55 protein-coding genes and 1 pseudogene are annotated in these 57,671 nt (G+C 39.5%); 28 read left to right on the top strand and 28 right to left on the bottom strand.

The genetic code is table 11. From position 1 onward, the window contains the following. Positions 1 to 212: 212 nt before the first annotated feature. The 7 genes from VB713_RS00280 (at position 213) to VB713_RS00250 (ending at position 5,863) form a co-directional block, all read left to right on the top strand. Positions 213 to 410 (top strand): DUF2949 domain-containing protein, encoded by a 198-nt coding sequence (locus tag VB713_RS00280; protein ID WP_323309587.1) that lies wholly within the window; start codon positions 213 to 215, stop codon positions 408 to 410. Positions 411 to 1,043: 633 nt separating this feature from the next. Further along, positions 1,044 to 2,177: a homocitrate synthase gene (gene nifV / locus VB713_RS00275; RefSeq protein WP_323309586.1), complete on the top strand. Its 1,134-nt coding sequence runs from the start codon at positions 1,044 to 1,046 to the stop codon at positions 2,175 to 2,177. Next, on the top strand, positions 2,164 to 2,451 hold the full coding sequence (locus VB713_RS00270) for a nitrogen fixation protein NifZ (protein ID WP_323309585.1): 288 nt from the start codon (positions 2,164 to 2,166) through the stop codon (positions 2,449 to 2,451). Before nifV ends, VB713_RS00270 begins: the two co-directional genes overlap by 14 nt. Next, positions 2,426 to 2,629: a putative nitrogen fixation protein NifT gene (gene nifT, locus VB713_RS00265; RefSeq protein ID WP_323309584.1), complete on the top strand. Its 204-nt coding sequence runs from the start codon at positions 2,426 to 2,428 to the stop codon at positions 2,627 to 2,629. The genes VB713_RS00270 and nifT overlap by 26 nt, the downstream gene beginning before the upstream one ends. 164 nt (positions 2,630 to 2,793) lie before the next feature. Further along, positions 2,794 to 3,360: a (2Fe-2S) ferredoxin domain-containing protein gene (locus tag VB713_RS00260; RefSeq protein WP_323309583.1), complete on the top strand. Its 567-nt coding sequence runs from the start codon at positions 2,794 to 2,796 to the stop codon at positions 3,358 to 3,360. A gap of 281 nt (positions 3,361 to 3,641) precedes the next feature. After that, complete coding sequence (locus VB713_RS00255; protein ID WP_323309582.1) at positions 3,642 to 4,793, top strand: hypothetical protein; 1,152 nt, start codon at positions 3,642 to 3,644, stop codon at positions 4,791 to 4,793. 230 nt (positions 4,794 to 5,023) lie between these two features. After that, positions 5,024 to 5,863, top strand: coding sequence for a hypothetical protein (locus tag VB713_RS00250; protein ID WP_323309581.1), 840 nt, complete (start codon positions 5,024 to 5,026; stop codon positions 5,861 to 5,863). A gap of 388 nt (positions 5,864 to 6,251) precedes the next feature. Here VB713_RS00250 and VB713_RS00245 read toward each other — a convergent pair whose 3' ends face one another. From VB713_RS00245 to apcB, 4 genes are all read right to left on the bottom strand, one after another. Further along, entirely contained in the window at positions 6,252 to 9,884 is a 3,633-nt protein-coding gene (locus VB713_RS00245; protein ID WP_323309580.1) for a CHAT domain-containing protein, read from the bottom strand. 344 nt (positions 9,885 to 10,228) lie between these two features. After that, a complete protein-coding gene (locus tag VB713_RS00240; protein WP_323309579.1) occupies positions 10,229 to 11,068 on the bottom strand; it encodes a TlyA family RNA methyltransferase in 840 nt (279 codons plus the stop codon). A gap of 213 nt (positions 11,069 to 11,281) precedes the next feature. Next, on the bottom strand, positions 11,282 to 11,461 hold the full coding sequence (locus VB713_RS00235; RefSeq protein WP_323309578.1) for a hypothetical protein: 180 nt from the start codon (positions 11,459 to 11,461) through the stop codon (positions 11,282 to 11,284). Between the two features lie 524 nt (positions 11,462 to 11,985). Next, positions 11,986 to 12,495, bottom strand: a complete 510-nt coding sequence (gene apcB / locus VB713_RS00230; protein ID WP_015212563.1) for an allophycocyanin subunit beta — start codon at positions 12,493 to 12,495, stop codon at positions 11,986 to 11,988. Positions 12,496 to 12,858: 363 nt separating this feature from the next. Here apcB and glnA point away from each other — a divergent pair, with 363 nt between their 5' ends. Next, positions 12,859 to 14,274, top strand: a complete 1,416-nt coding sequence (gene glnA, locus VB713_RS00225; protein WP_323309577.1) for a type I glutamate--ammonia ligase — start codon at positions 12,859 to 12,861, stop codon at positions 14,272 to 14,274. Between the two features lie 91 nt (positions 14,275 to 14,365). On the opposite strand, the gene VB713_RS00220 is transcribed toward glnA, so the two are convergent. Beyond that, complete coding sequence (locus VB713_RS00220) at positions 14,366 to 14,566, bottom strand: hypothetical protein (RefSeq protein ID WP_323309576.1); 201 nt, start codon at positions 14,564 to 14,566, stop codon at positions 14,366 to 14,368. 299 nt (positions 14,567 to 14,865) lie between these two features. Between VB713_RS00220 and VB713_RS00215 the strand changes: the two genes are divergently transcribed. Next, complete coding sequence (locus VB713_RS00215) at positions 14,866 to 15,924, top strand: class I SAM-dependent methyltransferase (RefSeq protein ID WP_323309575.1); 1,059 nt, start codon at positions 14,866 to 14,868, stop codon at positions 15,922 to 15,924. Positions 15,925 to 16,569: 645 nt separating this feature from the next. On the opposite strand, the gene patX is transcribed toward VB713_RS00215, so the two are convergent. The 3 genes from patX to VB713_RS00200 form a co-directional block, all read right to left on the bottom strand. Beyond that, a complete protein-coding gene (patX, locus tag VB713_RS00210; protein ID WP_015212567.1) occupies positions 16,570 to 16,806 on the bottom strand; it encodes a heterocyst-inhibiting protein PatX in 237 nt (78 codons plus the stop codon). Between the two features lie 101 nt (positions 16,807 to 16,907). Then, positions 16,908 to 18,659 carry an FAD-dependent oxidoreductase gene (locus VB713_RS00205; RefSeq protein ID WP_323309679.1) on the bottom strand — a complete coding sequence of 584 codons (1,752 nt, stop codon included), beginning with the start codon at positions 18,657 to 18,659 and terminating at the stop codon, positions 16,908 to 16,910. A 13-nt stretch (positions 18,660 to 18,672) separates the two neighbouring features. Beyond that, positions 18,673 to 18,801 carry a HepT-like ribonuclease domain-containing protein gene (locus VB713_RS00200; RefSeq protein ID WP_323309678.1) on the bottom strand — a complete coding sequence of 43 codons (129 nt, stop codon included), beginning with the start codon at positions 18,799 to 18,801 and terminating at the stop codon, positions 18,673 to 18,675. A 177-nt stretch (positions 18,802 to 18,978) separates the two neighbouring features. Here VB713_RS00200 and VB713_RS00195 point away from each other — a divergent pair, with 177 nt between their 5' ends. After that, a complete protein-coding gene (locus VB713_RS00195; RefSeq protein WP_323309677.1) occupies positions 18,979 to 19,182 on the top strand; it encodes an element excision factor XisI family protein in 204 nt (67 codons plus the stop codon). Positions 19,183 to 19,702: 520 nt separating this feature from the next. Next, on the top strand, positions 19,703 to 20,320 hold the full coding sequence (locus VB713_RS00190) for a GerMN domain-containing protein (RefSeq protein ID WP_323309574.1): 618 nt from the start codon (positions 19,703 to 19,705) through the stop codon (positions 20,318 to 20,320). A gap of 62 nt (positions 20,321 to 20,382) precedes the next feature. Here the strand turns inward: VB713_RS00190 and VB713_RS00185 are convergent. From VB713_RS00185 to efp, 3 genes and pseudogenes are all read right to left on the bottom strand, one after another. After that, positions 20,383 to 20,791 (bottom strand): annotated as a pseudogene (locus VB713_RS00185) (ArsR/SmtB family transcription factor). 58 nt (positions 20,792 to 20,849) lie between these two features. After that, positions 20,850 to 21,374: an acetyl-CoA carboxylase biotin carboxyl carrier protein gene (gene accB / locus VB713_RS00180; protein ID WP_323309572.1), complete on the bottom strand. Its 525-nt coding sequence runs from the start codon at positions 21,372 to 21,374 to the stop codon at positions 20,850 to 20,852. Positions 21,375 to 21,558: 184 nt separating this feature from the next. Further along, complete coding sequence (efp, locus tag VB713_RS00175) at positions 21,559 to 22,116, bottom strand: elongation factor P (RefSeq protein ID WP_323309571.1); 558 nt, start codon at positions 22,114 to 22,116, stop codon at positions 21,559 to 21,561. Positions 22,117 to 22,311: 195 nt separating this feature from the next. Between efp and VB713_RS00170 the strand changes: the two genes are divergently transcribed. After that, on the top strand, positions 22,312 to 23,418 hold the full coding sequence (locus tag VB713_RS00170) for a peptidylprolyl isomerase (RefSeq protein ID WP_323309570.1): 1,107 nt from the start codon (positions 22,312 to 22,314) through the stop codon (positions 23,416 to 23,418). A gap of 189 nt (positions 23,419 to 23,607) precedes the next feature. On the opposite strand, the gene VB713_RS00165 is transcribed toward VB713_RS00170, so the two are convergent. Continuing rightward, positions 23,608 to 23,778 (bottom strand): hypothetical protein, encoded by a 171-nt coding sequence (locus VB713_RS00165; RefSeq protein ID WP_323309569.1) that lies wholly within the window; start codon positions 23,776 to 23,778, stop codon positions 23,608 to 23,610. 141 nt (positions 23,779 to 23,919) lie between these two features. Here VB713_RS00165 and VB713_RS00160 point away from each other — a divergent pair, with 141 nt between their 5' ends. Both VB713_RS00160 and thiL read left to right on the top strand, forming a co-directional pair. Then, entirely contained in the window at positions 23,920 to 25,152 is a 1,233-nt protein-coding gene (locus VB713_RS00160) for a glycosyltransferase family 4 protein (protein ID WP_323309568.1), read from the top strand. Between the two features lie 65 nt (positions 25,153 to 25,217). Further along, positions 25,218 to 26,258 carry a thiamine-phosphate kinase gene (gene thiL / locus VB713_RS00155; protein WP_323309567.1) on the top strand — a complete coding sequence of 347 codons (1,041 nt, stop codon included), beginning with the start codon at positions 25,218 to 25,220 and terminating at the stop codon, positions 26,256 to 26,258. A gap of 25 nt (positions 26,259 to 26,283) precedes the next feature. Here thiL and VB713_RS00150 read toward each other — a convergent pair whose 3' ends face one another. Both VB713_RS00150 and nadD read right to left on the bottom strand, forming a co-directional pair. Then, positions 26,284 to 27,297 carry a type I glyceraldehyde-3-phosphate dehydrogenase gene (locus VB713_RS00150; protein ID WP_323309566.1) on the bottom strand — a complete coding sequence of 338 codons (1,014 nt, stop codon included), beginning with the start codon at positions 27,295 to 27,297 and terminating at the stop codon, positions 26,284 to 26,286. 116 nt (positions 27,298 to 27,413) lie between these two features. Next, the gene (gene nadD / locus VB713_RS00145; protein ID WP_323309565.1) at positions 27,414 to 28,085 is read right to left on the bottom strand and encodes a nicotinate (nicotinamide) nucleotide adenylyltransferase; all 672 of its coding nucleotides are present in this window, start codon (positions 28,083 to 28,085) and stop codon (positions 27,414 to 27,416) included. A gap of 470 nt (positions 28,086 to 28,555) precedes the next feature. On the opposite strand from nadD, the gene murC reads away from it, so the two are divergent. The 4 genes from murC to VB713_RS00125 all read left to right on the top strand — a co-directional run bounded on the left by murC (position 28,556) and on the right by VB713_RS00125 (position 32,179). Next, positions 28,556 to 30,058, top strand: coding sequence for a UDP-N-acetylmuramate--L-alanine ligase (gene murC, locus VB713_RS00140; protein WP_323309564.1), 1,503 nt, complete (start codon positions 28,556 to 28,558; stop codon positions 30,056 to 30,058). 127 nt (positions 30,059 to 30,185) lie between these two features. Beyond that, positions 30,186 to 31,184 carry a UDP-N-acetylmuramate dehydrogenase gene (gene murB, locus VB713_RS00135; RefSeq protein ID WP_323309563.1) on the top strand — a complete coding sequence of 333 codons (999 nt, stop codon included), beginning with the start codon at positions 30,186 to 30,188 and terminating at the stop codon, positions 31,182 to 31,184. Positions 31,185 to 31,308: 124 nt separating this feature from the next. Continuing rightward, positions 31,309 to 31,659: a YbaB/EbfC family nucleoid-associated protein gene (locus tag VB713_RS00130; protein WP_323309562.1), complete on the top strand. Its 351-nt coding sequence runs from the start codon at positions 31,309 to 31,311 to the stop codon at positions 31,657 to 31,659. A gap of 46 nt (positions 31,660 to 31,705) precedes the next feature. Next, entirely contained in the window at positions 31,706 to 32,179 is a 474-nt protein-coding gene (locus VB713_RS00125; protein WP_323309561.1) for a low molecular weight protein-tyrosine-phosphatase, read from the top strand. 162 nt (positions 32,180 to 32,341) lie between these two features. On the opposite strand, the gene VB713_RS00120 is transcribed toward VB713_RS00125, so the two are convergent. Further along, complete coding sequence (locus VB713_RS00120) at positions 32,342 to 33,025, bottom strand: response regulator transcription factor (RefSeq protein ID WP_323309560.1); 684 nt, start codon at positions 33,023 to 33,025, stop codon at positions 32,342 to 32,344. A 541-nt stretch (positions 33,026 to 33,566) separates the two neighbouring features. Between VB713_RS00120 and smpB the strand changes: the two genes are divergently transcribed. After that, the gene (smpB, locus tag VB713_RS00115; RefSeq protein WP_323309559.1) at positions 33,567 to 34,034 is read left to right on the top strand and encodes an SsrA-binding protein SmpB; all 468 of its coding nucleotides are present in this window, start codon (positions 33,567 to 33,569) and stop codon (positions 34,032 to 34,034) included. A gap of 79 nt (positions 34,035 to 34,113) precedes the next feature. Next, complete coding sequence (gene moaA / locus VB713_RS00110; RefSeq protein ID WP_323309558.1) at positions 34,114 to 35,100, top strand: GTP 3',8-cyclase MoaA; 987 nt, start codon at positions 34,114 to 34,116, stop codon at positions 35,098 to 35,100. A gap of 101 nt (positions 35,101 to 35,201) precedes the next feature. On the opposite strand, the gene rpsD is transcribed toward moaA, so the two are convergent. After that, positions 35,202 to 35,810 (bottom strand): 30S ribosomal protein S4, encoded by a 609-nt coding sequence (gene rpsD / locus VB713_RS00105; protein WP_323309557.1) that lies wholly within the window; start codon positions 35,808 to 35,810, stop codon positions 35,202 to 35,204. Between the two features lie 551 nt (positions 35,811 to 36,361). Here rpsD and VB713_RS00100 point away from each other — a divergent pair. Continuing rightward, a complete protein-coding gene (locus VB713_RS00100) occupies positions 36,362 to 36,976 on the top strand; it encodes a hypothetical protein (protein WP_323309556.1) in 615 nt (204 codons plus the stop codon). 217 nt (positions 36,977 to 37,193) lie between these two features. Here the strand turns inward: VB713_RS00100 and hetR are convergent, their stop codons facing one another. The 8 genes from hetR to VB713_RS00060 all read right to left on the bottom strand — a co-directional run bounded on the left by hetR (position 37,194) and on the right by VB713_RS00060 (position 48,201). Then, entirely contained in the window at positions 37,194 to 38,093 is a 900-nt protein-coding gene (hetR, locus tag VB713_RS00095; RefSeq protein WP_323309555.1) for a heterocyst differentiation master regulator HetR, read from the bottom strand. Between the two features lie 397 nt (positions 38,094 to 38,490). Continuing rightward, positions 38,491 to 40,839, bottom strand: coding sequence for an EamA family transporter (locus tag VB713_RS00090; RefSeq protein ID WP_323309554.1), 2,349 nt, complete (start codon positions 40,837 to 40,839; stop codon positions 38,491 to 38,493). A gap of 634 nt (positions 40,840 to 41,473) precedes the next feature. Next, positions 41,474 to 42,727, bottom strand: coding sequence for an anion permease (locus tag VB713_RS00085; RefSeq protein WP_323309553.1), 1,254 nt, complete (start codon positions 42,725 to 42,727; stop codon positions 41,474 to 41,476). A 490-nt stretch (positions 42,728 to 43,217) separates the two neighbouring features. Beyond that, a complete protein-coding gene (locus tag VB713_RS00080) occupies positions 43,218 to 44,264 on the bottom strand; it encodes a zinc-dependent dehydrogenase (RefSeq protein WP_323309552.1) in 1,047 nt (348 codons plus the stop codon). 51 nt (positions 44,265 to 44,315) lie between these two features. Next, the gene (locus VB713_RS00075; RefSeq protein ID WP_323309551.1) at positions 44,316 to 44,864 is read right to left on the bottom strand and encodes a PIN domain-containing protein; all 549 of its coding nucleotides are present in this window, start codon (positions 44,862 to 44,864) and stop codon (positions 44,316 to 44,318) included. A gap of 19 nt (positions 44,865 to 44,883) precedes the next feature. Next, complete coding sequence (locus VB713_RS00070; RefSeq protein ID WP_323309550.1) at positions 44,884 to 45,345, bottom strand: helix-turn-helix domain-containing protein; 462 nt, start codon at positions 45,343 to 45,345, stop codon at positions 44,884 to 44,886. A gap of 248 nt (positions 45,346 to 45,593) precedes the next feature. Further along, positions 45,594 to 46,301 carry a class I SAM-dependent methyltransferase gene (locus VB713_RS00065; protein WP_323309549.1) on the bottom strand — a complete coding sequence of 236 codons (708 nt, stop codon included), beginning with the start codon at positions 46,299 to 46,301 and terminating at the stop codon, positions 45,594 to 45,596. 91 nt (positions 46,302 to 46,392) lie between these two features. Beyond that, on the bottom strand, positions 46,393 to 48,201 hold the full coding sequence (locus VB713_RS00060) for a proline--tRNA ligase (RefSeq protein WP_323309548.1): 1,809 nt from the start codon (positions 48,199 to 48,201) through the stop codon (positions 46,393 to 46,395). 199 nt (positions 48,202 to 48,400) lie between these two features. Here VB713_RS00060 and VB713_RS00055 point away from each other — a divergent pair, with 199 nt between their 5' ends. From VB713_RS00055 to VB713_RS00045, 3 genes are all read left to right on the top strand, one after another. Next, positions 48,401 to 49,186, top strand: coding sequence for a tryptophan-rich sensory protein (locus VB713_RS00055; protein WP_323309547.1), 786 nt, complete (start codon positions 48,401 to 48,403; stop codon positions 49,184 to 49,186). Positions 49,187 to 49,213: 27 nt separating this feature from the next. Then, positions 49,214 to 50,098 (top strand): ATP adenylyltransferase family protein, encoded by an 885-nt coding sequence (locus VB713_RS00050; protein ID WP_323309546.1) that lies wholly within the window; start codon positions 49,214 to 49,216, stop codon positions 50,096 to 50,098. A gap of 115 nt (positions 50,099 to 50,213) precedes the next feature. Continuing rightward, positions 50,214 to 51,569 (top strand): cysteine desulfurase-like protein, encoded by a 1,356-nt coding sequence (locus tag VB713_RS00045; protein WP_323309545.1) that lies wholly within the window; start codon positions 50,214 to 50,216, stop codon positions 51,567 to 51,569. 281 nt (positions 51,570 to 51,850) lie between these two features. On the opposite strand, the gene VB713_RS00040 is transcribed toward VB713_RS00045, so the two are convergent. From VB713_RS00040 to VB713_RS00030, 3 genes are read right to left on the bottom strand one after another with little or no spacing between them, the layout of a single operon-like run. Then, positions 51,851 to 52,264, bottom strand: coding sequence for a thiol-disulfide oxidoreductase DCC family protein (locus tag VB713_RS00040; RefSeq protein ID WP_323309544.1), 414 nt, complete (start codon positions 52,262 to 52,264; stop codon positions 51,851 to 51,853). After that, positions 52,261 to 52,917 (bottom strand): hypothetical protein, encoded by a 657-nt coding sequence (locus VB713_RS00035; RefSeq protein WP_323309543.1) that lies wholly within the window; start codon positions 52,915 to 52,917, stop codon positions 52,261 to 52,263. Before VB713_RS00035 ends, VB713_RS00040 begins: the two co-directional genes overlap by 4 nt. A 30-nt stretch (positions 52,918 to 52,947) precedes the next feature. Continuing rightward, positions 52,948 to 53,871 (bottom strand): LysR family transcriptional regulator, encoded by a 924-nt coding sequence (locus VB713_RS00030; protein WP_323309542.1) that lies wholly within the window; start codon positions 53,869 to 53,871, stop codon positions 52,948 to 52,950. Between the two features lie 82 nt (positions 53,872 to 53,953). Here VB713_RS00030 and VB713_RS00025 point away from each other — a divergent pair, with 82 nt between their 5' ends. From VB713_RS00025 to VB713_RS00010, 4 genes are all read left to right on the top strand, one after another. Beyond that, positions 53,954 to 54,238, top strand: a complete 285-nt coding sequence (locus VB713_RS00025; RefSeq protein WP_323309541.1) for a hypothetical protein — start codon at positions 53,954 to 53,956, stop codon at positions 54,236 to 54,238. 2 nt (positions 54,239 to 54,240) lie between these two features. Next, on the top strand, positions 54,241 to 54,876 hold the full coding sequence (locus VB713_RS00020; RefSeq protein ID WP_323309540.1) for an NADPH-dependent F420 reductase: 636 nt from the start codon (positions 54,241 to 54,243) through the stop codon (positions 54,874 to 54,876). Between the two features lie 67 nt (positions 54,877 to 54,943). Continuing rightward, entirely contained in the window at positions 54,944 to 55,156 is a 213-nt protein-coding gene (locus VB713_RS00015) for a hypothetical protein (RefSeq protein ID WP_323309539.1), read from the top strand. Positions 55,157 to 55,294: 138 nt separating this feature from the next. After that, positions 55,295 to 55,558 (top strand): hypothetical protein, encoded by a 264-nt coding sequence (locus tag VB713_RS00010; protein WP_323309538.1) that lies wholly within the window; start codon positions 55,295 to 55,297, stop codon positions 55,556 to 55,558. A 115-nt stretch (positions 55,559 to 55,673) separates the two neighbouring features. Here VB713_RS00010 and recN read toward each other — a convergent pair whose 3' ends face one another. Continuing rightward, positions 55,674 to 57,419 carry a DNA repair protein RecN gene (gene recN, locus VB713_RS00005; RefSeq protein ID WP_323309537.1) on the bottom strand — a complete coding sequence of 582 codons (1,746 nt, stop codon included), beginning with the start codon at positions 57,417 to 57,419 and terminating at the stop codon, positions 55,674 to 55,676. Between the last annotated feature and the right edge of the window lie 252 nt (positions 57,420 to 57,671).

Here is a 57,671-nt window from a genome sequence, read left to right as displayed (position 1 = left end):
GGTTTCATTCTGCCAAATCTGCTAAATCTAAAACTTCACTCACATAGATCAACTGGCAGGTAAATGAAGTACAAAGTTTGATCATCAAGACTTTTACTCTTGACTCCTGAATTCTGCTATATTTCATTTCTCAATAGAGTGAAATTAGCAAGTAACACTGGGGATGGCATTTGAAAAATTATTGTCTAGCTTGATATTTTCAACGTCAAATTATGGTACAGCGTAACAGCGATAAGAAATTACTTCACTTTTTGCATAATGAATTGGCACTTTCAAATGCGGATATTGCTGTCGCATTACGACACCGTGAGTTAGATAAAGGCCCTATACCAATGCTGCTTTGGCAGTATGGCTTCATAGACTTAGAGCAACTAGACAAGATTTTTGATTGGTTAGCAGAACACGCATAGTGAATTATTGCAGTCCTAACTGATTGAAGAGTTAAATTTTTTGCACTTAGATATGAAGCAGCTATTTGTGAGACATCAATTGTCCAAATCACAGATCCATTTTCACAAACAAATGAGGTTATTACTATGATTACTAGTTTAATTGCTGGATTGAGTATCTTGTTACTGACTGGATTTACTAATAGTTATATTAGCTACTTACTATTTGATAAACATCAAATTTACAACAGTAAAAAGCCTTCGTAAATTATACCAATATTTTGTTTTCTGCCATACAGATGTTGTGTGAGTTATTGAGCAATAATTAAAAATCATAAACCGTGTTCAATAACTGGTGCTATGGAATCAGGTAGGAAGTAGGAGGTATAAAGGAAAGGTTTTAACTTTATTTTACATTTATTATGTCTTTGTACTGAACATTTATCTAGAAATTTTTGTAAGGATTCAGAATACAGAATATTTGATATAGCAGGAAACAGAGAACAGAAGAGAAAAATATTCTTTTTCCTCCTGACTCCTGACTCCTAACTCCTGAATTCTCACAAATTTTTAATATTTCTTTTATATCTATTATTACTAGGGATTGTAGTGTTAAAGGGTATTAGTAAAAACTCCGTCAGAGGAATATTTGATATGAGTCAAATCATTATTAATGATACTACGTTACGTGATGGTGAACAGGCGGCAGGTGTTGCTTTTAACCTAGAAGAAAAAGTAGCAATCGCTCAATTTCTTGATGCCATTGGTGTTCCTGAAATAGAAGTCGGTATTCCGGCAATGGGAGAAGAAGAAATTCGGGCAATTACAGAAATTGCTAATTTAAATTTAGATGCAAAATTACTAGGTTGGAACCGCGCTGTTATCTCAGATATTAAAGCTTCTATCGCTTGTGGACTTCAACGAGTACATATTGCTATTCCCGTTTCTGGTATTCAAATTGCTGCTAAATTTCATGGTCAATGGCGAGTAAGTTTACAAAGACTCAAAGACTGTATTAGCTTCGCTGTGGATAATGGTCTTTGGGTTGCAGTAGGAGGAGAAGATTCTTCTAGAGCAGATGAAAACTTCCTCGAAGATGTAGCATTATATGCTCAAGAATGGGGTGCATCAAGATTTCGTTTTTGCGATACAGTTGGAGTTCTCGATCCCTTTGGAACTCACCTCAAAGTTAAGCGATTAGTATCTACTTTATCAATTCCCGTAGAAATTCACACTCATAATGATTTTGGTCTAGCAACTGCTAACGCTATTGCTGGTATTAAAGCCGGAGCAGTTTCTGTCAATACCACCGTTAATGGTTTAGGTGAAAGAGCCGGAAATGCAGCTTTAGAAGAAGTTGTGATGGCACTTAAATGTATTTATGGTGTTGATTTGGGTATTAACACTCGACATTTATTAGAACTATCACAATTAGTTGCTGCTGCTTCCGGTGCTAATGTCCAACCTTGGAAAGCAATTGTTGGTAAAAATACATTTGCTCATGAGTCTGGTATTCATGCTCATGGTGTATTACAAAACCCAGAAACTTATGAACCTTTTGCTCCTGAAGAAGTCGGTTGGGAACGCACTTTAGTAATAGGTAAACATTCTGGACGGCATTTGGTATCTAATTTGTTAGAACAATATGGGATCTTTTTGAATGCAGAAGAAACCCAATCTATTTTAGATTCAGTGCGTCAACAATCAACACTGAAAAAACGTAGTCTCACCACAGAAGAATTGTTAAATTTAGTACGTGAACAGAGGTATTCTCATGCAGCGCGATGAATTAGAACTGGACTTACCTCCTGCTTTTGAAATTGGTCAAAAGGTAAGAATTCGTAAATTGATCAAAAATGATGGCACGTTTCCCGGTCAAGACATTGGTGCAGTTTTGGCTCAAAAGGGAGAGGTTGGTTATATAGCAAGTATAGGTACATATTTACAAAATACCTATATTTATGCGGTGCATTTCTTAGAAACAGGGTTCGTCATCGGTTGTAAGAAAAAAGAACTAGAAATTGTTGAGGAAAATAATGAAAGTAATGCTAAGGATGAATGATGCTGGTACTTTGGTGGCTTATGTTGCCAAGAAAGACCTTGAAGAAGAAGTTGTGAAACAAACAGATAGTGATGCAGGTAAAGTTCTTACTTTAGCTAATGGTTGGGAATTAGAATTTAGTGAGTTACCAGCTACAGAAAAATTACCCCTCACTGTAGAAGCTAAACGCCTCGCTTAGAATTTTCATGATAGGGAGATGGGAAGATAGTGAAAATCTATCTTTCAAATCATGTCAGAATAATTCATAACTCTAATTATAAATTAGACATGATTCACCCTATCTAACTCAGGTTAAACAGAAGTTAATTTTGGAATTTTGAGTTACTATTTTGAGTTACTGATATGGGTGAAAAGTACCAGACTTTATCGGAATTGAATCTTGAGGGAAAGTTTTTAGGTTTTGTCGGTGATAAATCAGGACAATATAAGCATTTGCAGTTAGCGATTCCCTCAGGAAAGGTGAAAGTTAAACTACCTAAAGACTTGCGCTGTTCTCCAATATCTACTTTAGTTCCTGGTGAACAAATTCGCATTAGTGCTATCGGTAAATTAAACTCGCGGACAAGTAAAGTTAAACTCAAAGCTTATCAAGTTGAAGCAGTTGGTTTGTGTCTCATTGAAAATCGACTACCACAAACCAAGGCTAAGATTATGGTTTGTCAAAAATCTGGTTGTATGAAGCGGGGTGGAAAAGGTTTATTATCAGAGTTAGAGAAAACTTTGTGCGATCGCGGTTTGTCAGATCAAGTTACTATTGAACACACTGACTGTCAAAAACGTTGTAGCAGCGCACCCAATTGTGTTTTGATGTTGGGTAAAAAGCAATACAAAAAAGTTCATCCAGAAGCGATTGCTTCTTTGTTAGAGAATCATTTCAAAGGATGTTTTAAAAGTGAGAAAATAGTGTAGCAAAGCTCACAGTTTTTAAGCTGAAAATTTGAAGACATCAGCTTAAAATTCTTTTCCGGATATGTCTAATTTACTATTGGATAAATTTTATATTAGAGGATATTTTAAAAGGGTATTTTGCTATTAGAATTAGCACATTCAAGCATCTCAGTACATTAATAAAAACTTTGATTTTCCGTTGCATTTAAAATCAGCAATAACGGTAAAATCCACTTTTTGTAGTTTGTGAATATCCTCTTAGTCCAATAAATAAATTGTATAAGATTGTGAGGACTATAACTTTGACTAAAAGCCAATTTGCCAATGTAATTTCTGCTAATTGGCTGCTGTTGATTGGAATAAATCTTTTAGGTTGCCTTTTCCTATCTACATCTGTTGCCATTAAAGCTGCATCTGCGGTTGATGGAGAAGCTACTGATGCTGCAAGCAAGGAATTAGCGACTGATAAAAAATCAGAATCCACTGAAAAGATTAGCCAAAGATCGCAACATCCATCTTTTAAACTGAAGCAGCGTTTGATTCAGTTTAAACAACAACAGATTCTTCACCAACAAATGGATGCTTCCAGCAATGTGGGTGATAGCTTTGGTGAAGCTAAGAAACTTTATCCTACTCAGCCCCAAACTATCACCCAACAGACAGATGCCTCTGGTAGTGCAGGTGATGGAGATGTTAATAGATTACGCCAGGATTTATTAGTTGAACCTCTGTTTCAAATAACTCCTCCACAAACTCCTTCACAAACTCCTCCACCCAAGCGAACCTACCAACCTGGACTCAGTTTTGGCGCTCCGAGTGCTTTCGGGGCTGGTTGGGGTGACTTATTTGTAGGGGCATCGGGCGCTACAGCAGGTAAAAGTAGAGATGGGAACCCAGACGCGAGTATGAGCGCAGGTTTTGGCTTAGGAGATGCCTATAAGCTAATTGGTTTGGAATTCACCTTCAACAACGGTAGTATCAAAAATTTCGGTTATAACGGCACTTTTGACCTCAAAGCTCACCGCGTTGTCTATGCTAAAGGCAACAATCAGGTTGCTGTGGCTGCTGGCTGGAATACCTTTGCCCAGTATGGTAATGAAGGAATTAGACCTTCCAGTGCTTATGGTGTAGTTACAACATACTCTCTTTTACAGCCCGACAATCCTGTTAATCCAATGGCGATCTCCTTTTCTCTGGGAGCCGGCGGTGGTGACTTCCGACAAGGTAATGAGAGTACAGGTATATTTACTGGGTTCGGTGTGCAAATTCATCCTCAGGTAGGTATAGGTCTAGGTTGGAGTGGAGTAGGTTTAAATGCTGGGATTTCCTTTATCCCTGTGCCTACCATTCCCTTAACAATTACTGCTCAAGGTGCTGATCTCACAGATAACAGTTTCGGCGGTAGGATACTTGTTTTGACTGTGGGCTATGGTTTCAATTTCCTACCTAGATAGGTTTTTGATAGCATCAAAACTCAAACAATACATGAAGGTTTTCAATGATTTTGAAAACTTCCTAATTTCTCCTGCTGACTTCTGAAAGGCAGTTGCTCTTGGGAAACCTCAAGACTTTACTGCCTTCTCCTGATTCCTACTCTATGGTTTACGTCAAGCCACTCTTCACGACAAAGTTTTTCAGCCAACCCTAAATCAGCGCTTCAATATCGACTATCTAGAGAATCACCATGTTAAAAATCAGAACCTTTTTTCTCGCTCTGGCTTGTGCGCCTTTAATTTCACTTTGTTTACAGTTAACGAATCAAGTCCAAGCGAGTTCACCGAGTAAAGGTCAGGCGGGATCTGGTAGTGGCGGTGCAACCCCACCCACAAATTATCACCCTGGTCAATCACCGAGTAAAGGTCAGGCAGGATCTGGTAGTGGCGGTGCAACCCCACCCACAAATCACCCTGGTCAATCACCGAGTAAAGGTCAGGCGGGATCTGGCAGTGGTGGTGGAAACACAAATAATCCAGGTCAATCACCTAGTAAAGGTCAGGCGGGATCTGGCAGTGGAGCAAATTCATCTAATATCATTATCACAAAAGAACTGGATGGGTCTATAAAGATTACGCTTTTACCTGATGCTGTAAAGAGGCTAAATTATATTGCGGCTAAACTGCGTGCTAGTGGAAAGTATAGTAGATTTACGCGGTTTAAAGCTATTTTACTTCAGAAATACTTCGTTTTAAATGGGCTTCATCCACAATTAGCAAAATCATTCACAAGTGTATTACCGGATATTTTCTTGACCTCTTCTGATGCTTCTACTGCACCCAGTCTTCCTTCAGTTCAGTTACCACAAGCAAAGTTAATAGCCAGCATTAAAGCTTTCAAAGCTGGTTTAACAATTGCTGAGGCTAATGAAGTACCAACTGTGAATGTTGATAAACTGAACGAAGCTATTAATATCCACAACAAGATTGTTCTAGAAAGCGATCCAGCAACTCTTCAGCAGCTTTTACGAAATTCAGACTTTGTGGAAATTGGTAAAGCTCTCACAGAATTAAGGGCTGCAATCCAGTAGTATTGAGATTAAGTTCATAGGGTGCGTTAGGGGCATTTACAAAAAATCTTGATTCATAAATGACTGGATCAAGCGCCGTAACCCACCATTAGCCGTTGGTAATTATATATATCTTCTCTTGGTGGGTTACGCTTTCGCGCAGCTATACCCGCAGGGCTATACCGAATCCTACCATTAATCTTGCATTCTAAAAACTGATTTGCCGCGCATCTAAATATATTTAAAACCTGGTTAAAAAGCTTCTTATTGAGAGGCTTTTTTGCTGGCGCTTGCTCCTCGGAGATATCAGAAGGGAACTGAGGAGAGCAACTAAGGTATCTCGGTCAAATTGATTCAAGCGATCGCACAAACCTTCAAATCCGGCTTGGGAATCGTCCTAACTCCTCAATCACTGCCAATCACCCTGAATAGAAAAAGCTGCCCAATAATAAGGTGCTGAAAAGTTCTGATTGCGCCACATTTCTAATTGCGCCATCCTCAATGCTGCCATCGGATTTAACCCCTCCTTGAGCATCTTTTGATAAAACTTAGTCATCAACTCCGCCGTACCCACATCACTCACACTCCACAAACTCACCACCACCCTCTTAGCTCCCGCATACATAAACCCTCTTGTTAACCCCACCAAACCCTCACCTTTCACCTCTTCACCTAATCCTGTTTCGCAAGCACTTAAAACTACTAATTCAGCAGGCAAATTGAGGTTAAAAATATCTTGAAGACGCAGAAACCCATTTTGTGATTTGCCATCTTGATCAAACAAAGAAAACACCACACCAGATAACTCTGGATGGATAGAATTGAGTAAACCGTGAGTTGCTAAATGAATAATTTGGTAATTTCCTAGTTCAGAATTAGTTGCTATATCACGAGAAGCCTGGAAATCGAATGCTTGCAAACGTTTATTTTTTGGGACAAGGGCAAGAATTTTCTCCGCTTCCTTACGTGTATATTCCAATCTATTTAGAGTAGAACCAACATCAAAAGCAGATCGAGTAAGACTACTGGCAATAGTGGTAGTCTTACCAAATGCTGGTACACCAGAAAAACGAGTATCTGTTAATTCAAATACCGGATCTGCTATTACTGCCAGAGTTTTAGTTGCTGGAATACGGCCTCGGAGTTGACGACGCAAAATAGCTACTGTGGAAGCTGACGGTAAAGAGACAATTTCATTCTGTACCAACAGAGGTGTGTAACCTGATTTTGCTGAAGGTATTGGCAGGGCGGCAAAGGGAATATATTGCAATGCCCCATCACCGACTATTAGCAAGCGTTTGTTTCCCAATTGACTCGCTACTGGTTGCAACAACATTTGGCTTAATTTTTGTCCTACTTCTAAATCTCCTTCTTTTCCTGTTTTGAGAAAAGAGTAAAATTCGTCAGATGCAGCTTTTATAACCGTAAGTTTTGGCAATTGATAGCTAGTCATTCCCTTTTTGCTAACTACCCATAAATAGCTTCTATCCTTCCCCAAGGAGTATTCTAAAAGTATAGTATTATCATCTAATACCTGTTCTTGAATTTGTTTCAGAGTCAAAGGTTCGGGATATTTAAGTTCAGCATAGCGCGGACTAGTAAGACGAATTTTTGCTGCCAGTTGGTCAATTTGGGTAAGTAAGGATTCTATATTTCCCTGAATTTCTTTTAATTGTTTTTGGCTATACTGACTATTAAGAAGTTGATATTTGTTATTTTCTAAGGTGTTAAGTTGTTGTTGCAAATTACTTTCTTCAGCTAAAAGTTGAGAATCTACACCAGTGCGAATATCTGCATTAGCTTCAGTAAGTAGTTCTAACAAACTGCGAGCGCGTCCACGTTCACTGGCATGGAGAGCTTGAGCATCATAACCTTGATGAGGATCTTTTTGATGCAGTTGCATCAGCAAGTCAATATATAATTTATAGTAATCTTGAACTGTAGCAAAGTAAGAAGCGCGAAGTTCTTGGGAGCCAATTTTGGTTCGCAGTTTTTCTACAATTTTGATAGCGGTTTCTATTGAGGTTAGAGCTTGTTGAGAATTACCTGAATCACTTTGTATATAGGCAATATTGTAGAGACTCAGAGCTTCCCCAGATTTATCTTCTACTTGTTTTTTAAGTACCAGTGATTGCTGATAATAATCCAGAGCTTTTTGTTTGTCTCCTGTATTGGAGTAAATAGAAGCAACGTTATTAATAAAAATTGCTTCTGAACCTTTTTCTCCTATCTGTTGGGCAATGAGAACGGCTTGTTGATAGTATTCTAAAGCCTGTTGCTTTTCTCCTAAATCTTCATAAATTGCACCAATATTATTGAGAACAATAGCTTCCCTACTTTTATTACTCACTTGTCGCGCTAGGAGAAGAGATTGATTGAAGTAATCTAGAGCTTTTTGTTTTTCTCTTAAGTCATTATAAATCCCACCAATATTATTCAGGGTTAGGGATTCTCTGGATTTATCTCCCAAGGTTTTAAATAAATTTAAAGATTTATTATAGTAATCAAGGGCTTGATTTTCTTCTCCTAATTTGTCATAAATTCCGCCAATATTGTTGAGAATTAAAGCTTCTAGATTTTTATTCCCAGTTTTTTGGGTAATAGGAAGAGATTGATTGAAGTAATCTAGAGCCTTTTGACTTTCTCCTATGTCGTCATAAATTCCCCCAATGTTGTTAATAGCCAATGCTTCTAGATTTTTATCATTAACCTGCTGAGACAAAATCAGTGCTTGATTATAGTAAGAAAGTGCTTTTTGTTTTTCTCCTAATTTATCGTAAGTTACACCAAGGTTGTTGAAAGTACTTGCTGTTTTGCTTTTATCTCCTAATTGTTGAAATATGCTTAGAGATTGGGTGTAATATTCTAGAGCTTTTTTATTTTCGCCCATTCGATTGTAAACAAAGGCAATATTATTGAGAGTATTTGCTTCTCCAATTTTGTCTTTGATTTTTCTTCTCAGCAAAATAGATTGATTATAAAATTCTAGTGCCTTTTGTGTTGCATTAAGATTGGAGTGGATTAAACCAATGTTATTAAGTGCCAGAGCTTCTCTATATTGATTACCTAGTTTTTGCCATAATGGTAAGGATTTATGATAAAATTCTAGGGATTTTTGTTGATCATTAAGTTCATCATAGATAGCTGCAATATTGTGGAGTGTATTGGCTTGATTCTTTTGATCATCTATTTGTTGAGAGATAGAGAGAGATTGTTTGTAATATTCTAATGCTTTTTTTTCTTCTCCTATATCATCATATATTTTGCCTATATTGTTGAGAACTAAAGCTTCTCCATTTTTATCTTCTAATTTTTGTCTAATAGACAGAGCTAGGTTGTATGATTCCAGTGCTTTTTGCTTTTCACCGATGTCATCATAGGCTTTGCCAATATTATTTAGTGTTAGTGCTTCAAGAGATTCATTTTCTATTTCTCGGCAGATAGGAAGAGCTAGGTTATAATATTCTATAGCTTTTGAATCTTGTGAGATTTGATCATAAATAAAGCCTATTTTAATGAGAGTAATAACTTCATCTTTTTTGTTTTTTAACTGTTTAAAAAGTGGCAAAGATTGTTGATAGTATTTGAGGGCTGTTTGTAATTCTCCAAGTTGGGAATAAATAGCAGCAATATTACTTAATGCTGTTGCTTCCCCAGTTGTTTCTCCTACTTGTTGCCATAGAGTAAGGGATTGATTAAAGTGTTCTAGAGCCTTTTGTGTATCTCCCAGGTTATTGTGAATAGAACCAATATAAAGAAGAGTGAAGGCTTGAGCAGAGCTATTATTTGCTTTCTCATATAATACAAGCGCTTCTTCAAATTTGACAATTGCTTGTTTTAGAGATTCTGGTGTTTTCTGCTCAAATAGCTGTTTACCTTCCTGAAAAGCTTGATCGGCTTTATCTGTATTAGCTGGCTTTTGGGCTATAACCTCCATCTGTCTAGGTATGGCATATACAGACTCTGATAGCAAAAAAATATTGATAATTCCCGGTAGTGAAACAAGTGTAATTAATGCCAACATTGATTTTTTCAGCATCATTAATTCCAATATCCTTGAACAAAAAAAGCTACTCAATAATAAGGATCAGATTATTCAGTTTGTAATATTTATAACTTTATTATCAACATAGCCGCAGTAAGTTTTCAATCATCATTCAACATTGAAATATTTCTGAATGCTGAGTAAAATTAGATAAGAGAACTCCACAAAAAGAAATGTCCAATGTCATTCTGTTCACGAAGTGTGGCATTAGCCATACGGAACGAAGTGTAGTGAAGAATCCTCCGAGATGCTTCGTTAGACTCAGCATGACAAAATAGGATCATTTATTTTGTGGCTTACTCTAATTAAACTTCTCTGCTAATATACCAATTGTGTAAGTCCTAATCATCTCTTTTAGGGTTAGTCAAATGCCGAAAATCTCCAACTGCTGATTTAGTCATTTCCTGAACTGCTTCTAAATCCAGTGGAGGTGTTTCGCTTTCCATTCCCAACCAGAGGAGAAATTCAATATTACCTGCTGGGCCAGTTATGGGCGACCAAGTTAAACCTTTATACTTCCAACCCAACTCCAAAGCCGTTTTTAACACCTGAAAAATAGCATCAGCTTGGTCGCTAGAATCGCGGACAACACCCTTTTTACCCACGCGAGACTTCCCAACCTCAAATTGAGGTTTCACCAATAATACAGCCTCCCTGGGCGCTTGTGTTAATTGCCACAAAGCAGGCAAAATTTTAGTTAAGGAAATAAACGAAACATCCACCACCGCTAAATTAGGAAGTGTCGCATTTTCAGCATATAAATCTTCTGGTTTTAACTGCCTTAAATTGGTGCGTTCTTTTAAAATTACCCGTTCATCAGTTCTGATTTTCCAGTCAACTTGTCCATAACCAACATCAATTCCATAAACTTGTTTTGCACCAGATTGTAATAAACAATCAGTAAAACCACCCGTAGAAATTCCCCCATCTAAACAAATGCGTCCAGCTACAGAAATTCCAAAAAAATCTAAAGCTTTAGCGAGTTTTTCACCACCACGAGAAACAAAAGGAGGGCGTTCTTTAACTTGAATTTGAGCTTTAATATCAACTTCAGTCCCAGCTTTATCAATCATCTGTTGATTGACTGTCACTTCCCCAGCTTGAATTAGCCTTTGTGCTTGCTGACGGGAGGGGCATAAACCCAAATCTACTAATAATGTATCGAGTCTTTGTTTAACCAATTAATTTGATTCTCCTGTTAATATCAGACATAAAGTATAATTAATAATTTTTTCTTTATTAACCATAATTGATAATCTTGTTTATGGAGAGATTTTAAACTGAATTGATTGTGCATCATTTTTTTATGAACTCCTCAATTGACCTTTAAAGTTCACAAAACCCAATTTGTCTTTGAATTTTACAGGTGCAAATCCCTCAGAAAATTCTTTTGCCTAATTAAATTGAGGCGAAACCACCAAATCTCCAACTTGGTTCATATATCCATATCCATAGGAAAAACTGATGGGATATAGGTTTTCAGTTTTTGATATGTGGATGATGGGAAAAGCGATCGCACCTACCAATGCCAGCAATAATAGAATCAACAACCAAGACTTTTTCTGAAATCTCATTAGTATATGTTCTCCTGAGCATTGGTAGATGTAGTAATCAAATTTATCTACTATCCAGTAATATACAATACATTATGTAAAATGAGTTATCGCAAAAAGTACACCATCAGGAATATTGTCTGAATCAGGATTTTCAGGATTAAAGGATTTACAGGATTTAAAGATTTTCTAGATGTTAAAAGCTTATTATCAGGCACAAAACTTACCGGAGATAGCATAAACCTAGTAGTCTATCAACTGAAAAATGACAGGTTCAGATGTCAAATGTCTAACCTAAACATTAATGATGCAGATAGCACACACAGATTTTTAACACGGACACACTGATAGAAAATTGATTTTATCTGGAAAATTCCTACTCAAACAAACATCCTGAAAATCCTCAAATCCTGAAAATCCTGATTCAGACAATACGTAATCTTAAAAAAAGTAAACGCACCTTGCTAATAAAGCCAAAGTGCGATCGCTATCAAGTCCATCCAGACAGACTTTGTTTATATAGACGCGGTTTTCAATCGCCAGGGCTAAATATCAATCTCACTCAACTCACGAGTGATATAGTCAAAAGGCTCATCCACAAAAGCAGTATTAGCAATACCAGCAGCCGCTACTTGCTCCTTGACAAGACCTTTCATAATCTGGATACCCTGAACTGTCGAACCAATGGGTACACCCAAAGAATTGTAAGTTTCCCGGAGTCCTTGCAATACACGCTCATCAAGCACATTCATATTGCCAGCCACTAGCGCATAAGTGGCGTAGCGGAGGTAATAGTCCATATCCCTTAAACAAGCCGCAAATCGACGAGTTGTATAGGCATTACCACCAGGACGAATCAATTCTGGCAATTCTTCAAATAACTTAGCACCAGCCTGTTTAACAATAGCCGCCGCATTAGAATTAATTGCAGCTGCCGCTTGCACTCTGGCCGTACCAGTTTCAAAGTAAGACTTGAGACTATCGATCGCATTCCGGTCAAAATAACGTCCGGTTACGTCATAATTCTTAATTAAAGTTGTAATTGCATCGCGCATTATTTTTTCTCCCAATCATTAGCTATCTATGGTTTGATATTTATTTGGCTGCAATTATGCACCTGTAAACTTTTGTGCCATAAACAATAAATGCGGCACAAAAACTATTCATCCGCTATTTAAGGATTCTATGCCAAAGTTGACCCCTATGAGATGATATTTCCAGTTTTGTGCAGATGATGAAGAAAGGTTAATATAACCTGTAATCCAGATAATCTGTAACAAACACTACAAAACCACCTCAAGTCTAGTATTTACGATATTCCAGGTGGTGTGTCACAACTTGGGTTAGTTCAGCAGAAATTAAGATGCTTTGGCAGATTCTGGTTTTACTTTAGGAAATTGGGTACAGAAGGAGTAACTATGACAACCCCAAAAGAAGTCTTGAAGATGATTCAAGACAAAAATATTCAGATGATTGATCTGAAATTCATTGATACACCAGGGACTTGGCAACATTTGACCATGTACCAGGATCAAATTGATGAAAGTTCATTCACTGATGGTGTTCCTTTCGACGGTTCCAGTATTCGGGGTTGGAAAGGCATCGAAGAATCAGATATGACAATGGTGCTAGATCCAAACACCGCTTGGATCGATCCATTCATGAAAGAGCCAACCCTAAGTATAATTTGTAGTATTAAGGAACCACGCACAGGCGAATGGTATAACCGTTGCCCTCGCGTTATTGCCCAAAAAGCAATAGACTATCTTGCTTCCACAGGACTTGGTGACACAGCATTCTTTGGACCAGAAGCTGAATTCTTCATTTTTGATGATGTCCGCTACGACCAAACCGCTAATTCTGGCTACTACTACGTAGATTCCGTAGAGGGTCGTTGGAACACTGGTAGAGAAGAAGGCCCCAACCTGGGTTACAAAACCCGCTTCAAAGAAGGTTACTTCCCAGTTCCACCAACAGATAGCTTTCAAGATATGCGGACAGAAATGCTGCTAACTATGAAAGACTGTGGTGTACCGATTGAAAAACAACACCACGAAGTTGCTACAGGTGGTCAGTGTGAATTAGGTTTCCGCTTTGGTAAATTAATCGAAGCTGCTGACTGGCTGATGACCTACAAATACGTCATCAAAAACGTTGCCAGAAAGTACGGCAAAACCGTCACCTTCATGCCAAAACCAATTTTTGGTGATAATGGTTCCGGTATGCACTGTCACCAATCTATTTGGAAAGGTGGTCAGCCTTTATTCGCCGGTGATAAGTATGCTGGTATGAGCGAAATGGGACTATACTACATTGGTGGTATTCTCAAACACGCTCCAGCATTGTTAGCTATCACCAACCCCACTACAAACTCTTACAAGCGTCTAGTACCTGGTTATGAAGCACCAGTAAACTTGGCTTACTCTCAAGGCAACCGTTCTGCTTCTGTACGGATTCCCTTGTCTGGTAATAACCCCAAAGCCAAGCGATTGGAGTTCCGTTGTCCAGATGCCACTTCTAACCCTTATTTAGCCTTTGCTGCCATGCTTTGTGCTGGTATTGATGGGATTAAGAACAAAATTCATCCTGGTGAACCCTTAGATAAAAATATCTATGAACTTTCTCCAGAAGAATTGGCGAAAATTCCTTCTACACCAGGTTCTTTAGAATTGGCATTAGAAGCACTCGAAAACGATCATGCTTTCTTAACTGATACTGGTGTATTCTCAGAAGATTTCATCCAAAACTGGATTGACTACAAGTTAGTTAACGAAGTTAAGCAAATGCAGTTGCGTCCTCATCCTTACGAATTCTTCTTATATTACGATTGCTAATTGCAACGAGTAGTAAAGTCGCAAATTTGAAAGCCACCCTTGAGGGTGGCTTTTTTCAAAATCTGTTAGTTTCAGCAATCAAACAATAACTTTAGCTCATAGATGCGTGACTGCTACTATAAATTGTTTGTGTAGTGGGATCTATCTTCCCTTGAATGGGGTTCCAGTAATGGGATAGTTCTTCGGGAAGACCGAGTTCTTGTGCAGAACGCATCAGCATTGATTGTTGACGGTTCTTAACTTGTTGATGTTGACGTACCATTAACGCACGAGATTTTTCTTGAATAGACATAACTACAGTCCTCACTATTTCTTACTAATAGAATTTTTCCTTACACATTTATAGTAGCAAGATTTCTGTAGCGTATGTTACGGAATTGGAAATATGTTATAAAAGTTTACAATCTATCTAGCGATCGCTACACCTTTAATTCCCGAATTATTTAGACTGATTGGGGCGGTGTACGGAATATTATGGATCAATCCAAGAATTATACGTAGTCCAAGACGAGTATTTATTTCCAAAAAGCTTTATTCTTGATGGTGATTCCAATACAATAATTAACGGTAATAAAATTTAATCTATTGTTTATGTCTGACACCTTAACCAAGCTGACCTATCAGACTTTTCAACAAGGAAAGAATTACTTCAGTTTTGCTCATAAAATTTTAACTTCACGGTTAAGAAACTTAGTCCATCCCACACTAGCACCAACGAACCAATTTATACCTCAAGAAGTAATACCCAAACTACAAAACAGATTAAATCAGCTACTAGAAACCGACTGGCAAGATGCAGAAAAAGGAATATATCCCACTAGTGTATTATTTGATAATCCTTGGGAAGATTTTTTCCGCTATTATCCACTAATTTGGCTAGATTTACCCCTAATCTGGAAACGATCCACAAAAAATAGCCAACAAGATTTTTCACCAGAAATAGATAAAGACAGTTACCCTAGTTACTATTTGCAGAATTTTCATCACCAAACTGATGGTTATTTGAGTGACCTATCAGCCAATTTATATGACTTACAGGTAGAACTTTTGTTTGGGGGTGCAGCTGATGCCATGCGGCGACGTATTCTCGCCCCGCTGAAAAGCGGCTTAGAAAAATTTCAGTTTCTGTCACAAAAACAAATCCGAATTCTAGATGTAGCTTGTGGCACTGGGCGGACTCTGAAGATGATACGAGCAGCTTTTCCTCAAGTATCTTTATATGGTACAGATTTGTCGCCAGCTTATTTACGTAAATCTAATGAGCTATTATCTCAAAATCCGTTGGAATTGCCACAACTTTTACAGGCGAATGCTGAAGAATTACCTTATTTAGATGACTATTTTCATGTGGTAACTTCTGTGTTTCTTTTTCATGAGTTACCTAATACTGTACGTCAATCAATTATAGAACAATGCTTCCGGGTGTTAAAACCAGGTGGAGTCTTGATTATATGTGACTCAATTCAAAAAAGTGATTCACCTGAATTGACTCAGGTGATAGATACCTTCCCCAAAATGTTCCATGAACCTTACTACAGAGATTACACTACTGATGATTTGGGAGAACGTTTAGAGAAAGCAGACTTTGAAAAAATTGAGACACAAGTCCACTTTCTCAGCAAGTATTTTATTGCACATAAACCAGTTTAAGGTAACGCAGAAATACTCATTTGCTTCAGGCTAATGACCATTGACAGTCCTTTGCACCACAGACTGTTCTATGGATATCACACCGACTTTGACGGGTTAACCACAAGAAGTGCAATTCTATTATCTTCCTGCTTTCCGGCTTCCCTAATATATAGACGGCTAATACAAAACAGCAGCAGTTGAGGAAAACTAGTCGAGTACGTATATGAGTTACTAAGTCATACCATTTGAGATTTTGGATTCTCACAGAGTTAATGGATCAACTTTCTAGAATATCCATTGATCACAATCCTTGTGCTTGATTGGTATCACTAATACACGCTAGATTTTCCACAATTACTAGATGTTTCAAGGGAATACTCAACGATCGCTCAGTTGTGCAGTTGTGTAGTGCTTTAACTGTCTATGTCTTGAGTCAGAAGAGATGAAATCTGGAACGATGAATGAGTTATGTAGTGCTTTAACTGTCTATGTCTTTGGTCGAAGAAGATAAAATTTGGAACGATGGATAAGCTATGAAATGCTTTAACTGTCTATGTTTTGGTTCGACAAGTTGTGTCAAGGATCTTAAACACCCAGTTCGCAGGTAATTTGATTCCTTTGCTGGTAACGAATTCTCCTACAAGCGGTCTGAAGCTACGGTTGCTAAACAACTGAATGGATATTTCTGAAATATTCCATTGACTCTCTACGTCCACTACCACGATGAGGGGCTGGCTGTTCTGGTTGGTTAGGCCCTGGTTTGGGATTATCAGCCAGTAGCTGTTGTGAACCAGAACCAGCAAGCAAGAGGTAGGAAAGACGAGTAAGCATCGCTTCGCCGTTAAAAGCTAAGGAGCCGAATACCAGACTCGATACTAAAAGTGAAATGGCAGCACGCATAGTAGATGTCTATTTTAGAACTCTCTACTTCACTGATACTTAACATTTGTATGATGATCCGGACAATTTATCAAAAAGTATTGTATGTGACTGCAAAAAAATCAATTTGATACTTCGTCGATATATTCGACAAGTAGCCAGTGACCAGATGAATTGAGATGTCCCCAGGCGGTAAGCTTTTGTTGCTGAGGAAGGGCTTGCAGTTGCTTGTCAATATGCGATCGCAATGTCACAATTCGCCAAGTTATATCTGAAAATTCAGTGGGATTGATAATAGTAAATCTATAATCTTGTTGGTCTAAGCGATTAAAAATGCCTATGAAACAATCAAGATTCGAGTAATCATACTGATGAACCAATAAAGCGGGGCAATTGCCACTGGAGAGATAAGTTTCTGGGTTATCCAAATAATGAATTTGCCAGTCTAACCACTGTGGATGATTGCTTGGTAAATTAAATAGGGGAACAATTGCGGTAGGCGATCGCTCATCAGTTAATAAAGCAGTTTGCAACTTCCTCACCGGTAAATCCCTGGGCTGACATTCTAGCTCACAACATAGAGCAGCTGCCATACCCGCCGCTTGACCAATACCCATCACTACAGGCTGTAGTCTGGTTGCCCCATTTGCTATGTGAGACACAGAAATATTCTTTTCACAGACCAGCAAACCATCTGTAGACTTAGGAATTAGACAACGATAGGGAATGGTAAAGGGTGTTCCAGTCCAACGTCCCCCCCAGCGAATAGATTTAGGTTGCAGTGAGAACTTAACACCAGGGTAATGGTGATCATTGGCGTAGTTACCAACAGCAACTGTATCATCAAAGTTAGCTGCCACATTACCACCTGCTAATGGCAGAATATCCTGCTCACAGACAGTAATTAATCCCTCTAAACGGCGACTTTCCCGGTAGTAGGGATGCAGCGCAAAAGCTGGAGAAAGACCAGGAAAAACTCCTGCTGCTAAACCGTAGCGCCTACCAAGCTGAGTTTGGATAAAATGGGCAAAGTTTTGACTATGCCAGAAACATTCTTGCTCAAACTCACGTCTTGCTATCTCCGACTCTATCAAACGATCCGCCTTTTGACCGTAGTCGTTGCCACAAATAGGCCAATTAATCATAAATCGACCCCCTGGCAATCGTCCATAATTCAAAAACTTATCAGCGCCATAATCTAACCAAGCGCCTGTAAACAAAGATGGATCATAATGAGGAGCAGGTAGAATTTCTGGGGCGACACTTTCACCAAAATCTTGCATCACAACTACCCAAGTTGGTGATTGCACTGGATACCTTTCGGTGAGAGCATTAGGGGCAATAGGGGCGCTAGGTTCTCCCCACTCTGACTGCAATTCCCAACCCCAACGGTAAGGCACTTCCCCCAAAGCCAATAAATCCCCTAATTCTGTACCATCAAGAATAATTTTGGCGTTAACAGTGAAGTCTGCGAAGCGTACACCCGTAATACAGTCTCCCTGACGCAAAACCTCTAACGGAACTTTTCCCGAAATCCATTGTAAATTCGGTAACTCTTGCACCCAATTAGCAAAAATTTCTGCACCAACACGCGGATCATAGCTAAAAAAGCTCACCCAACTATTATCTAATCCTCCCTGCTGTCGTTGGCGCAACTCTTGTAAAAACGCACCCCATAACCCAGTTTGAAAAGCTTCTAATTCATTACCATCAGGTGCAGATACCCCCGCTGAGGTGAGCATTCCTCCCAACCAAGCAAATTCACTCACAAGGATGGTTTTAGCGCCTCTACGCGCAGCTTGGATAGCCGCAGCAGTTCCACCAGTTCCACCTCCGACAACTAGGACATCGGCTGTATAATTTTGATTCACAATATTATGTATTAAATCAATTTATCATGCTGATTATATATTGCATTACATTAGCCTCTGAATATTTACTTCTCAACTCAGGTGATAATCTTTTTGTTGCTTCCCCAATGATTTCAAAATTGCGAATTACAGCATCTTGAATCATCTTGGTTGCCATAAATTTCTTTTACCACCTTTCGTATATTCTTCTATTCGTTCAATAAATTCTCGAATATTAGTTAAATATAAACTCTGATTTTTTATAAAAAAATAGCCTCATTCAATACTTTATCTCTAATTAATTCATGTAAATTATTAGGTTCAGCAATATCTAGTTTTCGTCATTTACAAAAAGCAGATACAGCATCTCATCATTTATATTACCATTGGAAATGGCAAAACTTGCGTAGAAGAAGATGCAATTAATTTATGTTTAGTTGCTGATTTATTATCAGTAGGAATACCGCGAAATGATATTATTTTGAGTTTTCATCATCCCATGAATAATGCTGGGATTCAAATGGCTGTTAAAACCTTTTACAGATGACGTGAAGTATGTCTCTATTGTATCCAAATTCCTATGATTTCAGGAAATTGCCTTTGAGGACTTGTTTAACATATTAAAGGAGTAGATTCAAGTGATCAGGGAGGGTACGCAGATGTATAGATAATTCATACCGGTAGATATTTAATTTCACTATTAATGAGGATACAGGGTATTAAATATCTTCCTGTATACTCTCTTAACATCCGTATTTCAAGAAACGATTATATTTACATCAAGGTTCTGGTGACGGACTGGGAGTGTGAACCTAAAATTAAAGATGAAATAAAGTTACTATGGGTGCAGGATTACAAATTGCTGAAATAGCCTAATCAAGAGGATTTATAATCTAAAGTCCTAAGTCCAAAATTGGTATTGAGATAGGCAGAATTACAAACGGCAGTATTCTGACAAATTCAGGCATCTATTGATTTTAAGAAACCCCCACCCATCCCCATCGTCTTTAACCAGGCTGCTCCTCTGACCAACACTATTTCAGCCCTCTGTTAAGCAGGTTTTATATATGAATGACCAACAACAAAGAACTAACCGTAATATTTCTTCAGGTGTGATAGCAGCTGTCTCAGCTGCGGTTGTGGCAGTAAGTGGTGGTGTAGCTTGGATTACTTCTCAAACGCCCAATACTCCCACACCAGTAAATCCCTCTCAAAGCATCAGACAGCCACAACAGCCATTGACTACGCAGCCAGCTAATGAACAGACTGCTAGTATATATTGGCTCAGACCGAAAGAAACAGGTGTTGAGTTGGTTCCACAACCTCTCAAAATTGCGGCTGCACAACCAAACCAAGCTTTAGAAAAGGCTTTCCAAGCTTTATTAGCGGGGCCAACGGAAGGTACAAATTCGACAACTATTCCTCAAGGAACTCAATTGCTAGGAATGAAGGTGGAAAATAATGAAGTCCACGTAAATTTATCAGAAGGTTTTACCAGTGGTGGTGGTAGTACTTCAATGATGGGTCGTGTCGGTCAGGTTGTCTACACTGCGACAACTTTAAATCCCGATGCCAAGGTGTTTATTGAGGTAAATGGCCAACCTTTGGAAGTTTTAGGTGGTGAAGGTGTGGAAATAGAACAGCCACTAACTCGTAAAAGCTTTAACCAAAATTATCCGCTTTAGCAAATAATCAATGGTCAGTGGTCGATTTAGCAAAAAATAAACTAATGACCAATGACCAATGACTAACTTTTATTTAGTACCCTGAAGCTGCGAGCTTGCTGTTCTAGCCTGGTGTCTTCTGTAAGAGAGGTTAGGCCAAGGAGATGCTCCGCGTAGCTTGCTTCCTCGGAGGGGTACGCCGCAGGCATTGCAAACCCGGTTACACAAATCAAAAATCATTCCGTCTTCTACCTGATAGTAAGCGCAAGTTCCTTCACTGCGGCGGCTAAGGGTTCCTGCTTGCCACATTACTTTCAGGTGCTTCGATACGTTTGCCTGAGACGTTTGTGTTGCCTCTACCAACTCTTGCACACATTTTTCTTCATTCCGTAGCAAGTGTAGCAGCCGCAGATGCATCGGCTCACTTAATAGGCTGAAGTATTCAGCGACTGGTTGCACTACTTCTGGTGGTACAGGCAACGTTTGTTTCATCAGGATTAACCAGCAAGTACTTAGAGCTTTAACAATGACTCATTTTATAGGTTAATACTTAATCAGGGTTAATTCGCATCAAAGGTTGACCATATTCAACTGCTTCACCATTCTGCACCAAAATTTCCATCACCTGTCCAGAGACTTCGGCTTCAATTTCGTTCATCAGTTTCATGGCTTCGATGATACAGACTGATTGACCGCTACGAACGCGATCGCCTACTTCCACAAATGCTGCTTCACCAGGCGCAGGTGCGCGATAAAATGTTCCCACCATTGGGGACTGCACTTCTACCAATCTGGCTGAGGGCGTATTCACTGATAACGGTGATTGCGCCCCAGCCACAGAATTATCACGACTTGTCGCGGCTTCTGGTAGGGTTGTGGGTGCTGTTTGGTTAACTGATGTCAATCCTGAACCTACCACACCGCCTAAGGTCGCTTGACCTACGGATAGGACATGATTGCTGACACCTTTCCGTACTGTTAGCTCAAAGTCATCGCTTTTTAGCGTTACTTCGGCAATATCCGTTTGTGCAATAGTTGCCAGTAGTTGGCGGATTTCATTAAAGTCTAATGGCACAGTTTTTTTTACCTCGACCTAACCGTAAACGAGAATCTTAAGTGTGGCAGGGATTTAATCCCTATATAACAAGGGATTGAAATCGGTATTACCAATTTTGGACTTTGGATTTTGGATTGTAATTGCAAAAATTATTACCCATGACCCAATCATTATCCCAACTTGGTTTCAGGAGAGATAAAAATTATTCCCTACCCAAGTATTTATCTTCCCTGGTATCAATTTTAATCCGTTCTCCTTGGGTAATAAACAAGGGAACCATTATGGTTGCACCAGTTTCCACAATTGCGGGTTTAGTACCACCTGTTGCAGTATCACCTTTAACACCAGGATCTGTTTGGACAATTTCCAGAACTACAGAATTAGGCAGTTCTACTTCTAGCACTTGTTCGCCCCAACGAATAACGTTGACTTCCATACCTTCTTTGAGGTATTTCACGCGATCGCCAATTTCCGCTACAGTCAATCTGCCTTCTTCATAGGTTTCCATATCCATAAAGACTAACTCTTCGCCATCTTTATAGGTATGCTGCATTGTAATTTTTTCCAGAGTAGCTTGTGGCAAAGATTCCCCAGCTCGGAAAGTTTTTTCAAGTACTTTCCCACTCTGGACATTTCTTAGTGTTGTTCGCACAAAGGCAGAACCTTTGCCCGGTTTAACGTGAAGAAAATCTATCACTCGCCATACAGACCCGTCTAAGACAATAGAGACACCGGGTCGAAAGTCGTTACTAGAGATCATGAAACTTTCAAATTTGGGAAGACAATCGGCATTTATTGTACCCTTCCAGGGTCGTAATTTGTCAGTTGTTATTCGTCTTTAGCCTCAGGACTCAGCACTCAAAAATCAGTACTCAGTACTCAGGACTGTTACTGTGGGAAGATAATTGATGTGTTACTTCCAATCAAAAATTTGATGCTGCATTTGAGAAATTCCATGTTTAACTTCATAAAGTCCGGGCTAAAACATAGCCTAAAGGCAATACTGCTGGGAACAATACTTTTAGGTCTAAGCACAGCCTGGTGGACTCCCTCTAGTCACGCCGCCCTGCCAGCGGGGAATGCGATCACCGACGGCAAAGCTTTGTTAAGGTATGCACTGCCAATTGATAACAAACCGGTACGCAAGCTGCAAGCTAGTTTAGAGGATATTTCTAACCAACTACGAGCAAATAAGCGGTGGGGTGCGATCGCTAACGACCTCAAGCAAGCATCACGGATTCTCGACAAACCTTCCCAAATCTTAGCAAGCGTTCCCACAGAACGCCAACCCCAAGCGGAAGCTTGGATTACGGATTTACAATCTGGTGTGACAGAACTGCGAGAAGTAGTCAAAACTAAACAAAAAGAACCTATTCTGGAAGGCAGATCCAAATTACTCAGCCTAGTTAGCTTGCTGGAAGAGTCAATGGTGAAGGAATTCCCCTTTGAAGTCCCTGCTGAATACAGTAATTTACCCCAACTCAAAGGCCGCGCTACCATTGCCTTCAAAACTAACAAGGGCAACCTTAAAGTAGTAGTAGATGGTTACAGCGCCCCTGTAACTGCTGGTAATTTTGTTGATTTAGTACAACGAGGTTTTTACAACGGTTTAGAATTCACCCGTTCCGAACAATCTTATGTACTGCAAACTGGAGATCCAGTCGGCAAAGAAGTAGGTTTTATTGACCCAAAAACTGGTGAATACAGAGCTATTCCCCTAGAAATTTTAGTGGAAGGCGAAAAAGAGCCAACTTACGGAATTACCCTTGAACAAGCTGGCCGTTATCTCGATATGCCAGTATTACCCTTTTCTTCCTTTGGTGCATTAGCAATGGCACGTCCTGAAAGTGACGTAAATGGTGCTTCTTCCCAAGTTTTCTTTTTCCTCTTTGAACCAGAACTTACCCCCGCTGGACGCAATCTTTTAGATGGCCGCTATACAGTGTTCGGCTATCTAATAGAAGGTAAAGAAATTTTAGATAAGCTGAACGCAGATGACAAAATCGAATCTGCAACTGTTATTCAGGGTTTAGAAAATTTAGTTGAACCAAAAACAGCTTAATTAATTATTGTTTGTAGTTGGTGCTTTATCACTAAAATACCAACTACAAACTCAACCTAAACCTAAACATTGCTTGAAAATGCAGATAAATTAAACCAAAATAGCTTCTCCTAATCGTTTTAAAATTTGTACAACTTCAGCTAATTCATGTCTTCTAGGAAATAGGGAAAATGTGCATGATATGTCGTATTAAGATTTATCAACTAGAGTTAATTTAATAAATATAAATTCATCACCATTTGTAGCCATACCAAATACAGATTTATCTGGGTGAAGAGTAGTTAACATATAAGCTAATAAATGCGATATTGCGGCAACAACTGGAATGCTATTTCGTTTAGATTCAACTACAAAAATCATCTGCGTCTATCTGCGTTCTATTCTTACTGCTTGTACCTCACTTGAATGGGAATTGCTATAAATGGTTATGCAAAATAAATTACAAGGCTCTACAATCCAATATTTAGTAATTTATAAGGCTGTATATTCAGACTATTTACCATGAAAAATCCTTCCACAAACCCTAAACGTATTTTATTTTTACATCCCAACTTTCCCGCCCAATTTCGCCACTTGGCTATAGCTTTAGCAAAAGATGATAATTACCAAGTTGTGTTTGGTACTAATCGTCAGGAAGGAACAATACCTGGTGTAAATAAAGCTATTTATATACCTTCCCGTCAAGCTGCTCCACAAACTCATCATTATGTCCGCAATTTAGAAAACGCCGTTCTCACAGGACAAGCTGTATATAGAATAGCAGAACAACTCAAATTCCAGGGTTTTATACCAGATATAATTTACGGTCATTCTGGTTGGGGTCCAACATTATTTATGAAAGAAATTTTCCCCAAAGCTGAATTATTATGTTTCTTTGAATGGTTTTATCATGCTCACGGTTCGGATGCCGATTTTGACCCCAGTGAACCTTTAAATGCAGATGATCAATGCCGGATTCGTATAAAAAATGCACCGATTTTGATTGATTTATATAGTTGCGATCGCGGTCTTTCTCCAACTAATTGGCAGCGTCAACAATTTCCTCTCGAATATCATAGCAAAATCACTGTCTGTCACGATGGTATTGATACTAATTTTTTCCACCCCAATCCAGATGCTAAATTAGTTTTACCTCGGATTAATCTTGACCTTTCTCATGTAGAAGAATTAGTAACGTATGTAGGCAGAGGAATGGAACCTTATCGGGGTTTTCCTCAGTTTATGGAAGCAGTAGCATTAATTCAACAACGACGACCAAATTGCCATATAGTAGTTGTAGGAGAAGACAGAGTAGCCTATGGAAAATCTCTTTCTGATGGCAAGAGTTATAAACAGTTAATGTTAGAAAAGTTAGATTTGGATTTATCCAGATTACACTTTACTGATTTACTTCCTTATCATGAATATCTCCAAGTTTTACAAGCTTCCTCAGTCCATATTTATTTAACGCGTCCTTTTGTTTTATCCTGGTCAATGTTAGAAGCAATGGCTGCGGGTTGTTTGTTAGTGGCTTCTAATACTCCACCAGTTTTGGAGATAATTAATGATGGAAAAAATGGACTTTTGGTAGATTTCTTTTCTCCTCAAAAAATTGCAGATAAGGTAAACGAGGCATTGGATAATTCTCAAGATATGAAAGCCATTCGTGAAGCAGCACGAATGACTATAGTGAGGGATTATGATTTGGCAACATTATTACCGCAGCATTTAAATTGGTTGTTGGGCAGAGCATAGGGCTTGCTGATAGCGTGGCGTAAGCCATAAAAGTCTTTTCGTTAGGGCTAGGAGTCGAAAAACCGATGTCAAATAGTAATTTATCTTCCCTGCGAGTTCGAGATATTGGTGAACAAGGTCTTTTAGAAAGATTACAACGCTTTTGTCCTTCAGAAGTGATTGGTGATGATGCGGCTGTTTTGGAAACTTTGCCAAATCAATCTTTGGTAGTGACTACAGATATGTTGGTTGATGGTGTGCATTTTAGTGATGTTACCACTTCCCCAGAGGATGCAGGTTGGCGGGCTGCTGCCGTAAATTTATCAGATTTAGCAGCAATGGGTGCTTCTCCCTTGGGGATAACTGTCGGGTTGGGTTTACCTGGAGATGTCAGCGTTGATTGGGTAGAAAGACTATATCAGGGCATGACAGAATGCTTGCAAAGGTACAATGTGCCTATAGTTGGTGGTGATATTGTGCGATCGCCCATCACCACTTTAGCAATTACTGCCTTTGGTCAAGTTAACCCCAATTTTATGATCCGTCGTTCTTCTGCACAGATAGGAGATGCGATCGTCGTTACAGGTATTCATGGAGCTTCCTGTGCAGGCTTAGAATTACTCTTACACCCAGAAATAGGTCAAAACCTCAAAACTGAAGAAAAGGCAGCTTTAATCAAAGCACACCAGCGCCCTAACCCACGTTTAGATATCCTCCCCATCCTCAAAGAAATCCTCAATTCTCCCTGCCCCCTGCCCCCTGCCCCCTACCCTCTTCCTGTTGCCGGTATGGATAGCAGTGATGGTCTAGCAGATGCTGTATTACAAATCTGTCGCGCCAGTAAAGTAGGCGCAATCATAGAACACAAACGAATTCCCATGCTGTCAACTTTAAACCAGTGGGTAACAGCAGAGCGAATTCTACAATATGCCTTATACGGTGGGGAAGATTTTGAATTAGTTCTCTGCTTACCACCAGAACCTGCATTAGCATTAGTCCAACAACTAGGTGCAGATGCCGCAATTATAGGTTCAATTACACCAGGCTTAACAGTAATATTGCAGCATGAAAACGAAGAAATCCCCAACCAAGTTCTGAGTCTCAGTCAGGGATTTCAACATTTTTAATCACCACTCAGTACTCAGTACTAAACTATGCCCACTTCGCAGCTACTAATTCAGCCAAATCTAGAACTCGTTGGCTATAGCCCCACTCGTTGTCATACCAAGCCATAACTTTGATCATGTCATTGCCCATAACAATAGTTAAGTTGGCATCAACAATAGAAGACTCATCAGAACCTTGGTAATCAGATGATACTAAAAGTAGTTCACTGTAGCCTAAAATTCCTTTGAGTGAACCTTCAGAAGCATCTTTAAAAGCTTGGTTAACTTCTTCCGCAATAGTGTACTTCTCAACCTGAACCACAAAATCCACCATCGAAACGTTGGGGGTAGGTACACGCAAAGCTGTGCCATTTAACTTACCCTTAAGTTCAGGAAGTACCAACGCCACTGCCTTAGCCGCACCAGTTGAAGTGGGGACAATGTTGATGGCTGCTGCTCTCGCCCGACGCAAATCACGGTGAGAAGCATCTAGTAAGCGCTGGTCACCAGTGTAACTGTGGGTGGTAGTCATAGTGCCTTTGATGATGCCAAATTTTTCATTTAACACCTTGGCAATAGGAGCCAAACAGTTAGTGGTACAGCTGGCGTTACTGATAATGTTGTGCTTGTTGTGGTCATAATCAAGATGATTTACACCCATAACAAAAGTGCCATCCTCATTTTTACCAGGTGCGGTAATGAGAACCTTTTTTGCACCAGCATTGACGTGTCTCATTGCTCCTTCTTTGCTGGTGAAAACGCCGGTAGATTCGATAATCAGATCAATGTCCCATTCTTTCCAGGGCAAGTTATCTGGGTTGCGATCAGATACACACTTAATGGTATGACCGTTGACTGTGATGGAATTATCATCAGCCGAAATTTCCGCATTTTGTAACTTCCCTAGCATCGAGTCATATCTAAGGAGGTGAGCATTGGTTCTAGGGTCTGAGGTGTCATTGATAGCAACAAGTTCAATTTGGCTATTTTCTCTACCTACCCAACAGCGTGCGAAGTTCCGTCCAATGCGCCCGAAACCGTTAATTGCAACTCTAATCACAGTGTCTTGCCCTCTGTATTTATGCCTATAAGTTGATATCGTTGACCCCAATCATATCGCAAAGGGGGAGAGTGTTTATAACCATAAAGTGTTGAATCTTAAAAAAAACACAGAATTTATTCAGAATTGTTGGAGTAAAGGTTGTGTTTAGTGATGTAATAGCTGACCGACTCCGGGACTAAACCATGAACTGAATGACTGACGCGACAAAATTCCCGGATTATACTTGATGAAACTCCTACTAAAGGTGTAGGCAGTAATTGCCAGTGAATGGTATGCGATCGCTCTGCTTGTCGGAGGTATTGTGTCAGCACTGACTTTTCAGTTTGCTCTTTCAGTTCTTGTGCCACTTGCTTGCAGATTGACTCACTTTGAGCTATAGTCTCACCACCTAGCAGTCGGGGTGCGATTAACCAATCACACATTTGTGCTAGTTTGTGTCCAAGATACCAACGGGGTAAAGTTTGGAAAGCATCCAAACCAATAATCCAGTACCAATGAGTATTTGGATAGGAAGTAGATAAATCAATCAGGGTGTTGATAGCATAAGAAGTCCCAGAGCGTTCTCTCTCAATTAGTGAGACAGTAAACGCTGGGTTGTTTACCGTGGCTAGTTTGAGCATTGCTACTCGATGCTCAAACAAAGCCGCTTGTTTATGAGGAGGATTTCTTGATGGCACCCAAATCACCTGTTCTAGGTGTAATTGAGCCAAGGCTATTTCAGCTACAAGCAGGTGTCCCCGATGAACCGGGTCAAATGTGCCGCCAAAAATTGCTAGTCGCTGCATCAAGTTTAGGGATTGGGGGATGGTGTTAGGGGCAGATAACAGTGATCAACTGACCTTTCTACCTGGACTTATACTTTGAGTCCAGGGACATCTTGCTGCAACCAATTGAATTCAGTTGAATAATATTTTCACTGCCAATGTACTATTGTAGTCAATTCACCCTGAGCCTTGAGGTAATTTCAAATCAGGAGCTAATTCCAGTAAGGTACTCAATGATATGTATTTAACATTACCAGATTTTTTTCCCGATGTAGTCTTAATTTTCAGAATAATCATAAGAAGATATCAGAAATATAAAAAATCTCTCATGAGGGTCATATCTTTCTGAACAAGCAAAAACAAAGTAAAAAATTAATCCCTTATACGGCTATGAAAATCTTACAAAAGCCGTATCTGTAAAAATCAAAATCCTGTTATGATACGCGTGTCATTTGTGATGATTGTGTGGTGTGGTGTCAGAGGAATAAAAGATGAGTAATCCTATAGATTTTAACGGTAGACCATTTCATTTCATTGGAATTGGCGGCATAGGAATGTCTGCCCTGGCTTATGTTTTAGCAAAACGTCAATTACCAGTTTCTGGTTCTGACCTGCGTCCTAACCAAATTACTCGCAAGTTAGAATCTCTTGGCGCTCACATTTTTAGTAGACAAGAAGCAAGCAATCTTGAATTCTTTCGTCCCCAAGAATCGACTAATGGAGTATTATTAAATCCACAAGAACAATTACTTGTTAATCAGACAATTCTACCCCAAGTAATTTGTTCAACAGCTATTAATGCAAGTAATTTGGAATACAAAGCAGCCTTAGAATTAGGTTGCCCAATTTCACATCGTTCGGATGTCCTAGCTGCCTTGATTGCTGATTACTATAGCATTGCTGTGGCAGGAACTCACGGTAAAACAACGACTAGCAGCATGATAGGTTATATGCTGCTGCAAGCTGGTCTTGATCCAACAATTTTGGTAGGTGGTGAAGTCAAGGCTTGGGAAGGAAATGCTCGACTAGGAGCAAGTAAGTACCTGGTAGCTGAAGCGGATGAATCAGATGGTTCCCTAGTGAAACACGCACCAGAGATTGGGATTATCACTAATATTGAACTTGATCATCCCGACCACTACGACACATTAGAGGAAGTAATTGACACTTTCCAACAATTTGCCCAAGGTTGCAAAATCCTCATAGGTAGCATTGATTGTGAAACAGTGCGCGATCGCTTCTCTTCGAGACGCTGCGCGAACGCTCGTCTAGGGCAAAACTTGCAACCCACAATCAGCTACAGTTTAAATTCAGATACCAATGCTGACTATACCGTTACCAACATTGACTACCGTGCTGATGGTACTACCGCACTAGTTTGGGAAAAAGGTAAAGCCCTAGGTGTCTTGAATTTACGGCTTTTGAGCCGTCATAATCTTAGTAATGCTTTAGCAGCAGTAGCTGTAGGACGTGTACTCGGTTTAGAATTTGGTGAAATTGCCAAAGGCATTGCCACCTTTGAAGGTGCAAGACGGCGCTTTGAATTCCGGGGGGAAGCAGCCGGTATTACCTTTATTGATGACTATGCCCACCACCCCAGCGAGATTCGGGCTACTCTTGCCGCAGCACGTCTCCAAGCTAGACCAGGACAAAGAGTAGTTGCCATATTCCAACCACATCGTTATAGCCGTACACTTACTTTTTTAGAAGAATTCGCCGAATCCTTTGCCCATGCTGATGTAGTAGTCTTAACTGATATTTACAGTGCAGGTGAACCCGATTTAGGACAGATTAGTGGTGAAAAACTGGCCGCAGAAATTGCCAAGCAGCACCAGCAGGTAATTTATCAACCAACTTTATCCTCAGTGTGCGAATCCTTGTTGTTAACTCTGCGACCAGGCGACTTAGCATTATTTTTGGGTGCAGGTAATTTAAATCAGGTGATTCCTGAAATTATTGCCACTCTTCTTGAACCAGCTACAGCTACATCCTAAGCGGAGCAAACTTGCTAGGTTTTGTGTTGTGAGTCAATTCTCCATCTAGCAATAGGTTCATTAGTTAAATGTTATTACCGAATCTAATCGGTAAAAAAAGTAATAGAAATTACCAATAAAAGCAACGATGACAACCTCCCAGGCAGTTGGAAACGTCTGTACGATTTCTGCTTTGACTACCAAGAAACAAGAAACGATTAATTCTGTCGATGGTAACGTAATTTACTTACCAGGCACTGATTGTGTGATCAAGTCCCAGGCTTCTTTATCAGCATTTACTTCCTATAGGGTTGGGGGAGGCGCTGAATTGTACATTGCCCCTCGCAACTTAGAAGCACTACAAGCTAGTATTGAGTATGCAAAAGAGCTAGCTTTACCAGTAACGATATTGGGTGCAGGTTCTAACTTGTTGGTGAGTGATCAAGGTATACCCGGTTTAGTTATTGCCACTCGTCATTTCCGCTCTAAGCACTTCGACCCGCAAACAGGTCAATTAACTGTCGCAGCTGGGGAATCTATTCCTAGTCTGGCATGGGAAGCAGCCGATTTAGGATGGCAAGGATTAGAATGGGCTGTTGGTATCCCCGGAACTGTTGGTGGTGCTGTAGTTATGAATGCAGGAGCGCATGATAGCTGTATTGCAGATATGTTAGTTAGCGCCGAAGTTCTTTCACCAGACGGAACTTTAGAAACTCTTACCCCGGCTGAATTGGGCTATAAATACCGGACTTCATTATTGCAAGGCGGTAAACGTATAGTTACTCAAGCTACCTTTCAACTCCAACCAGGTGCAGATCCAGCAATAGTTGTAGCTACAACTAAGCAACACAAAAAGCATCGACTGAGTACCCAACCTTATAATTTTCCCAGTTGTGGTAGTGTATTCCGCAATCCTACACCTTACTCTGCTGGGTGGTTAATTGAACAAGCTGGTTTAAAAGGATATCAAATTGGTGGAGCGCAAGTAGCACTACTTCATGCCAATTTTATCGTTAATCGTGGTGGAGCTAAAGCCAGCGATATATTCTGTCTGATTAGCCATATTCAACGTGAGGTACAGGAACGTTGGTCAATTTGGTTGGAACCAGAAGTAAAAATGATCGGCGAGTTTCAACCTATTTGTTAATAGGGACTGGGGACTGGGGACGGAAAATTACCAATCCCCAATTACCAATTACCCATTACCAATTACCAGCCACATCTATAATTGAATTTGATTTGTTATTCAAAGCATAAGCGAAAAATTAATTATGACATCAGGAAAAGGACAGGGCTTTGGTTTTGGTTTAGGAAAAATGAAAGAACTGGCTGATGCTTTCAAAAAAGCCCAGCAAGTTCAGGAAGGTGCGAAAGTTCTCCAGGAACAGTTGGAGAAAATGGAGATTCAAGGAGAATCGGGCGGTGGTTTGGTTAAGGTGATTGTCAGTGGTAACCAAGAACCTAAGCGGGTAGAAATCGCCCCAGAAGCTTTGGCAGAAGGAGTTGAAGTACTTTCTGATCTTGTAACAGCGGCAATGAAAGATGCCTATAACAAGTCCACTGCTACTATGCGGGAAAGCATGGAAGAATTGACCAGTGGACTAGAACTACCTGGATTTTAGTCATTAGTCATTAGTCATTAGCTATGACTAATGACAAAGGAATTTTATGCCTTACAAGTTACTTTTTGTCTGCCTTGGTAATATTTGCCGATCGCCCTCAGCAGAAAATATTATGAATCTTCTGGTTGATCAGGCTGATTTGGGCGATCGTATTTATTGCGATTCTGCTGGTACTTCTAGTTATCACATTGGATCAGCACCTGACCGACGCATGAGTGCTGCTGCGGTGACAAAGTTGGGAATTAAACTTCGTGGTCAAGCTCGTCAGTTTACAAAGTCAGACTTTCAGGAGTTTGATTTAATTCTGGCAATGGATAAAGACAATTATGAAAATATCCTGGCTGTTGACCTTTCAGGGCAATATCATCATAAAGTCCGCTTGATGTGTGATTTTTGTTCTAGACACACCCTTAAAGAAGTTCCAGACCCCTATTATGGCGGAACTGAGGGATTTAATCAGGTGATTGATCTGCTCATGGATGCTTGTGAAGGTCTACTGGATTATGTTAAAAGTCAATAAATTTAGGAGTTCAGGAGTCAGGAGTCAGGAGTCAGGAATCAGGAGTCAGGAATCAGGAGTGCAGGGGAAGAAGGAAGAAGAAAGAAGAAGAAAAATTAATTCTTTCTCCCGATCTCCCTCATCCTCCTCATCCCTCTGAATATTCCCCTGTCCTCCTGTAATCTATTCCACCAGACCATGTTTCATTGCAAAACGTACTAGTTCGGCTCGATTGCTGGTTGATGTTTTTCTTAATAAACTGCTGACATATTTTTCTACTGTTCGCGGACTCAGGTGTAGTTGATGTCCCATATCGGCATTAGAGAATCCATGAGTCAATAGTTCTAAAACTTCCTGTTCTCTGGTAGTTAGTGATGAAAGTACTGGGGATATATGAATTTGAGTGGACAGAGAATTATGGCTGTCTACTGTTTTTGTCGAGTGGGAAGCATCTAAATTTTCTTGATGAGAAAAACGGTACTCTGATTGAATGATTTGCGATCGCTCTAATAAATTACGAATAGCCGCAGCTAACTCTTCTAGTTCAAAAGGTTTAGGCAAATATAAATCACAGCCTGATTGATAGCCGAGTATCCTTTCTTGGGTTTTGGTACGAGCTGTTAACAAAATTACAGGTAATAATCTAAATTCTGATTGTTTACGCACCCGACGCACTAGTTCATAGCCGTTCATCCTTGGCATGACAATATCTGTGACAATTAAATCAGGCTGGTTCTCTTCTACCATAGCCAAAGCCTCTTGACCGTCATCAGCCATAATCACCGCATAGCCAGACAGTTCAAGATAGTCGCTAATAGACAGACGAGTGCCCAGGTCGTCATCCACTACAAGGATCTTCAAGGGCATGGACAGTACACCCCTAGCATTTTTGTTACTCAGCAATTTGCTTTTATAAACACTATCAATAGACACTGGCAATAATAGTGTTCTTATGTTTCATACTATGACAGGATTACCTACTAATGTCTGTCTGAGGGGATGATTTATAAAGAAAATCTTAAATCCTTAGGAAAAATTAATAAAACTTAACACATCAGTTGACTTTTCTTGTTGGTTAGTCGTAGAGAGTTTATAATTATTAACAAATCCCCGATTAGAGTTTAGAGCAACTGGCATATGATCAATTACCTCTGATGCTCGATACCACAAGAGGTCTAATTTCACTAGACTCGTTTTAGGTGTAAGCCTTCTCTAAGAGTACCAATAATTTACGTAGCTTTAGGACAGAGAGTATCAAAATGCTATACTAAAGGATTAGATTAAATATCAGATTGGTTGCATTCAAACCCATATTCAAGATTAAAAAGCATCTTTAGTTAATTTACACTTAAAATTACGCCCAGTCTAAAAAAATTTTTAGGCATATTTAACGCAAACAAGATTCTCAATGAGTGACAAAAAAGAAGGTTTCAAGGTTATCAGCGACAATCGTCAAGCCCGTTATTTGTATGAAATCATAGAAACCTATGAAGCTGGAATTCAGCTAACCGGAACTGAAGTCAAGTCGATTCGTGCAGGTAAAGTAAATCTCCAAGATGGCTATGCGTTACTTCGCAATGGAGAAGCATGGTTAATAAATATACATATTTCTCCTTACACTTCCAGCGGACAATATTTTAATCATGAACCGCGCCGCACACGCAAGTTGCTGCTGCATCGCCAAGAACTTCGCAAGCTAATTGGTAAGGTAGAACAGCAGGGTTTAACCCTAATCCCGTTAAAAATGTATCTCCAACGCGGCTGGGTGAAAGTAAGTATTGCTTTAGGTAAAGGTAAAAAACTCCACGATAAGCGCGAATCCCTGAAACGCCGACAAGATCAGCGCGATATTCAACGGGCAATGAAAAGTTATTAAAACGATAATAGCCATCGCCTAAATGAATCATGAGGTAGCCTAGAATTTCAGTCTCCCCATGCTTTGAGTCGCAATAACCATGAACCAGGTAGACTATCTACGTATTAGTTTGATTGACCGCTGTAACTTTCGGTGTCAATACTGTATGCCAGAGGGAGCAGAACTGAACTATATCCTCAAGCAACAGTTGTTAACTGATGAAGAAATACTCACCCTGATTCAAGAGGTATTTATTCCCCTTGGCTTTACCCGCTTTCGTTTGACTGGTGGAGAACCTCTACTACGTCCCAGTGTGGTAAATTTGGTCAGCAAAATTGCAAATCTTCCCCAAACCCAAGATTTGGCTATGACCACTAATGGGTTTTTACTAGCACCAATGGCACAAAATCTCTATGATGCAGGATTAAGAAGAATTAATATTAGTTTAGATTCTCTTGAACCAGAGACTTTTGAACAAATTATCGGTAATCATGGGCGTGGACGTTGGCAACAAGTTTGGGAAGGGATTCAAGCTGCTTATTGTGTGGGATTTGACCCATTGAAGTTAAATGTAGTGATAATTCCCGGTGTTAATGACCATGAAATTCTCAATTTAGCCGCCCTGACAATTGACAAACAGTGGCATATCAGGTTTATTGAGTTTATGCCCATTGGCAATGAATATTTATTTAGCGATCGCGGTTGGATATCTTCAAATGATTTACGTCACAGCATTCGCGAACGTTGGGGTTTAACAGAATCTCAAGTACGTGGCAATGGCCCTGCTGATATATTTCAAATACCCGGAGCAAAGGGGACACTAGGATTTATCAGCCAGATGTCGGAATGTTTTTGCGATCGCTGTAATCGGGTACGTCTGAGTGCTGATGGTTGGTTACGTCCCTGTTTATTAAACGAAACCGGTCAAATAGACTTAAAAACTAGTTTACGTGCTGGCGTTAGCACTATGCAATTACAAGAACAAGTTAGGCAACTATTAAACTTCAAATCAGAAATTAACTTTAAACAACGCGACTCAGGTACTGTCGGCTCTTACACCCGTACCATGTCGCAAATTGGAGGTTAGTCGTTAGTCATTAGTCATTAGTCATTAGTCATTAGTCATTAGTCATTAGTCATTAGTCCTGTATAAATAACCAAGGACAAATGACCAAGGACAAATGACTCTTACGCTTGACGTGAGTAGTATTCCACCACAAGTAGTTCATTAACTTGGAGTGCTACCCATTCTCGCTCAATCACGCTGTTGACTTTACCAGTCAATTTGTTTTTATCAAATTCTAGGTGATTGGGGAGGTTAGCTAAACCAGGATATTGCAAGTTAGCTTCTACCAATTTCTTGGATGCTTCTTTAGGTCTGACAGCAATTTCCTCACCAGGACGGCACTGGTAGCTGGCAATATTCACTACACGACCATTAACGGTGACATGACAGTGATTTACCAGTTGACGAGCCGCTGGAATGGTAGGAGCCATGCCCATGCGAAAAACTGTATTATCTAAACGCATTTCTAGCAATTGCAACAATACTTGTCCGGTAGAACCAGTAACACGTCTGGCTTTCCGCACATAGCGCAGCATTTGCTTTTCAGTCAAACCGTAGTTTAAGCGGAGTTTTTGCTTTTCCTCTAGACGGATAGCATACTCAGAGCGCTTTTTACGGTTTTGTCCATGTTGACCGGGTGGATAAGCACGTCTAGGGCTTTTCCGGGTTAATCCTGGTAAGTCGCCCAAGCGGCGGACAATTCTGAGGCGGGGCCCTCTATATCGGGACATGAGTTTCCTTAATTTAATCCTGTTTAAACTTTACGCAAATATTCTATTATGACATTCCTCAAAGCAGTTAGCTAGAGTATTCTTGGTTTAATGATCTGTCTTCTGAAAAACTATCCCTAAATGCCCGCTCTCTCGAACCAACGAATTAGTTTAAATAGTCTTCCCAAGACTTCATTTCTACGGTACTAACTTTAAATCGGGCATTGGTATTGCCGAACTCAAACAGTACCTACCTACCAAGCTTTCAGGATTTGACCCTGCGTTTCCATGTGTCCCACGGTACGTTTAACTCAGATGTTGCCAAAAGACTGAGTTTTTGAAGTTTAGTCGCTGCTGACGCAATTTTGACTATAACTTGAGTCGTTTTCGCCACAAACTATCTACTATAGTCTAACCTGAGACAAAATTCATTCTCTGTAGTTAGGAATAGTTCAAAATCGCAGTATTAGGCTTTGGGACTATTTTAGACAATCGCGTCAAAATTTCTTGATTGCAGAGGAGTTTGAGCAGATTCTAAGTTAGCATAACCTTGGGTGTTTGGAGAATAGCTTATGTTAGAAAGCAAAAAAGAAATTAGCAATTTTCAGAACCAAAAAAGAAATTATGTTTTGAGACTTTTTACAGTACCAGTTGTGGCGATCGCTGGATTATTGACCAGCGTTATACCGAGTATAGCTGTTACAGATTCTTATAGAAATGATTACCGCGTCTGTGCGGCTCAATTATTGAGTGTAGGAGTGACAACACAATCAGCATCTCAGGGTTGTGCCACAGCCCTGCGACCAAAAGAGTTGTCTAGCTGTGTAGCTCAAATCAAAAAGCAGACAGAAATTGCCTCTACGGATGCGTTGTATTCCTGTAGTAAAGCCCGTCGTCCTCAAGAATTAGCAGCCTGTGTAGTTGGCATTAGCAAGAGTACTCAGAAGGCAATTGACCCAACCACCTTAACTTACTGTGGACGCAGTTTATTACCCGTGACTTTTGCTCAGTGTGTCGTTGGCTTGCGTAAAGAAATTGATTTCACCCCAATTCAGTCATTGAATACTTGTATTAATGCCAGTGACAGAATTATTAGTATCGGGGAAGGATCTACAACAGCACCGGGATTAAGTCCTGGTCTTGAAACTACTCCTATGCCATCAACTCCCAGTGGTAGCGGTATCTAAGAGTTAAATTTGCCTGTAATTTTTACAATCGTAGGGTTGGCAAACAGTCCACCCTACTAGTCCATCAAGTCAAGAATAAAGGGTGCAGGCAAGTTTAGGGGATATTAGGACTTTTTTCCTGTCTTTAACCCCTCAAATTTACTTTTCCTGACTACTACGATGTTGTGATAACTTTGCTTTCAAAGAATTAGCGAATTAGGTCTAAAGTTTGGTCGGCTTAATCGTCTTGATTACCAAAAACCATTTGTAGAATCATTGGCATACCTCCATCTTGGTGATATTTATCTGCCCAAGCTCGGATAATTTCATCCAATTCTTCCATAGCTTGTTCCATTTGTTCGAGGGGTATATCCAGTTCTTCTACAGCACGCATGGCATTCGTTTTCCGTTCTGCCCAATCTTTCATCATGCGGAAGTATCGAGCGGTATCTTCCACCATTGTGTAAGTACGCTCTTGATCGTCTGCGGGAGCATAGAAAGGACGAGTGAGGGCGTAGAAGGGCATTCCCCAAGGAGAATCAATGCGTGTGACTGTACCGGAGTAGAGTAAACGACGCTTGATATGTTCTGCCAAGGCTTCACTCAGGGGCATTTGGTGGTGTGGTGGTAACTCCTCTTGCGATCGCTTGTGGAGAAATTCTATTAACTCCAAAAACTCAAAGGATGTAACTAATTGAGCATCAGGCAGGTTCTTGGGCAGTTTACGCTCAATTTGCCTTTTTTCCTCACTAGTTAGACTTGTACCAGGAACACGGGATCTTCCTGGCTGCCAAGAATATTTTTCCATCCATACATAAGGCAGTTGAATCAGATAGCGAGGTTCTTGGGAACCCAGCATTTTTAGCAATTTACCTTCAGTCAGAGCTTGTCTCACTTCTTCGACAATGATTTTGACTCGCTTTGGCTCAAGGTGGTGCAAATGACCGGTCATTCGCAGGTTTTGTCCCTGCTCCAGATAAGTCATATAAATCGCACACTTAGCTGCTGTTGCGGCTGCATCTAAAAATGCTCCATGCCTGTGTCCACTTGTCCGCATGGCACTAAAAGCTAGATAAAGCATGATCTGATCCATCGCACTTGGACCAAGACGTTTGATCAGATCTATGTCGTTACTCATATTGACAGACAGATGAATAGCACGTTTACAAGAGTGGTAGTCAAATTAAACTATCCATTTTACACCCAAATGCAATTTTTGTCTTCACACTAGATGAAGATTTTTTATGCTTTTACCCTAAAATTGCTTGGTTTTAAATGACTCAGGGTGTAAATATTTAACTTTATACAGCGGAGTTAGTTCTGCTCACCACTAAAATTATGGACTCTTGCTGCATCAGGTTAATAGTTGGATGATGCAGCTAATCAAGTATAAATTGTGGTGCATTTAAATTGCTTTTTTTGCCAACTGAAATCTCTGCTGTAAGGCGGCTTAATTATCAAACCAGCCTATAATCTAACACCAAATTTATCCAAATTGAAAAATATAACAATTACTAGATATCAGAAGTAAATTATTACCCACGATATTTAGTTTCATTGTTCTTCATCCTTTGATTATTGGTATTAGAAGATTGCAACTGATTCCGCATTTTTTCAAAGCTGATAGCAACTGCACCACCAGTGACTAACAACACTCCCATGATTTGCACAAGATCCAATTTTTCCTGAATCATCAATCCAGCAAAAATTACGGTTAGAACTGGAACAAGAGCGCCGATAATAGCTGATGGTGGTCCACCTAATTTGCGAATTCCAAAATTATTAAACAAATATCCGCAAAGAGTCAGGACACCCAACATAAAAGCACTTAATATCACTTCCAGTAAATTAGCTGATCTAATTGCTAAACTCCAATCACTTGGTAGAGGTACCATTAAGCAGATGAAGCTTAATAGCAGCATAGTAGCGAAGTTAATTAAAGCAAAAGAAACTGGATGCAGTTTCGGAGCGCACAACCTAGTAAGAATTACGTAAACAGCAAAAGCCATTCCGGACATAATTCCAGAAATAATTCCTAAAGAGGTATTATTCATACCATTTGAATAACTACCCAAGATTAATAATTCACCACAAAAAATACCGGAAATAGCACCAGCACTGAATAAATTAGGACGTTCACGAAAGAGAAACCACGCTAATAGTCCACTAACCAGAGGATAGATAAAGAATAGTGCGATCGCAATACCAGTTGAAACTTTACCAATTGCAATATAAATGAGTACTTGGGACAAAAACAACAAACCGCCACTTATGACTGACAAGAATAAGACTTGTTTTGTTTTTGCATGATTAGGAGTAGCATTTCTCCCTACAGAATCAAATAAATTTTGTAGGTCTTGCCAAACTGAGGGGTGTAAAATGGGAGCCAAAAGTAACATTAATGGCACAACAACTAATAACCTGAGCATCAAAATTAGGAAAATATTCCCTAAAGTTGGTGCAATTAATTGCTGCGTCTCGAAATTTCCCAGAAACTCAGAACCTTTGTAAAAAAGTGCCTTCACCGCTACGTTGTAAAGTGATGACATCACTGTTGACAACACAACCAACAGGAAACCCACCTGAACAGGTGACCAACTTGGGGAACTACGGGATCTTTCTCTTCTGGTTGTTGCTTCCCGCTTGGGTGTTAGTGGGGGTGAGTATTTTGATTGCTTTACTGAGGAGTCAGGAGTAAGTACAGAAATTGGCTCTGGTGTGTTTTTTTGAGTTGATGATTCTGGTGTTGATGACTTTGTGGAGGAGTCAGGAGTAAGTACAGAAATTGGCTCTGGCGTGTTTTCCTGAGTTGATGGTTCTGATGTTGATTGCTTTGTAAAAGAATCAGGAGTTTGAAAAGACATTGGCTCAGGTGTATTTTCCTGAGTTGATGGTTCTGATGTTGATTGCTTTGTAAAAGAATCAGGAGTTTGAAAAGACATTGGCTCAGGTGTGTTTTCCTGAGTTGATAATTCTGATGTTGATTGTTTTGTAGAAGAATCAGGAGTTTGAAAAGACATTGGCTCAGGTGTGTTTTCCTGAGTTGATAATTCTGATGTTGATTGTTTTGTAGAAGAATCAGGAGTTTGAAAAGACATTGGCTCAGGTGTGTTTTCCTGAGTTGGTGATGAATTTTCGCTCTTTGGTGACTCCTGGGGAAACAGAGAAATTGGTTCAGAAATGATTCTCTCTGGAGATTTCTCCAAGAAACCATTTTTGTGTGGCTCATTTAGTTGTAATACAGTTGGCGCACCTCCTGTTAACACTTTGAGAGAAGTTGTTTCTCTGTTTTTGTCCAGTTCCCCTTTGAGACGATTAATAAATTCTGCTAATATGTCTTCCCCTTCTTGCTGTTGGTCGTACATTCGTGACAACTGCTGGGAAAGATGACTTTGATAATTTTTTAGTTCTTGTTGCAGCGAGCTAAAGGCAATTGTGACACTATCATCTAAATTGTCCAACATTTGACCAACATTCTCATTGATCTGATTAGCTGCATGGGAATTAACTTCCGCAGATCTCAATGTGACTCGTTCGGAAGATTCACCTTCGATTGATTGGGTGGCTAAAGTCTTTAGTGAAGATTGTAGTTGTGAAGATATATGCTTTGCCAAAACTTCAGCCAGCTGACGGATTAAAACTTGCTGTTCAGTGATTTGTCGAGCTTGCTGTAACTTTTCTTTTTCCTCGGTCAATCGTTGAATATCATTGGCTAAACGGGTTTTTTCAGCCTCTAGCCGCTTTACGTCGTCCTGCAAAGATTTCAGAACATTTTTTTGAAGATTTTCCAAATCCTCAACTACATCCCAGAGGGCGTTTTCTGCTGCTCTGGATAAGTCGCCTCTGACTCTTGGGTTGTCTGGTCGCTTCTCAAATCGCCCCATTAGTTTATAACCTCTAACACCTTGACGATAAATCAGTTATCAGTTGTTCAGTTATCAATTTTGAGGCTGATAACTATTCACTGTCTACTGATAACTATTCACTGTTTACTGTTCACTGTCTACTGTTCACTGATAACTGTTTCAAAGCCTTGCAGATGGGTAGGTTATGAAAAACCAAAATTTGTGCGAAATGTAAAGTGGGTGACAGTTTCCGTTGCTCTGGGGAATTAAAGTATTGTTCTATAAAAAAGAAAACATACTACCATTCCCTGCATAATATTCTAATAAATGAGTTGAAATTCTGCAAAAATAGGCTGTATTTTTAGCACCAATTGCAGAATATGGTGGTTTGAAATCCGTTGGATTCAATAGGGCTTACGCAACTGGCATATTAATTAGGATGTGTCAGACTCGATAATTTGGTAACAATTAAGATATTTTCAACATCTGACGCACCTTATTAAGAAACATTAAGTATGACGCTTGAGTAAGTGTTATTCAAGTTGAATATGTGAGTACAGCACTGAAGGTTTTGTAGTGAAACAGGAAGCCCTACTTAACTGTACCCCTATAACCTATAATGTATTGCATTTCATAGAGAACCAGTATGTGAGAATCTCCATAAATTTCATTTTCAATTTAAGATCATCCGGATAATGCTGAAGATAGTGGCGCTGAGAATGGCACTAATGGGGACTGTAATTACCCAGGCTGAGGCGATTCCTTGGAGGGTTTGGAATTTAATTGATTTTAGGTTCTGCACTAGTCCAATGCCGACTACACCGCCAACTAGGGCATGGGAGGTGGATACTGGTAAGCCTAATCGAGAAGCTAGTAAGATGGTGGCGGCAGTGGCTAGTTCGGCACAGAATCCGCTACTGGGTTGTAAGGAAATGATATTTTCGCCGATAGTAGCGATGACTTTTTTTCCCAAAATAGCTAAACCTGCAACAATGCCCATACCACCAAGGATCATAATCCAGAGGGGAATAGTGATGCCGTTAATGGGTGCGCTTCCGGTTTGATTGATGTAGGATATGACTGCGAGGGGTGCGATCGCATTCCCGACATCATTGGAACCATGTGCAAAGGCGACAAAGCAAGCACTCAGAAGTTGAAATTTAGCAAATAAGCTTTCGACGGGATTGGAGAATGGGGATTGTAGAGAAGATTTTTGATTGTCTTGTAGATTTTTCCAGCTATAGAGTGTTAGTCCAATAGCTGCTGCTGCACCTGTAAATATGGGGATGTCGTGAGTAGGTATATTTAAACCGACTTCTTTAATTAAAAAATTTGTGAGTGGTTGAGTGAGAGTAGGAAGCACAATGACACCAAATACAGTTAGTAAAATTGTGCTTAACCAAGGAATCCATTCTTGCAATTGCACTACTGGATTCGGTTGTTCTAAAATCCAGCGTTGAATCAAACTGTAAAAACACGCGGCTACAATACCACTAATTACAGGTGTTAAAATCCAACCAATAGTAATTAAACCAATAGATGACCAATCTATAGCTTCTATTCCTAATGCTACCCAAGTAAAACCTGCGATCGCACCGACAATTGCATGAGATGAGGATACAGGTAAACCGCGTGAGGTGGCAATTTGCAGCCATATTCCAGCGGATATCAGTACTGTTACCATCCCTAAAAGTAAGGTTTGCGGTGTGGTGGTAAATAATTCGGGGTTAGCAATTTTCGTCCCTAATGTTTCTGTCACCCCATGTCCAAATAAGACAGCACCTGTAAATTCTAAGATTCCGGCAATAATGATTGCTTGTTTAAGGGTGATGGCTTTAGAACCAACGGAGGTTCCCATTGCATTAGCAACGTCATTTGCACCCAGGTTAAAAGCGACGTAGAAGGCTAAAAAAGCGATGATGATCATAATTGTCTGAATCAGGATTTATAGGATTTTAGGATTTACAGGATTAATTTTGATTGTTTTTCATGTATTTGTTTAATCTTGTTAATTCTTATTGTCTGAATCAGGATTTACAGGATTTTAGGATTTACAGGATTAATTTTGATTGTTTTTTATGTAGTTTGTTAATCTTGTTAATCCTTATTGTCTGAATCAGGATTTATAGGATTTCAGGATTTACAGGATTAATTTTGATTGTTTTTTACTGGAGTTTTTTAATTTTGTTAATCCTTATTGTCTGAATCAGGATTTACAGGATTTTAGGATTTACAGGATTAATCTTGATTGTTTTTCATGTATTTGTTTAATCTTATTAATCCTTACTGTCTGAATCAGGATTTACAGGATTTTAGGATTTACAGGATTAATCTTGATTGTTTTTCATGTATTTGTTTAATCTTGTTAATCCTTTAATCCTGGGTATCCTGATTCAGACAATTAATCCAAATTTGATTTACGGATAAATTAAGATTTTATACGTTTCTGCTGTGGGTGCGATCGCTTGGTCTACGGCTTGTGATAAATTTTCCAAGGGATAGCGATCGCTAATTAAGGCTTTCACATCAATGCGGCGATTAAATACTATATCCGCAGATAGGCTTTGCAGACGGTAGGATGAGCTATAACTACCCATTAAGTCTATTTCTCGACGGTAGAGAGTATTAGGGTTAATGGGAATGGTTAACTCGTCAGGAAACTCAGCGAAAAAGAGAATTTTTCCACCTTTGCGAGTACAGTCTAAAGCTTGAAAGAATGCTTTATCACTGGGAACAGCTAACAAGGTGACATCTACACCCATACCCCCAGTTAATGCTTGAATTTTGGCGGGTAAATCAGGATCTCGTGCATCGAAAGCGGCTTCTGCTCCTACTTCTAGAGCCTTTTCAATTCTAGAGGGAAGTAAGTCAGTTGCGATCGCTCTAGCACCAAAATATTTCACCAACATCATAAACATTAACCCAATTGGTCCCGCACCAGTAACTAACACAGTTTGTCCCGGTGCGATTTGAGCCTTTTTCACTGCTTTTAAACAGCAATTAGTTGGTTCAACAAAACTCGCCTCTTCAAAACTAATATCATCAGGAATGGAAATTAACCCCCCATTTTCCACAATGTGTCCTGGAACTTTCACATACTCAGCAAAACCGCCACCACTGGCGTTAAAACCTGCGGTAGTGGAGATATTTTTATAAACATCGCACATAGAAAAATTATCATTTAAGCAATAGGAACAACGCATACATGGTATATGGTGCATCACAGCTACCCGTTGTCCTACCGTCCACCCCTTCACATTAGCACCTACAGATGCGATCGTTCCCGCCGTTTCATGTCCAAAAATGCGTGGTGGTTCATACAGGGGATAACGAATTTTTTTAATATCTGACTGACACAAACCCACAACCCGCACCTGTACTAGCACTTCATCTGCTTCTAGAGTAGGAACAGGGATTTCTTCGTAGGATAATTGATTTACGCCTCTAAAAACTTGTGCTTTCACGTTAGTTTCTTATAGTTCAACGTTACTAGATTTAACACTTTGTGGTGAACTTTAGGTTATGGAAGTGCGGATTTTTTCGATAAATCCTGGTATTTGGTTACTCAGTTTATCTAATAATTGGTCAAAAGTGAGAGGATTTCTTTTATAGTTTTGGGATTGTGTTAGTAAGACTTGAATCATTATTTCAGGGTATTCTGCAAATATATCATTAAGAAAATCATCTGGTGACTGTGCTTTTACATTCCAAGAATTTAAATCTGGTTTCTGAAAATCTTTAATATTTTTGGTAACGATAATTTCTGCTTTAGCAACTACAGCAGCAGCTAGAACATGACGATCTTTAGGATGATTCGTCATTAGTTTTTCCAGTTGTACATCTACTTCAACCATAGCTTCTGGAAAAGCTGTTTTCATAACATTCTCTAACTTTCTTGCTTTCTCAACAGAGAGATATTTTTTATTTATGAGATTTCCTATTGCTTCATCTAGGATTTTTTGTGACCAATAAGGTAAATACAAACCAGTCTCAGCAGTAGAAAGCAAGGTATCTCGTAAGTACATTGGAAATAAAACACAGGCATCCAAGATAACATTAGGCATAGGGATTTAACTGTTTTACTTAGTCTTCATAATCATAAAGTCCAGCTTCTTCCGTTATTTCTATAAGTTCCTGTAAACTTTTTCTCCGCGTAATATCTCGATCTTCCTTGTATTTCATTAAATCACTAAATCTCACACGTCTATGAGTTCCTACCATAATGTAAGGAAGTTCACCCTGTTCTAATAACTTAATCAGATAGGGACGTGAAACATTTAACAAATCAGCCGCTTGTTGAGTTGTGAGTTCTGGATTGTATGTAATTATAGATACATAATTGCCTAATGCCATTTCACGGACAATTTCACGTAATACATTAAAAACAGAATCAGAAACAGCGACTTCTTGACCATTAGCTACTAATCTTAGTTGACTATTTGCCTGTTTGAGTAATTCCGCAAGTTGTTTTATAGCTTCGGTTTCATTTTCTGTAACGATGTTAGAAACAGTAGATTTATTTTGGTTAGATAGGAAGGTAGTCATAAAGATATTTTTGGGATTTTTTTCATTATATTACATAAACGCAATAAACGAAACAGATGATCCATCACTTAGTCATACTAATTTTATATGAGGCGGCACATAATCATCAAATTGATCACATCATCTGTATTCCATCTGTGTTTATCTGCGATTAATTAATTATGATTAGCTATTTTATACAACTTCATTTTAAATTGGTATAATCTGTAGGAATAGTAATAAAATATAGACAAACTGAATAGCAAACCTCAAGAGTTTTTAGTTGCTACCCAACCACCAACCCAAAGCCCTGTATAAAATCTTAAAATATTACCAAAACCAGCTTCCTGTAATAATTCCACTACTCTTATTTCTGAAATAGGAAAAACACCTTTTTTGATTGTTTCTAGTCCTTCTGTTATTTTTGTTGGGGTAATTCCCATTTGTTTCCAATAAACTTTGATGATAGAAATCATGCTTTCAAATTCCTGAGTACCTTTTTCACCAAAGATATCCACTAAAATAAAAGTACCTGATGATTTTAGACGTTGGGAAATATTTTGTAATAAAGCTAATTTACTGCCATCATCAGGGAGAAAATGCATTACTAAAATACAAGTTGCTGCATCATAAAAAGAATTCGGATCTAAATCATGGGTATATCCGGTGAATAATTTTATTTGTGCAGATAAACCATGCTCCTCTATTTTATTCTTAGCGATTGAAAGCATATTATTAGATGGATCTACACCTAGCATCTGCCACTGTGAATTACCTTTACCAAACTTGACTAATTCCATACCACTACCAGCACCCACTATCAACAAATTAGCTTTTTCTGGTAAATTTGCTCCTAAAACAGATAATGCCATATTGTGCATTACCTCATAACCAGGTAAAGCCATTTGAATCCTCGTGTCGTATTCATTGGTAGCAACTGGTGGATTAGAATCAAAATTTATAGTTTGTTCTGCCATTATCTTTTCAATAACCCAGTATTAGGGGGCTAACCGAGAAAAAACCTCAGCGTACCTCCGCGTTTACCTCAGCGCCCCTCTGCGTTTAATCTTACCTCTCTATCGCCTCTTTAACCCACTGTTGCAAAGTATTGACAACTTCCTCAATCGGGATTTCTTGAGATTCACGGGTTGCGCGTTTTACGACTTCAACTTTACCGTTAGTAATAGCTCTACCTGTGACAATTCTAAAGGGAATACCGATTAAATCAGCATCTTTGAATTTAACACCTGCTCGTTCATCACGATCATCTAGTAAGGTTTCTACACCAGCTTGATTGAGTTCTGTGTAAAGCTGTTCTGCAACTGCGATTTGTTGGGCATCTTTAATGTTAGGAATGGTGACAATGGCGTGATAGGGTGCGATCGCAACTGGCCAAATTATGCCATCCTTATCATAGGATTGTTCAACTGCTGATTGTGCCAAACGAGACACACCTACACCGTAACAACCCATAACCAAAGGCTTCTCTTCCCCTTGTTCATTAGTATAAGTTGCACCCATAGCCTGGGAATACTTTGTCCCAAGTTGGAAAATATGACCAGCTTCAATGCCTCTAGCCGTTTGTAGGGTTTGGTTTGAGTCGTGCAGAGAGCGATCGCCTAATTTTGCTTTCCGAATATCTACGGTTAATTCAGGTAATTTAAATTGCTCACCCCAATTTGCACCAACTACATGAAAACCGCTTTCATTTGCACCAGTGACAAAGTTTTTTAATTCAACTGCGGTTTGATCAACCAAGCGCACAAATTGGGAATTTACCTGTTTACTGCCACTAATATAATCATCAGCAACATCTGGCGCAATATAACCTAAAGGTAAAGTTTTCGCTGCCCAGGTTGCAATTGTTTCACTAGTAGGTACACTAAAAGCAATAATAGCGTTTGCACCAAATTGAGAAGCTAATTTAGTTAATTCATTTTGTAACTTGACTTCATTAACTTCTTGATCTCCGCGAATATTTACCAACACCAACACAGTCAAACCGTTATCATAGACAATTTGATATAAAACGTTTTTGACAATTTGAGTAGGAGAACATTTGAGAAAATTACAAAGTTTTTCTATTGTATCTGTTCCTGGAGTTTCCCTTTTTTCATAAGCTGTAAAAGGTGAAGTTTCAGCATCAGCAGCAAGAGAAACTGCTTTTTCTACATTCGCTGCATATTTACCATCTTCAGTGTAGAGAACTTCATCTTCTCCAGCATCTGCTAACACCATAAATTCTGTTGAACCAGAACCACCAATAGCACCAGAATCAGCTTCCACAGCCCGGAAAGCTAAACCAGAACGTCGCAACATATTACTGTATGCTTTGTACATATCCTGGTAAGTTTTTTTCAAACTTTCTTCATCAGCATGGAAAGAATAACCATCTTTCATGATAAATTCTCTACCGCGCATTAAACCAAAACGGGGACGAATTTCATCACGAAATTTAGTTTGCAGTTGATATAAATGCAGAGGTAATTGACGATATGAGCGAATCATATCACGGGCAACTGTGGTAATTACTTCTTCATGAGTGGGGCCAAGTCCTAATTGTTGTTCCCTTCTATCAACCAGGGAAAACATGATTCCCTCAGCTTTAGTATATGTATCCCAGCGTCCTGATTCTTTCCATAATTCAGAGGGTTGTAGTTGAGGTAATAAACATTCTTGTGCGCCGGTGGCGTTCATTTCTTCCCGCACAATTTGGGAAACCTTTTGCAAAACTCGCCACATTAAAGGCAAATAAGCATAAATACCGCTACCAATGCGACGAATATAACCTGCACGCAGTAACAATTTATGACTAGGAATTTCCGCATCAGCAGGATCATCCCGGAGTGTAACGAATAACATTTGTGATAATCGCATTGTTTTTACCTTTACAAAAGCACTAATTTATCATACTAGGCAGTTTTGCTTTATTCAGCCCTCAATTATAGCAAAATTGGCTGATTATTCAACTTCACCTGTAGCAAGATACCACAAAGTAACGAGATTATAAATTATGAGTAAAGAAAGTAAAAGATGTAAAATAAAATTATAAACATAGTTCTGATTTGACTATCTTATGAATAAGTCTGCTTCTGGCAATAACCAGGATTTTTTCCGGCAGCTTGCTACCTTAGCGGCTATTGTTGGTGCTTTTGTGATTAACGTATTATCCAATATTTTTCCGCTGAATGGAATTAATATAGGAGAAATTTCTAATACTGTCTTTAAAGAAGTCTTGATTATTCCAGCTAACTATGCTTTCGCTATTTGGGGACTGATTTATTTAGGATTGTTTGCTTTGGGAGTTTATCAATTTCTTCCTAATCAAAAAACCGATTCTGATTTATGCAGGACTGGATATTTATTGGTAATTGCTTCTGTTGCTCAAAGTATCTGGGTGTATTTGTTTCTCTCTAAACTTTTTGCCTTTTCTATAGTTGCTATGTTAGGGATTTTGATTCCCTTGATTATTATTTACCAGCGGTTAGAAATTGGCAGAAAGCGTGTAAGTAAAAACAAAAAGCTGTGTCTTCATGTACCTATTAGTATCTATCTGAGTTGGATTAGTGTGGCGACTATTGTCAATGTAGCTTCTGTACTGTATTTTTATGGTTGGAATGGTTGGGGCTTTACTAACGAGATATGGACTGTAATTATGTTGTTGGCAGCAGCAGCGATTACTAGTGTTATGGTCATACAGTACCGGGATATTGCTTATGCTGGGGTAACGATTTGGGCAGTGATTGCGATCGCTCTCAAACATTGGGATAATCCTGTAATCAAGTATGCAGCCTTGCTTTTGGCAATTGTCCTCATTGTGATTACTATCATTAAAAATCCACGGCTGGCCGGTAATGGGTAAAATATTAGCCTACTACTATAAAAACAGATGACACAGGGCAAAATATTACTCAAACCAGGCACATTGTGGGCAAAAGTCAAACAAACTACAGCACACGCTTTACAATGCAGAGCATTAAAATCTATCCCGACAGAATTTGAATTTATCGAACAAGATGGGGTTAAGTTTTTGGTGCGGATATTATCGAACTTAAACCGCAAACAAGCAGCTAAGAAAAAGCAAGATCAACAAACGGCTAATACTGGTAAAGAGTTTAATCCTTTCTTACCTTATGAAGAAGATTTGTTTGTAGCAGATATTTCTGATACTCACATTTGTATTTTAAATAAATTCAATGTTGTTGATTATCACCTGCTGATAATCACCCGTGCCTTTGAAGAACAGGAAAGCCTACTTACTGTAGAAGATTTTGCAGCAATGTGGGCTTGTCTAGCTGATTTTGATGGTTTAGTATTCTACAATGGGGGTAAAATTGCAGGTGCTAGTCAGCGACATAAACATTTACAAATTTTACCTTTTTCTCAATCAGAAATTCCGATTACGCCACTTTTAACAACAGCTAAGTTTCAAGATTCTATTGGGACTATACCCGGACTTCCGTTTTTACACGCTTTCACTACTCTCGATTTGCAAGCAGGAGTAGAAGTAACTTTCACAAAATATCAAACTTTACTGGCAGCGGTGGGTATTGAAGCAGTTGGGAATAATAGACAATCTGGGGAATATAATCTTTTAGCTACGCGAGAATGGATGTTAATAGTACCGCGTTTTCAGGAAGAATTTGAGTCAATTTCTGTCAATTCTTTGGGTTTTGCCGGTGCTTTGTTGGTGCGAAATGCTGAACAAATGCAGTTACTCAAAGATATAGGGATAATGAATGTTTTGAAAAAAGTCGCTTGGCCGATGAAATAGGGTGGAGTTTAAACGCAGAGGGGCGCTGAGTTAAGCGCAGAGGGACGCGGAGGAGGTTATTGTTGGGATGACGATATTATCTCTGTAGTTGGTGAAAAAATAAGGAAATTTATTTATGGAATCTCTTGATTTAAAATGGATTCGCGCTCAGTTTCCGGCATTAACGCAAACGATTGACGGACACCCGGCGATTTTTTTTGATGGACCTGGTGGTACTCAGATACCTGGTTCCGTGCTTGATGCTATGGGTGATTATTTGGTCAGGTCTAATGCCAATGCTCATGGCTATTTTACTACTAGTGTGCGAACTGATGCGTTGATTATTTCTGCTCGTGCTGCGATCGCTGATTTGTTAGGATGTGATCATGATGAGGTGGTATTTGGTGCAAATATGACCACTCTCACTTTTGCTGTTAGTCGTGCTATTGGCCGAGAACTGCAACCAGGTGATGAAATCATTGTGACTTGTCTTGACCATGCAGCCAATATTTCTCCCTGGAAGGCTTTGGAAGAAAGGGGTGTAAATATTCGCACGGTTGATATTAATGTTGCCGACTGCACCTTAGATATGAGCGATTTGGAAAGCCAGATTAATTCACGCACAAAATTAGTAGCAGTGAGTTATGCTTCCAATGCAGTAGGGACAATTAATGATATTGCTAAAATAGTAAAATTAGCTCATGCTGTTGGTGCTTTGGTTTTTGTTGATGCAGTCCATTATACACCTCATGGGTCTATTAATGTTCATCAATTAGATTGTGATTTTCTCGCTTGTTCGACTTATAAATTCTTTGCTCCCCATGTCGGTGTTCTCTACGGAAAACGAGAACATTTAGCACGATTTACACCCTACAAAGTAAAACCAGCCTCAGAAGAAGTACCCTCCCGTTGGGAAACAGGAACTTTAAATCATGAAGGTTTAGCAGGAGTAGTCGCAGCAATTAATTATCTAGCAAAATTAGGTTGTCATGTTTCACCAACTTTAGATAATGAATTACTTTCGTCTTTAATAGAAGCTGATAGAGAAGGTTTAACTACTTTTCATTGTCCTAGTTTTCTCACTTTATCTGCACAACCTAATCATGAGTTAGCATCAGCTTATCATAGTCGCCGCGCCGCTTTAATAGCTGCAATGTCAGCCATTCAACAATATGAAAGAGAATTAAGTAAAAAGCTAATTTCTGGATTGTTAGAAATTCCTGGTTTAAGAGTTTATGGTATTACTGAACCTAGCCAATTTATCTGGAGAACTCCCACAGTTTCTATCACAATTGAAGGACGAACACCGGCAAATCTAGCCAAAATTTTAGCAGAAAAGGGAATCTTTGCTTGGCATGGTAATTTCTATGCTATTGACCTTACCGAAAAGTTAGGTGTAGAAGCAAGTGGTGGGTTACTCAGAATCGGATTAGTACACTACAACACAGTAGAAGAAATTCATCAACTTTTGTCAGTGTTAATTGAGATATAAACTCTCTCGAAATACGAAAAAATCAATGTTAAGTGATGATAAAAAAAGGGGAAAGTAAATCGACAAATTTACATTTCTCCTCTTTTTTGTATTTATAGCCTTTCCTATTCTCATGACGCACAAAATCATCTGCGTACCCTGCGGGAAGCAAGCTATATCTGCGTTTATCTGCGTTCCATTTTTACTACTTGTAGTACCTCACTGGAATGGGAATTGCTATATTTTGCATTTACTCCCTATTGACAATACTCAAATGAATTTTGTCCGACATTTTTCTCTAATTATTCAATCCCAGTTTTGCAGCTACCATCTACACAATAGGCAGATTGATAGGTGTCTCCACGCTTGCCGAACAGGGCGTAGCGATGATCCCGGATTTGTTCATAAAACCTATCTCCTGCCCATTTCATCCCCGGTAAGGCACGATAAGCTTCTACAAATACACTGCCTAGTGGTAATAATCGCCCAATCTCTTCTGCTGCGTTGCTGCCTTGCCAACGTTTTGAGGGATCATTTTTATCAATTAAAATCATTCCTTGTTCACAATCTTGAATAGTTATTCCCCATTGAGATAGCATTTGTTCATCTTGCATGGAGATGTATCTAAATAGCTTTCCTTGGTCTAAAGTTTCGAGCAACTGCACTAAAGTAACGCAGAGATTACATTGACCATCATAAATTATGCTGTATTTCATATAAATCCTATATTTTTCTGAAGAAACTTCAATTCTGTTTTGATATTGAAACGGGCTAATTCTTCAGCAGATTCTAACATTAATGGTGTCAAGTAGATAGATGGACGTTGTAAAAAATGCTCTAATACTTTTCCTCTCCCTGTTATATATTCAGTTTCTGAAACCCAAGCGTATTCTTGGCGAATGGCTTGGGCATATTCTTGGTATTGAATGGGAGTAGCTGCTAAGATTGCTAAATCTGCATCAAGTAAAACCTGACCATCTATATCATCTGCTTGATGATTTTTAGTACACAAAATTAGACGGTTAATTTGAATAATATTAGTAGCTGGAATTGCTAAAGTTTTTAGCATATTAGCCGCATAATCAGCACTTTTTTCTTCATTATCTGGGGCATGAGTGTCATATATTACATCATGAAACCAAGCTGCCAGTTGTACAGAAGGTAAATCTTGGACATGGGTTTTAAAAGTCTCAATTGTGTTAAGGACAGAGTGAATGTGTTGTAGGGTGTGATAGTAGCGATTGGGGCTAGAATAAACTGAAACGAGGTTATCAAACGCTTGATTTGCCGTTATTTGATCAACACCAAAGAGTTGGAGTGTATGCTGCCAATGAGAAAATAAGTAATCTGTGATATTTTCAGTTAACATTCTTATTCCGAAAAGGTTATGTTTGATGATTTAAACTGCACTGCTAACTTCTATTATTAATACTCGTAGCCATTCATAATCAGGTAGATTATGTGTGCTTTGATGCCAACGCATAAACACCGAAAATCCTGCCATTGGTAGAGGTACTGGCAGAAGTTTCAAGGATTGGCTCTGGGAAAATGTTAGGGCGACTCTTTGAGGTAAAGTTGCAACTAAATTACTTTCAGCGAGAATAAATGGTGCTATGAGAAAATGCGGTATTGAAAGAGCAATGTGTCGTTGAAGATTTTTTTGTGTAAGTAACATATCAACACGTCCAACTCGATCTTCTTGAATAGAAACTAGTAAATGAGATTCTTTGAGATAGTCTTCTAAGGAAAAATTAGTGCCAATGTTGGGATGATCCTGACGGCACACACAACTATAAACCTCATGAAACAGAAGCTTTTCTTTGTGCCAGGAAATTTTTTCCGGAAAAAGTCCACACGCTAAGTCAATTTCGCCAGTATCCAGTAAAGAGAGCAGTTTTTGACGATCGCCTGTTTTGATTTGCAAGCTGATGCTAGGAGCTATTATTTGTACAGTTTTTACCAATTTTGGTAACAATGTAAATTCTACATAATCTGACATTCCAATCGTAAAAATGCGATCGCTCGTTGCTGGGTCAAAGTTGGGCTGATCTAATAGGGTTGATTGAATTTGTTGCAAGGCGGGGCGTAATTGTTGAGCAAGAGCCAGAGCTTTGGGGGTTGGGCTTAATCCTGTTGTTTTCCTGATAAATAATTCATCCTCCATCAAACTCCGTAACCGAGCCAGGGCATTACTTGTCGCTGGTTGACTTAACCCTAATCTGAGAGCGGCACGAGTGACGCTATGCTCAGTCATTAGAGCATCAAAAACTACCAGCAAATTTAAATCTAGTCCAGCAAGATTGATGTGGTGAATGTCACTCATATAAATTATCCATTGGACAAATATATGATGCCCGATCCAAGATGAAATTACACTATGGTCGTAATTTAGGACAGCGATTTAAATGAGCAAGCAGATTTTAATGATTGTCGCCAACCCTTCTTTATCAACTACTTTGGGCGTACCTGTGGGGTTTTGGGCATCAGAACTGATACACCCTTACGGTCAACAGGTGATGCCATTCCGCATTGAAGACGAAGCCAAAAAATTAGGCGCTGACTTTATCACCAAGGAAGCTTTCACGCCTCATGCTGTCAAAGATGGAAATCTGATCACTGGACAACAACAAAACTCTGGCACAGAAACCGCCAAACTGGTATTAAATGCGTTGAGCATTACAGGAGCCTAATTATGAAGATTGCATTTATTGGTATTGGACAAGTAGGTTCTGCATTGGCAGGTCAATTAGTGGCGTTAGACCATACCATAACTATTGCTGCACGCGATCCCAACTCAGATAGTGTCAAAACGGCTTTAGCCAAATATCCCGCATTACAAGTTGCATCTCCCCAAGAAGCGATCGCTCAGGTGGATGTAATTTTTTTAGCTACTCCATTTACTGCTAACCAAGCAGCTTTAGCGGCAGTTGGTGATTTATCGGGCAAAATTTTGGTTGATTGCACTAATCCAGTGGGCGCAAATCTGACTCACGGACTCAAAAGTGAACAATCCGGTAGTGAACTTGTTCAAAGTTTTGTACCCAATGCCAAAGTAGTCAAGGCATTCACGATTTATGGGTTTGAAAACTTTGAAAATAATACCTACCCTGGTTATGGCAACCTCAAGCCTGTCATGTTAATTGCTGGGAATGACACAACCGCAAAGCAAGTAGTTTCCACACTCTGCCAACAGCTGGGTTGGGAGGGTATTGATGTGGGTAATCTTTCCATGAGCTTACATCTAGAACACATGACTCTTCTGTGGATTCAGATGGCCAGAGTTCAAGGTTGGGGAGCTAATTTTGTGTGGGCGATGCTGAAAAGGTAAGTATACTAAAAACGGGTTAAAAGTGTCATTAGTCCTATTATGATACTGATGATGAGGAGTAAAAATAATGCGTAAGTGGATTGTTTTTCGGTCACAGAAGCGTCAACCAGGTTGGCAAGAGAGAAAATATGCTCACACAGGTTCTCTGACGAAAACTTTAGCTGAACATTATGATTGTTCAGACCGTCCATTGCCAGAACCTGGATATCGTCCCCCAGAATTTATCCGTGTTGACCAGTTTGCTGACCCCCAGTATCCCCAGGGCTGTTTCATTCCCTAAAAGGCTTGCAAATGCAAGAGTCTAGAAGATGAAAAATAAGCTTGGCATTCAATCTTAGGCATCAAAATGGTCACCAATTTATGACTTTTGCTCTGATATTTATTGCCAATCATATTGACAAAATACATACCTTATCGAATGAAACAGCCCTGCCAGTATCCCGAAGCTAAGACTCATTATCGCCTCAGTGATTGGGAAGTAACCAGCGTAGAAACTTATACTCCTGATATTCCGGTCGGCATGGGTTTTGACATGATTGTAATTTGTTACTGCAAATATGCACCTATCAATGCCCCACTCCAGCCAATGCCTGAGCGACAAGTATCTCTTGATTCGTTTAACGGTGATCAGTCGGCTTATAGTCAGTGGTTGGAAGAAGTGAAAGAACCGGCTGAGGTCTAGTCACTGCCCAGTTTTTATTGTTAATTCGATTGCCTAAGCTTCCTGCTTTAGGCATTAACCTATCAAGAAAAAGGGCTATTTCCAGGATTTGGAGATGCCTGGTTTCACTACATTATTAAATCTTGTGTTCACGATGATTTGCTGCTTGCAATAATAATGATTCAGCAAATGCGATCGCAGCGTCCGCAGTAGGCATCTCTGAATTTGCCGATTTCCCTCCACTTAACTGTGCTAATTCTTCCCGACGGGTACTTAAATTATCTAAGCTGGTAACTCTGACAACTGTGCGCTGTTCAGTACTAATATTGTTATTAATCACTTGTTTATCCACCCGAAAATGATGATCTGCCATTGCTGCTACTAAAGGCTGGTGAGTCACACATAATACTTGATAACTTTGGCTGAGTTGGTGTAATTTTTCAGCTATAGCTTGAGCAACTCTTCCCGATACACCGACATCAATTTCATCAAATACCATTGTTTCTGCGCCATCATTTTGATTAAAACAAGCTTTCAACGCTAGTAAAAATCTGCTCATTTCCCCACCGGAAGCAATTTCTGTGAGCGGTTGTATGGGTTCACCGGGGTTAGGGCTAAACATAAATGTGATTTTATCAGCACCGGTCGCCGTGGGGGAAGTAGGAACAATCTCCACTTGAAACTTGACCTTATCCATTGCTAAAGGCTTGAGTTCAGCCAACAAGTGCGATTCTAAACTAGCCGCAGTTTGGCGACGTAGTTGGGTTAATTGTTGACTAACTTGGTTAAGATGCCGTAAACAAACCTGTTCTTGCTGTTCTAAGGTTTCTATAGATTGTTCGCTGTTGTTGAGTTCAGCTAATTCTATTTGAATACGTTCATAATATGCGATCGCTTCCGTGAGAGTCGGGCCATATTTACGACAAATTTGTTTTAATTCCCGAATCCGTTCCTCAACCTCTGCCAACCGTTGTGGATCTGCTTCCAACCCTTCCCCATAAGCACTAATTTGTCTTCCCACTTCCATCACAGTTGTGACTGCATCCCGCACCAATTCCAACAGAGGTTGTAGTTGGGAATCAAACTCCACCATATTAGTTAATGTTGCGTCACTGTCCCCCAATAAATCAGAAGCAGTTGGGGTTTCATCTTCATTTTGATACAAAGCCTGATAAACCTTGTAGCTCATTTGTTGCAAATCAACAACGTGATTGAGGCGTTCCCTTTCCTGTGTCAATAATTCCATTTCCTGGACATCACTGAGATTTGCTGCACTCAATTCTTGCACTTGATAGGTGAGTAAATCCAGTTGTTGCAAGCGTTCCCGTTCCGAAGTGCGGCGTTTTTCTAAAGTTTGGTGTGCAGTATGGTATGCACTAAAAGCAACAGCAACTTTTTGGCGATGCTGCATCAAAGAGTCACCACCATATAAATCTAACCAATCTCTGACTTGAGCCGATTGTCCCACTTGTAGGGTTTGTCCTTGGGCGGTAATTTCCACCAAGCGATCGCGCAGACTTCCCATAATTTGCCGATTTACCAGCACCCCATTTATCCGTGATCTAGTGCGGATATTACTTGTAGTCGTACTGATTTCTCGACTAATTATTACCGAATTATCATCAATTAAATCAATTTCCTGTTCACTCAACCAAGCCGTCAGGAAAGGATCAATACTAAAAGTCCCTTCCACCAAAGTGCGGCTAGTCCCCGTGCGAATCACGCGACTAGACACTTTCCCACCTAAAACCGCATCAATCGCATCTAAAATAATCGACTTCCCAGCGCCGGTTTCCCCTGTCAACACATTCAAACCAACGCCAAACTCCAATTCTAGGCGATCGATGAGGGCAAAATTCTCAATTCTGAGGCACAGCAACATCAGGCTAAAATCTCCGTGAGGGTTTAGGTAAAAAGCCAACAATGGCGAGTTAACAGCACGTACTCTTGATTTTAACAACATCAGCAAGTAGATATAGCATTTCCTAGTCTAATGAAGGACAAAATTATCTGCGTTTATCTGCGTCCATCTGCGTTTAATTATTACTGCTTGTAACTCACTTGAATGGGAATTGCCATATACAGCACTTCCCGCTGTTATGAGGTACAGTTAGTAATAATAAAAAGATGATTT

The organism is Anabaena cylindrica UHCC 0172 (genome assembly GCF_034931625.1).
Classification (GTDB): domain Bacteria; phylum Cyanobacteriota; class Cyanobacteriia; order Cyanobacteriales; family Nostocaceae; genus Anabaena; species Anabaena cylindrica_A.
Note: the sequence above shows the minus strand (reverse complement) of the source record. Positions and strands in the feature narration are given on the sequence as shown.

Excerpts from the sequence above, each read along its gene's own strand:
- VB713_RS00280 (WP_323309587.1), top strand. The coding sequence starts at position 213 with ATGGTACAGCGTAACAGCGATAAGAAATTACTTCACTTTTTGCATAAT.
- nifV (WP_323309586.1), top strand. The coding sequence starts at position 1,044 with ATGAGTCAAATCATTATTAATGATACTACGTTACGTGATGGTGAACAG.
- VB713_RS00270 (WP_323309585.1), top strand. The coding sequence starts at position 2,164 with ATGCAGCGCGATGAATTAGAACTGGACTTACCTCCTGCTTTTGAAATT.
- nifT (WP_323309584.1), top strand. The coding sequence starts at position 2,426 with ATGAAAGTAATGCTAAGGATGAATGATGCTGGTACTTTGGTGGCTTAT.
- VB713_RS00260 (WP_323309583.1), top strand. The coding sequence starts at position 2,794 with ATGGGTGAAAAGTACCAGACTTTATCGGAATTGAATCTTGAGGGAAAG.
- VB713_RS00250 (WP_323309581.1), top strand. The coding sequence starts at position 5,024 with ATGTTAAAAATCAGAACCTTTTTTCTCGCTCTGGCTTGTGCGCCTTTA.
- VB713_RS00245 (WP_323309580.1), bottom strand. The coding sequence starts at position 9,884 with ATGATGCTGAAAAAATCAATGTTGGCATTAATTACACTTGTTTCACTA.
- VB713_RS00235 (WP_323309578.1), bottom strand. The coding sequence starts at position 11,461 with ATGAGATTTCAGAAAAAGTCTTGGTTGTTGATTCTATTATTGCTGGCA.
- apcB (WP_015212563.1), bottom strand. The coding sequence starts at position 12,495 with ATGCGCGATGCAATTACAACTTTAATTAAGAATTATGACGTAACCGGA.
- glnA (WP_323309577.1), top strand. The coding sequence starts at position 12,859 with ATGACAACCCCAAAAGAAGTCTTGAAGATGATTCAAGACAAAAATATT.
- VB713_RS00220 (WP_323309576.1), bottom strand. The coding sequence starts at position 14,566 with ATGTCTATTCAAGAAAAATCTCGTGCGTTAATGGTACGTCAACATCAA.
- VB713_RS00215 (WP_323309575.1), top strand. The coding sequence starts at position 14,866 with ATGTCTGACACCTTAACCAAGCTGACCTATCAGACTTTTCAACAAGGA.
- patX (WP_015212567.1), bottom strand. The coding sequence starts at position 16,806 with ATGCGTGCTGCCATTTCACTTTTAGTATCGAGTCTGGTATTCGGCTCC.
- VB713_RS00200 (WP_323309678.1), bottom strand. The coding sequence starts at position 18,801 with ATGATTCAAGATGCTGTAATTCGCAATTTTGAAATCATTGGGGAAGCA.
- VB713_RS00190 (WP_323309574.1), top strand. The coding sequence starts at position 19,703 with ATGAATGACCAACAACAAAGAACTAACCGTAATATTTCTTCAGGTGTG.
- efp (WP_323309571.1), bottom strand. The coding sequence starts at position 22,116 with ATGATCTCTAGTAACGACTTTCGACCCGGTGTCTCTATTGTCTTAGAC.
- VB713_RS00170 (WP_323309570.1), top strand. The coding sequence starts at position 22,312 with ATGTTTAACTTCATAAAGTCCGGGCTAAAACATAGCCTAAAGGCAATA.
- VB713_RS00165 (WP_323309569.1), bottom strand. The coding sequence starts at position 23,778 with ATGATTTTTGTAGTTGAATCTAAACGAAATAGCATTCCAGTTGTTGCC.
- VB713_RS00160 (WP_323309568.1), top strand. The coding sequence starts at position 23,920 with ATGAAAAATCCTTCCACAAACCCTAAACGTATTTTATTTTTACATCCC.
- thiL (WP_323309567.1), top strand. The coding sequence starts at position 25,218 with ATGTCAAATAGTAATTTATCTTCCCTGCGAGTTCGAGATATTGGTGAA.
- nadD (WP_323309565.1), bottom strand. The coding sequence starts at position 28,085 with ATGCAGCGACTAGCAATTTTTGGCGGCACATTTGACCCGGTTCATCGG.
- murC (WP_323309564.1), top strand. The coding sequence starts at position 28,556 with ATGAGTAATCCTATAGATTTTAACGGTAGACCATTTCATTTCATTGGA.
- murB (WP_323309563.1), top strand. The coding sequence starts at position 30,186 with ATGACAACCTCCCAGGCAGTTGGAAACGTCTGTACGATTTCTGCTTTG.
- VB713_RS00130 (WP_323309562.1), top strand. The coding sequence starts at position 31,309 with ATGACATCAGGAAAAGGACAGGGCTTTGGTTTTGGTTTAGGAAAAATG.
- VB713_RS00125 (WP_323309561.1), top strand. The coding sequence starts at position 31,706 with ATGCCTTACAAGTTACTTTTTGTCTGCCTTGGTAATATTTGCCGATCG.
- VB713_RS00120 (WP_323309560.1), bottom strand. The coding sequence starts at position 33,025 with ATGCCCTTGAAGATCCTTGTAGTGGATGACGACCTGGGCACTCGTCTG.
- smpB (WP_323309559.1), top strand. The coding sequence starts at position 33,567 with ATGAGTGACAAAAAAGAAGGTTTCAAGGTTATCAGCGACAATCGTCAA.
- moaA (WP_323309558.1), top strand. The coding sequence starts at position 34,114 with ATGAACCAGGTAGACTATCTACGTATTAGTTTGATTGACCGCTGTAAC.
- rpsD (WP_323309557.1), bottom strand. The coding sequence starts at position 35,810 with ATGTCCCGATATAGAGGGCCCCGCCTCAGAATTGTCCGCCGCTTGGGC.
- VB713_RS00100 (WP_323309556.1), top strand. The coding sequence starts at position 36,362 with ATGTTAGAAAGCAAAAAAGAAATTAGCAATTTTCAGAACCAAAAAAGA.
- hetR (WP_323309555.1), bottom strand. The coding sequence starts at position 38,093 with ATGAGTAACGACATAGATCTGATCAAACGTCTTGGTCCAAGTGCGATG.
- VB713_RS00090 (WP_323309554.1), bottom strand. The coding sequence starts at position 40,839 with ATGGGGCGATTTGAGAAGCGACCAGACAACCCAAGAGTCAGAGGCGAC.
- VB713_RS00085 (WP_323309553.1), bottom strand. The coding sequence starts at position 42,727 with ATGATCATCATCGCTTTTTTAGCCTTCTACGTCGCTTTTAACCTGGGT.
- VB713_RS00075 (WP_323309551.1), bottom strand. The coding sequence starts at position 44,864 with ATGCCTAATGTTATCTTGGATGCCTGTGTTTTATTTCCAATGTACTTA.
- VB713_RS00070 (WP_323309550.1), bottom strand. The coding sequence starts at position 45,345 with ATGACTACCTTCCTATCTAACCAAAATAAATCTACTGTTTCTAACATC.
- VB713_RS00065 (WP_323309549.1), bottom strand. The coding sequence starts at position 46,301 with ATGGCAGAACAAACTATAAATTTTGATTCTAATCCACCAGTTGCTACC.
- VB713_RS00060 (WP_323309548.1), bottom strand. The coding sequence starts at position 48,201 with ATGCGATTATCACAAATGTTATTCGTTACACTCCGGGATGATCCTGCT.
- VB713_RS00055 (WP_323309547.1), top strand. The coding sequence starts at position 48,401 with ATGAATAAGTCTGCTTCTGGCAATAACCAGGATTTTTTCCGGCAGCTT.
- VB713_RS00050 (WP_323309546.1), top strand. The coding sequence starts at position 49,214 with ATGACACAGGGCAAAATATTACTCAAACCAGGCACATTGTGGGCAAAA.
- VB713_RS00045 (WP_323309545.1), top strand. The coding sequence starts at position 50,214 with ATGGAATCTCTTGATTTAAAATGGATTCGCGCTCAGTTTCCGGCATTA.
- VB713_RS00040 (WP_323309544.1), bottom strand. The coding sequence starts at position 52,264 with ATGAAATACAGCATAATTTATGATGGTCAATGTAATCTCTGCGTTACT.
- VB713_RS00035 (WP_323309543.1), bottom strand. The coding sequence starts at position 52,917 with ATGTTAACTGAAAATATCACAGATTACTTATTTTCTCATTGGCAGCAT.
- VB713_RS00030 (WP_323309542.1), bottom strand. The coding sequence starts at position 53,871 with ATGAGTGACATTCACCACATCAATCTTGCTGGACTAGATTTAAATTTG.
- VB713_RS00025 (WP_323309541.1), top strand. The coding sequence starts at position 53,954 with ATGAGCAAGCAGATTTTAATGATTGTCGCCAACCCTTCTTTATCAACT.
- VB713_RS00020 (WP_323309540.1), top strand. The coding sequence starts at position 54,241 with ATGAAGATTGCATTTATTGGTATTGGACAAGTAGGTTCTGCATTGGCA.
- VB713_RS00015 (WP_323309539.1), top strand. The coding sequence starts at position 54,944 with ATGCGTAAGTGGATTGTTTTTCGGTCACAGAAGCGTCAACCAGGTTGG.
- VB713_RS00010 (WP_323309538.1), top strand. The coding sequence starts at position 55,295 with ATGAAACAGCCCTGCCAGTATCCCGAAGCTAAGACTCATTATCGCCTC.
- recN (WP_323309537.1), bottom strand. The coding sequence starts at position 57,419 with ATGTTGCTGTGCCTCAGAATTGAGAATTTTGCCCTCATCGATCGCCTA.